47 protein-coding genes (2 of these 47 running past the window's edge) are annotated in these 57671 nt (G+C 60.9%); 20 read left to right on the plus strand and 27 right to left on the minus strand.

Going from position 1 to position 57671, the window contains the following annotated elements; translation table 11 throughout:
• Positions 1-1077: the 5' portion of a methyl-accepting chemotaxis protein gene (locus tag AX768_RS08600; protein ID WP_061999605.1), read on the minus strand. Its footprint begins 465 nt before the window's first position; only the first 1077 of its 1542 coding nucleotides appear in the window; the start codon lies at positions 1075-1077; its stop codon lies beyond the left edge, outside the window.
• Positions 1078-1106: 29 nt separating this feature from the next.
• Between AX768_RS08600 and AX768_RS32695 the strand changes: the two genes are divergently transcribed.
• Together AX768_RS32695 and AX768_RS08605 are read left to right on the plus strand one after the other, a co-directional pair.
• Positions 1107-1280 carry a hypothetical protein gene (locus AX768_RS32695; protein WP_155524202.1) on the plus strand — a complete coding sequence of 58 codons (174 nt, stop codon included), beginning with the start codon at positions 1107-1109 and terminating at the stop codon, positions 1278-1280.
• Positions 1281-1400: 120 nt separating this feature from the next.
• Positions 1401-2498: a DNA alkylation repair protein gene (locus AX768_RS08605; protein ID WP_061999606.1), complete on the plus strand. Its 1098-nt coding sequence runs from the start codon at positions 1401-1403 to the stop codon at positions 2496-2498.
• Here AX768_RS08605 and AX768_RS08610 read toward each other — a convergent pair.
• Positions 2477-3379 (minus strand): LysR substrate-binding domain-containing protein, encoded by a 903-nt coding sequence (locus tag AX768_RS08610; protein WP_061999607.1) that lies wholly within the window; start codon positions 3377-3379, stop codon positions 2477-2479. The genes AX768_RS08605 and AX768_RS08610 overlap by 22 nt on opposite strands.
• Before the next feature lie 232 nt (positions 3380-3611).
• Positions 3612-4247, minus strand: coding sequence for a class I SAM-dependent methyltransferase (locus AX768_RS08615; RefSeq protein ID WP_061999608.1), 636 nt, complete (start codon positions 4245-4247; stop codon positions 3612-3614).
• Positions 4248-4458: 211 nt separating this feature from the next.
• Between AX768_RS08615 and AX768_RS08620 the strand changes: the two genes are divergently transcribed.
• Positions 4459-4986, plus strand: coding sequence for a septal ring lytic transglycosylase RlpA family protein (locus AX768_RS08620; protein ID WP_231941246.1), 528 nt, complete (start codon positions 4459-4461; stop codon positions 4984-4986).
• 20 nt (positions 4987-5006) lie between these two features.
• On the opposite strand, the gene mdeB is transcribed toward AX768_RS08620, so the two are convergent.
• Positions 5007-7727, minus strand: coding sequence for an alpha-ketoglutarate dehydrogenase (gene mdeB, locus AX768_RS08625; RefSeq protein WP_061999610.1), 2721 nt, complete (start codon positions 7725-7727; stop codon positions 5007-5009).
• A gap of 153 nt (positions 7728-7880) precedes the next feature.
• Between mdeB and AX768_RS08630 the strand changes: the two genes are divergently transcribed.
• Entirely contained in the window at positions 7881-8411 is a 531-nt protein-coding gene (locus AX768_RS08630; RefSeq protein WP_061999611.1) for an Lrp/AsnC family transcriptional regulator, read from the plus strand.
• 5 nt (positions 8412-8416) lie between these two features.
• Here AX768_RS08630 and AX768_RS34420 read toward each other — a convergent pair whose 3' ends face one another.
• Entirely contained in the window at positions 8417-8920 is a 504-nt protein-coding gene (locus tag AX768_RS34420; protein ID WP_442857255.1) for a MarR family transcriptional regulator, read from the minus strand.
• A gap of 400 nt (positions 8921-9320) precedes the next feature.
• Between AX768_RS34420 and AX768_RS08640 the strand changes: the two genes are divergently transcribed.
• The 9 genes from AX768_RS08640 to surE all read left to right on the plus strand — a co-directional run bounded on the left by AX768_RS08640 (position 9321) and on the right by surE (position 20328).
• A complete protein-coding gene (locus AX768_RS08640; protein ID WP_061999612.1) occupies positions 9321-10547 on the plus strand; it encodes an MFS transporter in 1227 nt (408 codons plus the stop codon).
• 186 nt (positions 10548-10733) lie between these two features.
• Complete coding sequence (locus AX768_RS08645; protein ID WP_372237091.1) at positions 10734-11498, plus strand: TetR/AcrR family transcriptional regulator; 765 nt, start codon at positions 10734-10736, stop codon at positions 11496-11498.
• A 120-nt stretch (positions 11499-11618) separates the two neighbouring features.
• Entirely contained in the window at positions 11619-14123 is a 2505-nt protein-coding gene (locus tag AX768_RS08650; protein WP_061999613.1) for an acyl-CoA dehydrogenase, read from the plus strand.
• 65 nt (positions 14124-14188) lie between these two features.
• On the plus strand, positions 14189-15619 hold the full coding sequence (locus AX768_RS08655; protein ID WP_061999614.1) for a 3-oxoacyl-ACP reductase: 1431 nt from the start codon (positions 14189-14191) through the stop codon (positions 15617-15619).
• 5 nt (positions 15620-15624) lie between these two features.
• The gene (locus AX768_RS08660; RefSeq protein WP_062000885.1) at positions 15625-16536 is read left to right on the plus strand and encodes a MaoC family dehydratase; all 912 of its coding nucleotides are present in this window, start codon (positions 15625-15627) and stop codon (positions 16534-16536) included.
• Positions 16533-17840 carry an acetyl-CoA C-acetyltransferase gene (locus AX768_RS08665; protein WP_061999615.1) on the plus strand — a complete coding sequence of 436 codons (1308 nt, stop codon included), beginning with the start codon at positions 16533-16535 and terminating at the stop codon, positions 17838-17840. Before AX768_RS08660 ends, AX768_RS08665 begins: the two co-directional genes overlap by 4 nt.
• A 279-nt stretch (positions 17841-18119) precedes the next feature.
• Complete coding sequence (locus tag AX768_RS08670) at positions 18120-19040, plus strand: DUF1571 domain-containing protein (RefSeq protein WP_155524254.1); 921 nt, start codon at positions 18120-18122, stop codon at positions 19038-19040.
• A 162-nt stretch (positions 19041-19202) separates the two neighbouring features.
• Positions 19203-19442: a hypothetical protein gene (locus AX768_RS08675; protein WP_061999617.1), complete on the plus strand. Its 240-nt coding sequence runs from the start codon at positions 19203-19205 to the stop codon at positions 19440-19442.
• Positions 19443-19521: 79 nt separating this feature from the next.
• Positions 19522-20328 (plus strand): 5'/3'-nucleotidase SurE, encoded by an 807-nt coding sequence (gene surE / locus AX768_RS08680; protein ID WP_061999618.1) that lies wholly within the window; start codon positions 19522-19524, stop codon positions 20326-20328.
• A gap of 9 nt (positions 20329-20337) precedes the next feature.
• On the opposite strand, the gene AX768_RS08685 is transcribed toward surE, so the two are convergent.
• The 13 genes from AX768_RS08685 to AX768_RS31940 all read right to left on the minus strand — a co-directional run bounded on the left by AX768_RS08685 (position 20338) and on the right by AX768_RS31940 (position 33673).
• A complete protein-coding gene (locus tag AX768_RS08685) occupies positions 20338-21729 on the minus strand; it encodes a sigma 54-interacting transcriptional regulator (protein WP_062000886.1) in 1392 nt (463 codons plus the stop codon).
• A 68-nt stretch (positions 21730-21797) separates the two neighbouring features.
• A complete protein-coding gene (locus AX768_RS08690; RefSeq protein WP_061999619.1) occupies positions 21798-23555 on the minus strand; it encodes a TadG family pilus assembly protein in 1758 nt (585 codons plus the stop codon).
• Between the two features lies 1 nt (position 23556).
• Positions 23557-23964, minus strand: coding sequence for a DUF3613 domain-containing protein (locus AX768_RS33650; protein ID WP_082778781.1), 408 nt, complete (start codon positions 23962-23964; stop codon positions 23557-23559).
• A 10-nt stretch (positions 23965-23974) separates the two neighbouring features.
• The gene (locus tag AX768_RS08700) at positions 23975-24883 is read right to left on the minus strand and encodes a hypothetical protein (RefSeq protein ID WP_061999621.1); all 909 of its coding nucleotides are present in this window, start codon (positions 24881-24883) and stop codon (positions 23975-23977) included.
• Between the two features lie 28 nt (positions 24884-24911).
• Positions 24912-25913 carry a type II secretion system F family protein gene (locus tag AX768_RS08705; RefSeq protein ID WP_061999622.1) on the minus strand — a complete coding sequence of 334 codons (1002 nt, stop codon included), beginning with the start codon at positions 25911-25913 and terminating at the stop codon, positions 24912-24914.
• 1 nt (position 25914) lies between these two features.
• Positions 25915-26916, minus strand: coding sequence for a type II secretion system F family protein (locus AX768_RS08710; RefSeq protein WP_061999623.1), 1002 nt, complete (start codon positions 26914-26916; stop codon positions 25915-25917).
• Positions 26909-28276 (minus strand): CpaF family protein, encoded by a 1368-nt coding sequence (locus AX768_RS08715; protein WP_061999624.1) that lies wholly within the window; start codon positions 28274-28276, stop codon positions 26909-26911. The genes AX768_RS08710 and AX768_RS08715 overlap by 8 nt, the downstream gene beginning before the upstream one ends.
• Before the next feature lie 3 nt (positions 28277-28279).
• Complete coding sequence (locus tag AX768_RS08720) at positions 28280-29617, minus strand: AAA family ATPase (protein WP_061999625.1); 1338 nt, start codon at positions 29615-29617, stop codon at positions 28280-28282.
• A gap of 51 nt (positions 29618-29668) precedes the next feature.
• Positions 29669-31123 carry a type II and III secretion system protein family protein gene (locus tag AX768_RS08725; protein ID WP_061999626.1) on the minus strand — a complete coding sequence of 485 codons (1455 nt, stop codon included), beginning with the start codon at positions 31121-31123 and terminating at the stop codon, positions 29669-29671.
• Positions 31124-31284: 161 nt separating this feature from the next.
• Positions 31285-32247 (minus strand): Flp pilus assembly protein CpaB, encoded by a 963-nt coding sequence (cpaB, locus tag AX768_RS08730; protein ID WP_062000887.1) that lies wholly within the window; start codon positions 32245-32247, stop codon positions 31285-31287.
• A 30-nt stretch (positions 32248-32277) separates the two neighbouring features.
• On the minus strand, positions 32278-32748 hold the full coding sequence (locus tag AX768_RS08735) for a TadE/TadG family type IV pilus assembly protein (protein ID WP_062000888.1): 471 nt from the start codon (positions 32746-32748) through the stop codon (positions 32278-32280).
• A 5-nt stretch (positions 32749-32753) separates the two neighbouring features.
• Positions 32754-33278, minus strand: a complete 525-nt coding sequence (locus AX768_RS08740; RefSeq protein WP_335340454.1) for an A24 family peptidase — start codon at positions 33276-33278, stop codon at positions 32754-32756.
• A 233-nt stretch (positions 33279-33511) separates the two neighbouring features.
• Complete coding sequence (locus AX768_RS31940; RefSeq protein ID WP_075359793.1) at positions 33512-33673, minus strand: Flp family type IVb pilin; 162 nt, start codon at positions 33671-33673, stop codon at positions 33512-33514.
• Positions 33674-34466: 793 nt separating this feature from the next.
• Between AX768_RS31940 and AX768_RS08745 the strand changes: the two genes are divergently transcribed.
• From AX768_RS08745 to AX768_RS08755, 3 genes are all read left to right on the plus strand, one after another.
• Positions 34467-36269, plus strand: a complete 1803-nt coding sequence (locus tag AX768_RS08745; protein ID WP_061999627.1) for a collagen-like triple helix repeat-containing protein — start codon at positions 34467-34469, stop codon at positions 36267-36269.
• 463 nt (positions 36270-36732) lie between these two features.
• Positions 36733-38436, plus strand: a complete 1704-nt coding sequence (locus AX768_RS08750; RefSeq protein WP_061999628.1) for a ShlB/FhaC/HecB family hemolysin secretion/activation protein — start codon at positions 36733-36735, stop codon at positions 38434-38436.
• Positions 38437-38608: 172 nt separating this feature from the next.
• Positions 38609-39082 (plus strand): DUF2147 domain-containing protein, encoded by a 474-nt coding sequence (locus tag AX768_RS08755; RefSeq protein WP_061999629.1) that lies wholly within the window; start codon positions 38609-38611, stop codon positions 39080-39082.
• Positions 39083-39153: 71 nt separating this feature from the next.
• Here the strand turns inward: AX768_RS08755 and AX768_RS08760 are convergent, their stop codons facing one another.
• The 6 genes from AX768_RS08760 to typA all read right to left on the minus strand — a co-directional run bounded on the left by AX768_RS08760 (position 39154) and on the right by typA (position 49043).
• Positions 39154-39621 carry a transposase gene (locus tag AX768_RS08760; protein ID WP_119024643.1) on the minus strand — a complete coding sequence of 156 codons (468 nt, stop codon included), beginning with the start codon at positions 39619-39621 and terminating at the stop codon, positions 39154-39156.
• 163 nt (positions 39622-39784) lie between these two features.
• Entirely contained in the window at positions 39785-40882 is a 1098-nt protein-coding gene (gene zapE / locus AX768_RS08765; protein ID WP_062000890.1) for a cell division protein ZapE, read from the minus strand.
• Between the two features lie 103 nt (positions 40883-40985).
• On the minus strand, positions 40986-42416 hold the full coding sequence (gene lpdA / locus AX768_RS08770) for a dihydrolipoyl dehydrogenase (protein ID WP_061999630.1): 1431 nt from the start codon (positions 42414-42416) through the stop codon (positions 40986-40988).
• A gap of 116 nt (positions 42417-42532) precedes the next feature.
• Positions 42533-43837 carry a 2-oxoglutarate dehydrogenase complex dihydrolipoyllysine-residue succinyltransferase gene (odhB, locus tag AX768_RS08775; RefSeq protein ID WP_061999631.1) on the minus strand — a complete coding sequence of 435 codons (1305 nt, stop codon included), beginning with the start codon at positions 43835-43837 and terminating at the stop codon, positions 42533-42535.
• A 217-nt stretch (positions 43838-44054) separates the two neighbouring features.
• Complete coding sequence (locus AX768_RS08780) at positions 44055-46913, minus strand: 2-oxoglutarate dehydrogenase E1 component (protein WP_061999632.1); 2859 nt, start codon at positions 46911-46913, stop codon at positions 44055-44057.
• Between the two features lie 303 nt (positions 46914-47216).
• Positions 47217-49043, minus strand: a complete 1827-nt coding sequence (gene typA / locus AX768_RS08785; RefSeq protein ID WP_061999633.1) for a translational GTPase TypA — start codon at positions 49041-49043, stop codon at positions 47217-47219.
• A gap of 385 nt (positions 49044-49428) precedes the next feature.
• Between typA and AX768_RS08790 the strand changes: the two genes are divergently transcribed.
• From AX768_RS08790 to AX768_RS08805, 4 genes are all read left to right on the plus strand, one after another.
• Entirely contained in the window at positions 49429-49950 is a 522-nt protein-coding gene (locus AX768_RS08790) for a MarR family winged helix-turn-helix transcriptional regulator (protein WP_061999634.1), read from the plus strand.
• Positions 49951-50084: 134 nt separating this feature from the next.
• On the plus strand, positions 50085-51611 hold the full coding sequence (locus AX768_RS08795) for an efflux transporter outer membrane subunit (protein WP_061999635.1): 1527 nt from the start codon (positions 50085-50087) through the stop codon (positions 51609-51611).
• A 57-nt stretch (positions 51612-51668) separates the two neighbouring features.
• A complete protein-coding gene (locus AX768_RS08800; RefSeq protein WP_061999636.1) occupies positions 51669-52928 on the plus strand; it encodes an EmrA/EmrK family multidrug efflux transporter periplasmic adaptor subunit in 1260 nt (419 codons plus the stop codon).
• A 31-nt stretch (positions 52929-52959) separates the two neighbouring features.
• On the plus strand, positions 52960-54519 hold the full coding sequence (locus AX768_RS08805; RefSeq protein ID WP_061999637.1) for a DHA2 family efflux MFS transporter permease subunit: 1560 nt from the start codon (positions 52960-52962) through the stop codon (positions 54517-54519).
• A gap of 47 nt (positions 54520-54566) precedes the next feature.
• Here AX768_RS08805 and truB read toward each other — a convergent pair whose 3' ends face one another.
• The 3 genes from truB to infB form a co-directional block, all read right to left on the minus strand.
• Positions 54567-55496: a tRNA pseudouridine(55) synthase TruB gene (gene truB, locus AX768_RS08810; protein WP_061999638.1), complete on the minus strand. Its 930-nt coding sequence runs from the start codon at positions 55494-55496 to the stop codon at positions 54567-54569.
• A gap of 3 nt (positions 55497-55499) precedes the next feature.
• Complete coding sequence (gene rbfA, locus AX768_RS08815) at positions 55500-55895, minus strand: 30S ribosome-binding factor RbfA (RefSeq protein ID WP_062000891.1); 396 nt, start codon at positions 55893-55895, stop codon at positions 55500-55502.
• A gap of 97 nt (positions 55896-55992) precedes the next feature.
• A protein-coding gene (gene infB, locus AX768_RS08820; RefSeq protein WP_061999639.1) for a translation initiation factor IF-2 crosses the window boundary here: on the minus strand, positions 55993-57671 show its 3' portion. It continues 1309 nt past the right edge of the window; the window shows 1679 of its 2988 coding nt (coding positions 1310-2988); the start codon falls outside the window, past its right edge; its stop codon occupies positions 55993-55995.

The raw sequence follows: 57671 nt of genomic DNA on the forward strand, positions 1-57671 counted from the left end.
GATCTCCGCGATCTTGTCCGAACTCTTCGCAATGCTGCTCATCTTCTCCACCACCTGATCGACCACGCCCGTGCCTCGTGAGGTCGCGGTCAACGCGTCGCCAGCGAGACTGTTGGCATCGCGGGCATGATCGGCGTTCTGGCGCACCGTGGCGGTCAGCTCTTCCATGCTCGACGCTGTTTCTTCAAGCGATGCCGCCTGGTTCTCCGTGCGTGCCGAAAGGTCGGCGTTGCCGGTGGCGATTTCATCGGCGCCGAGGTTGATGGAATCGGACGATTCGCGCACCGTCCTCACGGTATGGGCCACGCTTGCCTGCATCGCGGAGAGACTCGCGAAGAGACGGCCGATCTCGTTGCTGCCGCGATCGGCGATGCGCTCGTCGAGCTTGCCCTCTGCAATCTGTTCGAAGTGACGCCCCGCTTCTTCGAGCGGTGCGATCACACCCCGGCGCAACGCGATGTGAACCAGCACCACGCCCGCGACCAGCGCCACGAAAATCGCCAGACCGACGCCGCGGAAAAGGTTCAGGCGTGCATCGATGGAATCGAGATACGACTGGCTGGCGGCATCGCTGAAATTCGCGAAGGTTCGTTGTTCGGCGAGATAACGGTCCTGAAAACCTTGCGTAGGCTGATCGAGGAACGCCTGGATGTTGTTGCCATCGAGGAATTGCGCCAGTTCGCTCAGCGCGCCGTGATACGCCTTGAATTTTTCCTGCAGTGCGACGGCGCGCGCCTGGTTTTCATCGCTGGTCTTGGGTGCGTTCAGGAACGCGCTGAACGATTTGTCGGCGAGCGTGAGTTGTTCGCGCGCGTGCTGGACGATCTCAACAGGTTCCGTGCCGCCACGGACCATGCGCGTGCCGGCGCGCGACAGGTTGATGCGGGCGTCCATCAGGCGTTGCGTGGTTTCGTTGACGGCGTTGGCCTGCCTGAGTGCGATGTCCGAGAGGTTGCTGACGTCGGCATGCGTGGAGGTAAGGGACCAGAAACCGAGGCCCTCGGTCAGGACCTGGAACAGGCAAAACACGGCGAGCACGAACAGCAGGCCGGATGAGACACTTATTTTTTTAAGCATGTTGACGACTCATTAAAACGAGATATTCGATGTTGTCCGCGTGCATCCCGGCCTTCCTGTCGATGAACCCGGTGAAACGCAGCCGATTGAACGCGATTCGCTGCGGCGAAGGCAGCGCGATGCGTCCCGATGAAGCGTGGAAAGCGAAACACGTTCGCGGGAATAAGCGTCGAGTGGTCGAAGGCGAGATAGAACGTGCGTAGGGTGACGCCGGTATTAACGGCCAATCACAGCGATACTTGAGGCACGGTTCGCGCCTCCTGAAACAATCTGACAGGCGTTGCGGCTATGCTTTGCAGTCTCTACCCCCAAAAACGATAACGATGACGGTCACCGAAAACCCCGCGCTCAAGGAAATTTTCAACGAAGCCCGCTTTCGCCTGGCTGCACGAGAGGTCAAGGCGGTCCATCCTTCATTCGATACGCGCCGCTTTTTGAAGGTCGCGCTCGCGGACCTTGAAACCCTAAGCCTGATGCAACGCCTGCGCCGCATGACGCATGCGTTGCACGCGACGCTTCCGGAAGATTTCAGCGAAGCGCTAAGCATTCTTCGCGCGCTCGCACCGAACATGCAGCAAGGATTTTCGACGCTGGTTCTTCCCGATTATGTCGGGCAGTACGGCCGGGACGACTTCGAGCTTTCCATGGATGCGCTCAAGTACTTCACGGGATTCGGTTCGTCCGAATTCGCCGTCCGCGAGTTCCTGCGCCAGGACCTGAAGCGGGCGCTAGCCATCATGAAAGTCTGGTCGCGCGATGAAAGCGATCACGTGCGCCGGCTTGCAAGCGAGGGTTCACGCCCGCGCCTGCCCTGGTCGTTCCGGCTCGACGCCATCATGGCCGACCCGGCGCTCGCCGCCCCTATTCTGGAGAATCTGCGCGCGGACCCGAGCCTCTATGTGCGCAAGTCCGTCGCCAACCATCTCAACGATGTCACGAAGGTGCATCCTGAATGGGTCCTGGACCGGTTGAAGACGTGGCCCATCGATCAAGCGCATACCGCGTGGATCGCAAAACGTGCGTTGCGCTCGCTGATCAAGGACGGTGACGGCCGCGCGCTGGCGTTGATCGGCGCGGGCGGCACGCCCGAAGTCAAGCTGAGCAAGTTCATCGTTTCGCCGGCTGCGCTAACGCTTGGTGAGCGGGTCACCTTGTCGTTCGAACTGGCATCGAAAAGCGATGAAAGCCAGCGCCTCGTGATCGACTACCGCATGCACTATGTGAAGAAATCCGGCGCAACAGCCGCGAAGGTCTTCAAGCTCAAGGAACTGACGCTCGACGCACGCCAGCGCGTTTCAATAGAACGCACGCAGAACATCCGCGACTTCACCACGCGCGTGCATTACGCCGGAAGGCATGATGTGGAGATCCTGGTCAACGGCGTATGCATGGCGAAGGGTTATTTCGATTTGACCTGTTGAAGCTGAATCAGACCATCGACAAGCGCCCTTTCCGGCCGTTGCAGGGCGTCCAGATCGCGCACGACGATCAGAAGCTGGCGCGGCGCCCAACGATCAGTCAATTCCACGATCCGCACACCCAATGTTCCTCGATAACGCCGCGCCGCAGTGACCGGAACGATCGCGATTCCGGCTCCATGCTCCACCATGCAGCAGATGTTTTCAAAGGTCCGCATGCGCGCACGGAAATAGAAATTCTGCCCCGCGAACAACGCCTGCTCGCCGAGATATTCCGAGAGCGCGCTGCCCGCGCTCAGGCCGATGAAATCTTCCCCGACCACGTCCCTGAGCGCGACCTTGCGTTGGCCGCTCAATGCATGGTCACGCGCGACGATCAGCACGAGTTTATCGGTGGCGAACGGAAACGCCTGCAGCGAACCGTGCTCCACGGCGTCGGCCACGATACCGATTTCCGCCGAGCCGTTGAGCACCGCCTTGACGGTTTCAGCGCTTTGCCGCTCCTTCATATCGATGTGAACATTCGGGTGATCGCGAAGAAACTCGGCTAGCGGACGCGGCAGGAATTCGGTGAATGCAGCAGTGTTCGCCCATAGCCGGATGCGGGTCTTGCGGGCCTCGGAATGCTCGCCCAGTTCACCCTGCATGCGTTCGATTTGTGCAAGCACGAGTCGCGCGTGGTGCGCGAGTGTATCGCCGGCGGGGGTGGTCTCCACGCCTCGCCGACCACGCTCGAGCAGCGGCATGCGCAACGCCTCTTCCATGCCTCGCAGACGCGCGCTTGCAGATGGCAGCGACATGTTCGCCTGCGCTGCGCCATGTGTGATGCTGCCGGTTTCCAGCACGTAGAGAAAGAGGCGTAAGTCGATGAGGTCAAAGCGCATCGAGAGGATTGTTCGAGTGGATCAGCCTTAGTTATACCCTAAGGCACAGTTCGCATCATCCACATTGTGGTGGCTGGCAATCCCGGCAGAATGACATCGATTGATCCTCTGCTCGCAATTGGTCCAGGTTGCTTCTACAGCAGGTCTTCCAGAATCATCAGGAGATCCGACGCGATGTTGTCTCCACTACTCGAAACACTCGGCGCCCTAGCGATACTGCTGAGCCTTGCCGTCAACCTTCGCGCGTTGTTCGACCGGCATCGATAGCCGCTGCGGCCGCCGTGTTGCGAACAATCAGCCGATGCACCGTCTTGCCCGACGAAACGCTGGTCTGCTCGGTATCGGACAGGATGGCATGTTGCGCACCGAGCTGATCGAGGACCACTTGTTTATTGAAAGCGGCGTACAGGCGGCCGGTTTTGTCGCGTTGCGATGCGTGTTGCGTAACTCGCCAGCTCAGGTAAAGCGTGCCGCCGGGACGCAGCAGATCGAGCAGACTGCGTACCGCGTCGGGAAGCGTTTCAGGATCCAGGTGCATGATCACCGTCTCGCACAGGACGTTCTCATAGACGCCCCTTTCAACGCCGGCGAGATCCGGGAGCGCGGCGAAACTGAAGCGAATCTCCGGGTGCGTTGCACGTGCGTGTTGCAGCAGGCTTTCGGATGCATCGAAGCCGTGTGCGTCGTAACCGTTCGCCACGAGCCACGCAACGTCGCGGCCGGAACCACAACCTATATCGACGGTCGGTCCGGGTTTGAAATGATGTCGCAGCAAGTCGTACATGTCGACAGGCGCCGCTTGCTCGTGCCATTCCTTCGCGAAGCCGGCAGCGTCGGTGTCGTAAGCCTGTAAGGTTTGTTTGTCCATTCTTGCGTGTCCGTTTGTCTTGATAGCGTTTCGCGAACCTCTGCGCTGATGAGCGACGCGTTGTTGATTGACGCAATTATGTACGACACCGCACATACACCCCGCATCGACGTGCGAACCTTTCGAGAGCGCGTGCGTCCGCCGAATCTCGGCGCCATTTTCGCTGAATTGGACGTCCAATGCTTTTTGACAGGCAAAAGGGGAGCGGTAATTGAAGATCGACTTTTGTGCCGCCCGTTCAAAACCACAGCGAAGACACAGGCTTCAACCGCTTCTACTCATGATCGTGTCGTGTTGCGTGAGCACCGCGCTTCACGCGACAGAAGCAGCATCGAGTGTTGCCCGCGAGTCGAGCGCGAAGGGAGCCCATCATAAAAATCTCGATCGCACCGGCAAGGCACGAAAGGGAACGGCTTCGTACTACGGCCGAAATTTCTACTCGAAAAAGATGGCTGATGGTACGCCGATGAACCCCCAATCCAATGTCGCCGCGAGCAAGACTTTGCCGCTAGGCACCAAGGCCCGTGTCACGAATTTGGAAAACGGCAAAACCGAGGTGGTCGAAATCCGGGATCGCGGCCCTTACGTGAAGGACCGGATCGTCGACGTGTCGCCCAAGACCGCCGATAAACTCGGCTTGAAGGAAAACGGCACCGCTCCCGTCGAGGTCAAGCCCGTGGAAGTCCCGCAACCCGACGGCAGCGTGAAGCCCGGCGCCGGCGCAGCGGGTAGCCAGTAGTGTTGTTTAGATCGTGCCGCTTACCGTTGCCAGGGCGCAGCCTGCCCATTACCCGCTTTCCCATACTTCTGCGAAGCCGCGCGCACCACTGACATATCGATTTCGCCTTCGTCTGCAAGCGCCTTTAGCGCAGCAATGACGATCGACGCACGATCCACCTCGAAGAATTCGCGCAACGCCTGACGTGTGTCGCTGCGACCGAAACCATCGGTGCCCAGAGCCACGTAACGTCGCGGCACGTATGCACGAATCAGTTCAGGCACGGCGCGCACATAATCAGTCGCCGCAATCACCGGACCGCGCGACGATCCCAGCGCCGTCGTGACGTAAGGCGCAGGCACATCCTCTCCAAGCCGCGCCAATCGTTCGGATGCCATACCATCGCGTTGCAGCTCGGTGAAACTCGTCACGCTCCACACCGCCGCATCGATCTCCCAGTCCTCATGCAACATCCGCTGCGCCGCGATCACTTCGCCGAGGATCGCGCCGGCGCCGAGCAATTGCACCCGCGCCGAACCGTCCGATCCAGTCGCGAGCGGATACATGCCCTTCAGAATCCCCTCGCGCACAAGCGCGAGATCGCCGCCGGGCACCGACGGTTGCGCGTAGTTCTCGTTCATCGCCGTGATGTAGTAGAAGACGTCGTGCTGGCGCTCGACCATTTCGCGCATGCCTTCGTCGACAATCGCCACGAGCTCGTACGCGAACGCGGGATCGTAAGCGCGGCAATTCGGTATGGTCGATGCCACCAAATGACTGCTGCCATCCTGATGCTGTAGCCCTTCGCCGCCGAGCGTCGTCTTGCCCGCCGTTGCGCCGATCAGGAAGCCGCGCGCACGCTGGTCAGCTGCTGCCCAGATGATGTCGCCAATACGCTGGAAGCCGAACATGGAGTAGTAGATGTAGAACGGCAGCATGGGCAGATCGTGCACGCTGTAAGAAGTCGCGGCGGCAATCCACGACGACATCGCGCCCGCCTCCGAAATGCCCTCTTCCAGGATCTGCCCCTTCGTGTCCTCGCGGTAATAAAGCATGGACCCGAGGTCTTCCGGCTCATACAACTGGCCAAGCGGCGAATAGATGCCGACCTGGCGGAACATGTTTGCCATGCCGAAGGTACGGGCTTCGTCGGCGACGACCGGTACCACGCGCGAACCGAGCAACGGGTCCTTCATCAGGCTGCCGAACATGCGCACGATCGCCATGGTCGTCGACATCTCCTTGCCGGCGGCATCGAGCGCGAACTGGCCCCAGCTCGAAATGGAAGGTACGACCAATCCCTTCGATGCCACCCTGCGCCGCCGCGGCAGGTACCCGCCGAGCGATCCACGTCGTGCGTGGAGATATTGCATCTCGGGGCTGTCGTCGGCGGGCTTGTAGAACTTCACCGCCTCGACATCCGCGTCGGAGAGCGGCAAACGGAAACGATCGCGAAATGCCTTGAGGTCATCGAAGCCGAGCTTCTTTTGCTGGTGCGTCGTCATGCGGCCCTGGCCCGATGTCCCCATGCCAAAGCCCTTCATGGTCTTCGCGAGAATCACCGTCGGCTGGCCGCGGTGCCCAAGCGCCTTCGCGTACGCTGCGTGAAGCTTGCGCACGTCGTGACCGCCGCGGCGCAAGCGGTCGATGTCTTCATCGCTTAAATGCGATGCAAGCGCGGCAAGCTCCGGGTTCTGGCCGAAGAAACGTTCGCGGTTGTACGCGCCGTCGTTCGCGGAAAAGGTCTGGAACTGGCCGTCGACGGTATGCGCGAATGCACGCAACAACGCGTTGCCCTGGTCGCGCGCGAACAGCGCATCCCAGTCCGATCCCCACAGCACCTTGATCACGTTCCAGCCCGCGCCGATAAACTGCGCTTCGAGTTCATCGATGATGCGGCCATTGCTGCGCACCGGGCCATCGAGCCGCTGCAGGTTGCAGTTGATCACGAAGACGAGGTTGTCGAGCTGTTCGCGCGAGGCCAGGGACAACGCGCCGATCGACTCGGGCTCGTCCATTTCTCCGTCGCCGAAAAAGCCCCAAACCTTTCTGTCCTGCGTTTTTGCGAGACCACGGTTGTGCAGATAGCGCATGAAGCGCGCTTGATAGATCGAGTTGATCGGACCAATCCCCATGGAACCAGTCGGGAACTGCCAGAAGTCGGGCATGAGCCACGGATGCGGATATGAACACAACCCCGGCCCCGCGATTTCCTGCCTGTAATGCTCGAGATGCTCTTCGCTCAGGAAACCTTCAAGGTACGCACGCGCATAAACGCCGGGCGACGAATGCGGCTGAAAATACACGAGATCGCCACCCGTGCCTTCCCCGGCATCGGGCGCGGCCGCGCGGAAGAAATGGTTGAAGCCGACTTCGAACAGATCCGCCGCCGATGCATAACTCGCAATGTGGCCGCCCAGTTCACCGTATGCCTTGTTCGCACGCACGACCATGGCGAGCGCATTCCATCGCAGCGCGGCGGCAAGCTTCTCTTCGATCTCCAGATTGCCCGGATATCGGGGCTGCTCGGCGAGCGGGATGCTGTTGGTGTAAGGCGTGACTCGCGCGCGCGATGACTCGATTCCGATCGACAACGCGTGCTCCGCGAGCCGGTCGTACAAATACTGAGCACGGTCACGGCCGACGTGTTCCGTGACCGCGTCCAGCGCCTGCAGCCATTCGGCGGTTTCGGCCGGATCGCTGTCGTCGCGTCCCCGCGAAATGGAAATCAGATGTTCGGTTCCGCTGGATAAATCGGTCATGGCGTGGCTCCGCGTTTCGATAGGGACAAGTCCGCTGCATATCACTACAGCTTAGCTACCGTTGCACAGAATGTGCCTCTGATTTGCATTTCAGGCGGTCTACGGATAGTGTATTTATTCTGCGCCGTCCCACTTTCCCAGAATATTCGAGTTATGACGACATCGCCTAAACGCCTGGACCGGATCGACATCGGGATCCTGAACCAATTGCAGCAGAACGCGCGCATTACCAATGCCGAGCTGGCGCAGGCGGTGAACCTGTCGCAGACGCCATGTTTCAACAGGGTTCGCGCGCTCGAAAAACTGGGCCTTTTCAAGCAGCAGGTGACGTTGCTCAACCCCGAATTGCTCGGCTTGCGCATCAATGTATTCATTCAGGTGAGTCTGGCGAAGCAGGACGAAGACGCGCTGCGGCAATTCGAAGAAGCGATCAGCGAACGGCCCGAGGTCATGGAGTGCTATCTGATGACGGGTGATGCCGATTACCTGTTGCGCGTGATGGTGCCGGACATTCAGGCGTTGCAGCGTTTTATCGTGGAGAGGCTGACCAAGATTCCAGGGGTATCGAACATTCGGTCAAGCTTTGCGCTCAAGCAGGTGCGGTACAAAACGGCGCTGCCGTTGCCATCGGCGGGCATGACGCTGCAAGACCCCGACGAAGGCGCCGATACCGAATGGAGTTAGACGCTTCATAGATCGATCTGCGGGACACGAAACGAACTCGTCAAGGACCGGAGTTCCGCGCGATGCAGCTCCGCCAGTCGCGCAAGCAGTTTCTCGCCGGTCTTGAGCAGGTGCACTTCAACCTGACGGCGGTCGGTCTCGCTGGCCTTCCGCTTGACGAGCTTCAGCGCTTCGCATCGTGAGACTAACGCTACAACGCCATGATGTTGCGCCTGGAGCCGTTCCGCCAGCTCGCCAATGGTCGCCCATTCGCGCTCCGGATAACCCTTGATGTGAAGCAGCAGCAAGTACTGCAGTGGCGTGACGCCTTTGCTTTGTGCGGCCTGCTCGGACACGTCGAAGGCGGTGGCGGCACTGTACTTGTCCATCAAATCCGAGCGCGTCACGATACCGATGACCCGATCTGCGTCATCGATCACCGGGAGCGCCTTGACATCGTGGCGCTTGAGCAAGTCCCGGGCAGACGTCGCGGGCGCAGACGCCACGGCCGTGAGAACGGGGCTAGACATGATGTCCGCACACGCCAGTTCGCGAAACGAGCGCGCGTACGCGAGCATTTGCGTGTCGCGCATCAGCGATTCAAGATCGTCCAGGTCGATGTCCAGAAGTTCGTCGCGCTGGTTGAGAGCGGCTTGGATGTATTGATTAATACAAAATCAATTCAAAATACTTTCATTATATTTAAACCGCTGAATACCTCGAAAGCCATCCGATTGCCCCGCAGTGCATCCCGCTCACAGAATTAGCGGGGTTAATACCAATCCGGCCGATCGTTTCAAGCATCCGCTTAAACAGCGGCGTACACTTCCTCGTGCCGACGCAAGCCGGGCGCCTTATGCGGCGCGGCGCAAAGGAGAGCGCGGCCTCGTCGTTCTTTTAATTAGATTATGCGAATAGGGGAATACGGCAATGAGCTGGACGCGAGAACAAAGGAACGTGACGATAGCGGCCTATTTGGGCTGGACACTCGACGCCTTCGATTTCTTCCTGATGGTTTTCATACTGAAAGATATTGCCGCCGAGTTTCATACAAAGATTCCGGAGGTCGCATTCGCGATTACCTTGACGCTCGCAATGCGTCCCATAGGCGCATTGATCTTTGGCCGTCTCGCTGATAAATACGGCCGCCGTCCCACGCTGATGATAAACATCGCGATCTATTCACTGCTCGAGTTATTGTCCGGCTTCTCTCCAAACCTCTTCACGCTGCTGGTACTGCGTTCGCTGTTCGGCATTGCAATGGGCGGCGAATGGGGTGTAGGTTCTGCCCTCACCATGGAAACGGTGCCGACCAAAGCGCGCGGATTCGTTTCCGGCCTCTTGCAAGCGGGATATCCAAGCGGTTATTTGCTGGCCTCGATCGTGTTCGGCGTTGCCTATCAATATGTCGGCTGGCGCGGCATGTTTTTCATCGGCGTGGCCCCGGCTCTCCTGGTCCTTTACGTGCGTGCGCATGTACCTGAATCGCCCGCATGGAAAGCGATGGAGAAGCGGCCTCGGCCAAGTTTGCTGAAGACGCTCAAGCAAAACTGGCAACTGTCCGTCTATTCCATCATCCTGATGACGGCATTCAATTTCTTTTCGCACGGCACCCAGGATCTTTACCCCACCTTCCTGCGCGAGCAACATCACTTCGATCCCCATACGGTTTCGCTGATCACCATCGTCCTGAATATCGGCGCGATTTGCGGCGGCCTCTTCTTTGGGTCGATGTCCGAAAAAATCGGGCGTCGCTGGGCAATTTTCATCGCCGCGCTGATCGCATTGCCGGTATTGCCGCTGTGGGCGTTCTCGAGCGGTCCGGTTGCGCTCGCGGCCGGCGCATTTCTCATGCAGATATCGGTGCAGGGCGCGTGGGGTGTCATCCCCGTTCATTTGAACGAGATCTCCCCCGACGAAATCCGCGCCACCTTCCCTGGACTCATCTATCAACTGGGGAACTTGCTGGCATCGGTGAATGCGACCATGCAGGCGTCGATTGCCGTCAAGAACGGGGATAACTATGGACTCGCAATGGCGCTCGTTGGCGGCACGGTCGCCGTGGTGATCGCTGCGCTGATTTTCTTCAGCCGCGAAAGGCGAGGTATCGACATGACCGAATCCGCCGAGCAGGTAGTGGCACGCGCTTCCACTTAAGCTTCCTTATAGGCTTCCATAAGGCTTCCAGCTCCTTCCGGGGTGCCGTCCGGCACCCCGCTTTCCGCTCCCCTTCGCCGCACGATCGTTCTCTTTCTAGAGAGCACGCTCCATTAAATGGCTTGTCCATCCGGCCAAAGGTTTTTATCTTCGGTTAAACGCCCGTTTCAATCAGAGGCCAAAACTATTCCGGAGACGCCAGTGCCCAGTCGTTCCATCCCGTCCATCCGCCCCGCCGACACCAAGACCCGACTGCTCGATGCAGCCGAAGCGCAGTACATCGACTCGGGCTACGAGGCCATGTCATTGCGCCATATCACGGCGCGCGCAAACGCGAACCTTGCTGCAGTGAACTACCACTTCGGCGGCAAGGACGCGCTGATCCACGCCATGCTGACGCGGCGTCTCGACGGTCTTAACCGCAATCGCCTCGTGTTGCTTGAACGCTTCCAGTCGATGCACGGCGCGCAACTCACATGCGAACACATTCTCGGCGCGATGTTCATTCCGGCGCTGCAGCAGTCGCGTTGCCCTGAGAGAAGCGGCCCGGCGTTGCTGCGTCTGCTCGGACGCGCGTACACGGACCCGTCGCCGTTCATTCGAGCTTACCTGCGCACGATGTACACCGACGTCGCCGAACGTTTCTTCTGCGCCTTCCAGAGCGTGCTGCCACACTTGCCGCGCGAAGAACTCGGCTGGCGGTTGCACTTCTGCATTGGATCGCTATCGGGCATTCTCGCTGGTGCCGACACGAACAGCCTGATCGATGACTTTACGCAGGGGCGGCGCCTCGAAGATCCGCAATTAATAGGACGTCTTGCGCTCATCATGGTGGCGGCGCTCAAGGCGCCGCAAGCCGTGACACGCGAGATGTGTCCGTTCCAGTCGATGTTCGCCGAATGCAACGCGGCGCCGATCGATACGAAGGAAACGCAACCAGCGTTGGCATGAAACGCGGACCGAGAGACGGGTACACAATGTGCTGATGAATGTGTATTTGGCGCACTGGCACACTGGTTCTCCGTCGTCACCGCGTGACCCGGGCATCGGACATCATCAGGAGAGGTCTTCATGACAGCCAGCTTCGTGATTGCATTGTTCATCGTGAGCGGCGCGTTGATCTATATCCAGGCGCCAGCGACCGCATGGCTCGTGTGGGCCTTGATCTGGATCGCGGCCGGATGGCTCGCCGGCATCGCCGGGCCGGTTGTCACCACGCTTCTCGCCATCGTTTTTGTGGTGCCCGCGTTGATACTCGCAATCAAGCCGCTGCGCCGCGTGATCCTGACCCGATCCATCTTCGATCTCTTCCGCAAGATCCTCCCGCAGATGTCCCCGACCGAACGCGACGCCATTGAAGCGGGAACGGTCTGGTGGGACGCGGCGCTGTTCTCGGGACGCCCCAAGTGGGACACGCTGCTTGAAACCGGCGCGCCGGTCTTGACGGCGGAAGAACGCGATTTCATCGAAGGGGAATGCACCCAGCTCTGCGATATCGCCAACGACTGGGAAACCACTGCCGTCTGGCAGGATCTCTCGCCAGAGGCGTGGGATTTCATCAAGTCGAAAGGGTTTCTCGGCATGATCATTCCGAAGCAGTACGGCGGCAAGCAGTTCTCCGCCTATGCCCATTCACAAGTGATCATGAAGCTCGCCACGCGTTGCTCGGCGGCCGCCGTTTCCGTGATGGTGCCGAACTCGCTCGGACCTGCCGAGCTGCTGATGCACTACGGCACGCAAGCGCAAAAGGACCACTATCTGCCGCGTCTGGCGCGTGGCGATGAAATCCCCTGCTTCGCGCTCACCAGTCCTTATGCGGGATCGGACGCGGCTGCGATTCCGGATATCGGCATCGTGTGCAAGGGTGTGTTCGAAGGCCGCGAGACGCACGGCTTCCGGGTGACCTGGGAAAAGCGTTACATCACGCTTGGGCCCATCGCAACCGTACTCGGTCTTGCGTTTCGTGCGCTCGATCCCGACCATCTTCTTGGCCCCGCCGACGAACCCGGCATCACCTGCGCGCTCATCCCGACCAAGCATCCCGGAGTCAACATCGGGCGTCGTCACTGGCCCCTGAATGCGGTGTTCCAGAACGGGCCGAACTGGGGCCACGAGGTGTTCATCCCGATGGACTGGGTCATTGGCGGACGCGATCAAGTGGGCAACGGCTGGCGCATGCTGATGGAATGTCTTGCGGCCGGACGGGCGATTTCGCTGCCGTCGTCGAATGTCGGGATGGCCAAGCTCGCTGTCCGCGGGACGGGCGCGTATTCGGCGGTGCGCCGGCAGTTCCGTACTGCGATCGGCAAGTTCGAGGGGGTGCAGGAAGCGCTCGGACGCATGGGCGGCAACCTTTATGTGATGGACGCGGCACGGCGCTTGTCGGCGCAAGCGGTGGATCTGGGCGAGAAACCGTCGGTGATATCGGCGATCGCGAAATATCACATCACCGAACGCGCGCGCAAAGTCATCAACGACGGCATGGACGTGGTCGCAGGAAAAGGCATCTGCATGGGGCCATCTAATTTCCTGGCTCGCGCTTATCAGCAAGTGCCCATCTCCATCACCGTGGAAGGCGCGAACATTCTCACGCGCAGCCTGATCATCTTCGGTCAGGGCGCGATACGTTGTCATCCGTACGTGCTCAGGGAGATGGCCGCAACACGGGATTCGGACCGGGCCAAAGGCCTGCGCGATTTCGATAACGCCTTCTTCGGCCACGCCAGTTTCACCGCATCGAACATGGTTCGCAGCCTTGTATTCGCGCTGGGCGGCAGCGTGCTGATTCCGAAACCCGCCCGCGCCGATGCACGTCTTGTGCCCTACTACCGCGCATCCACACGCATGGCGACGGCGTTTGCCCTGCTCGCAGATGTCTCGATGTTCGTGCTCGGCGGCGAACTGAAGCGGCGCGAGCGTTTGTCGGCAAGACTCGGCGATATCCTTTCGCAGCTTTACCTGATCTCGGCGACGCTCAAGCGTTTCGAAGACGACGGCCGCCGCGACGCCGATCTCCCGCTCGTGCGATGGGGCGTCGAAGATGCGCTGCATCAGGCGCAATCTGCTTTCGATGCCGTGTTGTCAAACTACCCGAACCGCGTCGCCGCAGGCCTCGTGCGCGTGCTCGCGTTCCCGTTCGGCCTGCCGCATCGCGTGCCGGGCGACCGGCTCGGAACACTGATTGCCGAGTTGATGACCACGCCCGGCGAGGCGCGCGAACGCCTGATTGCGGACTCATATGCGCCTGATGCGAGCGTCGACCCGATTGGTTACGGCGAGCTGATGTTCGCGCTCAATCCGCGATACGCTCAGATCGAGCTCAAGCTGCGCGACGCGGTCAAATCAAAACACATTCCGCCGATGCCCCAAAGCCTGCCCGACCTCGATGCCTGGGCGGCAGATTGCCAAGCGAAGGGTTTTATCGATTCAGAAGAAGCTCAGGTACTCTCCGACTACGCGCGTTACGGAGTGGAAGTCGTGAAGGTGGACGACTTCGGAGCGGATTTCGGTATGCTCGATGCGTTGCAAAAACGCCATGAGGCGCTCGCGAACGAGCCGGAGGCAATCCCGGCATGATCCCGAATGCATCTAAAGCACTTGATACACCTTAATGCACGCGCCCAGGCGCACATCAGGCAGTGATGACAGACCGTTATCTCGACTTCGTCAACAAACCGTTCGGCGCGAGCGTCGCGCGTTCCATCGGGCTGCCCCGGCCGGAAGTGCTGCGGCGGCATGCGCAAGGCCGCGCGGAATTCGGCGGGATCGCAGCAATTGGCGCGGGGCCATCGCCTACGTTGTTCGAGCCGTTGATGACGCTGCTGGGTTCTGTCGGCATGACGAGTGTTGCGCATGAAAGCGCGTTGAGCTGGCTGCCAGTGGCGGCACGCCATAACGCAATGAGCGGCCGCTTCGAACCGCGTTCGCCCGATGCGCCGCCGAACGATCGCGTACAAGCGCTCATCTTCGATGCCACGGGCATGGCCGACAGCACGCACTTGCATGCTCTCTACGGCTTCTTCCACGATGCCATCCGGTCCGTGGCAAAAAGCGGCCGCATCATCGTGCTCGGATTGCCGCCGGAATCGTGCGCGTCCCCGAAGATGTGGACGGCGCAGCGCGCCCTGGAAGGCCTGACGCGTTCGCTTGGCAAGGAGGCGCGTGGCGGCATCTCGTCGAATCTCGTGCAGGTGGAACCCGGCGGCAACATGGAAGGTGCGTTGCGCTTCCTGCTGTCGCCGCGCTCGGCGTATGTATCGGGACAAGTCATTCGTATCGATGCGACGCCCGCTTCGCCACCCGCAGACTGGAATCAGCCTTTGGCGGCCAAGCGTGCGCTGGTGACGGGCGCGGCGCGCGGCATCGGGGCAGCGATCGCGCATGTGCTGGCCGAACGCGGCGCGCATGTGATCGGGCTCGATGTAGCCGAGGCGCAGGATGCGCTCGACCAGACCATGCTCGCGCTGGAAGATGCGTGGCCGTCGCAGGGCGCGCATACGGCGCTGCTTGCAGATATCGCCGCGCCTGACGCGCCTGCCACGATCTCGGCCGCGCTGGCGGCGTTCGGCGGTATCGATATCGTCGTGCATAACGCCGGCATCACCCGCGACAAGACCATCGCGAAGATGACCGGGGCTGCGTGGGACAGCGTGATCGACGTGAACCTGTCGGCGCAGGAACGTATCGATGAAGCGCTGCTCGAAAAGGATGTGCTGCATATGGGCGGCAGGATCATAGGCGTATCGTCGATAAGCGGCATCGCCGGCAACCTCGGCCAGACGAACTATGCGACCTCGAAGGCCGGCGTGATCGGCCGCGTGCAAGGGATGGCGAAGCTCCTCGCTGCGCGAGGCATCACGATCAACGCGGTAGCGCCGGGGTTTATCGAAACGCATATGACCGCGAAGATTCCGCTGGGGCTTCGGGAAGCGGGACGGCGCATGAATTCGATGAGCCAGGGCGGCTTGCCTGTCGATGTCGCCGAGACGATCGCGTGGCTTGCGAGCCCGGCATCGAGCGGCATTACCGGCAACGTCGTGCGCGTATGCGGTCAAAGCCTGATCGGAGCGTGAACATGATGCTTGCGTCAGGCGCGGCGCGCATGCGCACGGTGATCGTGGACACCTTGCCGCCGCCGGCGAAACTCTACGGCCGCGCGTTGCAAGGCATCTTCAAGCGTGGCGTCGGCGCGGCAGAGTTGCCCTCGCTTCGGCTCGTGCGGCCCAAGGTGCCGCTCGATCCCGAGCAGATCGGCCGGTATGCGCGCGTGTGCGGATTCATTCCCGAACATGGCGTGCCGCCCACGTTCCCGCACGTGATGGCGTTCCCGCTGCATCTGATGCTGCTCACCGATACCGCGTTTCCGTGGCCCGCAATCGGCCTCGTGCATATATCGAATACGGTGCATATGCGACGTACCTTGCATTCTGGACAGACGCTGCGCATTGAAGTGGAAAGCGGCGCGCTCGTACCGCACGACAAAGGCCAGGCCTTCACGCTGCATACGCGTATCTATAGAGGTGGCGAAGCGGTGTGGGACGCCGACAGCATTTATCTGAAGCGTGGCGTGGCCAATCGTGCGGGCGGTGCGAGCGGTGCTCCCGTTGCGGAAGCATCCGGCATCGAAGCGCCCGTGCTGACACGTGAAGCACGCTGGCAACTGCCCGCGCAACTCGGGCGTGACTACGCGAAGGCATCCGGCGACTTCAATCCCGTCCATCTGCATGCACTCACCGCAAAAGCCTTCGGCTTCCCGCGCGCCATCGCTCATGGGATGTGGACGCTTGGCCGAACCGTCGCGGCGTTGCAGCCCTGCAAGCAACTTGGTTCTGCAAATATAAGCGGCGAGTTCAAGTCGCCCATTTTCCTGCCCGCCGAAACCACGCTGTGGACCGCGGCATCATCGACCGCGGCGCGCGACTTCGAAGTCCGCGATCTTGCCGGCGAAAGGCTGCATCTGCGCGGCCGCTTCGATTGGGAATTGTCATGACTACGAGCGCCCTTCCCGCTGTGCGTCGCGTGGCGATCATCGGCAGCAACCGGATTCCGTTTGCGCGCTCGAACACGGCGTATGCGGCGGCATCGAATCAGGACATGCTGAGCTTCGCGCTGCAAGGGCTCGTTGATCGATACGACCTCCATGGCCTGCGCCTGGGCGAAGTCGCGGCGGGCGCGGTCGTCAAGCACTCGCGCGACTTCAACCTCACGCGCGAAGCCGTGCTCTCAACCACGCTCGCGAAGGAGACGCCCACGTACGATGTCAGCCAGGCATGCGGCACGGGCCTCGAAACTGCCATCCTGGTTGCGAACAAGATCGCGCTTGGACACATCGATGCAGGCATTGCAGGCGGTGTCGATACGACGTCCGACGCGCCTATCGGCGTCAACGAACGGATGCGCAAGATCTTGCTGGAAGCCAACCGCAGCAAGTCGGCGGCGCAGCGCATGAGCGCGCTTGCGAAGCTGCGGCCGGGCATGCTGGTGAAACCCGCGTTGCCGCGCAACAGCGAACCGCGCACGGGTTTGTCGATGGGCGAGCATTGCGAACTGATGGCAAAGCGCTGGAAGATACCCCGCGAGGCGCAGGACGAACTTGCGCTCGAGAGTCATCGCAAACTCTCCGCCGCTTACGAGCGCGGTTTCTTCAACGATCTCATGACGCCCTACAAGGGCCTCTCGCGCGACAACATCCTGCGGCACGATCTCACGCTTGATCGCTTAGCCGCGCTCAGACCTGTCTTCGATCGTGATGCCGGCACGCTCACTGCCGGCAATTCCACGCCGCTCACCGATGGCGCGTCGGCCGTCCTGCTCGCATCCGACGAATGGGCTGCCGCGCGCAACTTGCCCGTGCTCGCGTATTTCACTTACTCGGAAACGGCGGCCGTCGATTTCATCGACAAGAAGGAAGGCTTGTTGATGGCGCCTGCCTATGCGGTTCCGCGTATGCTCGAACGCGCGGGACTCGGCCTCGCGGACTTCAGCTTCTATGAAATCCACGAAGCTTTCGCCGCGCAAGTACTGTGTACGCTCAAGGCATGGGAAGACGATGAATACTGCTGCACGCAGCTCGGTCTCGACGGCCCTTTTGGTTCGATCGACCGGTCGCGAATGAACGTGAACGGCGGGTCGCTGGCGGCAGGTCATCCGTTTGCCGCCACGGGTGGACGAATCGTGGGCGCGCTTGCAAAGATGCTCGCGGGCGAGCCGGATAGGCCCGGCGCAACCACGCGCGGCCTGATATCGATTTGCGCCGCGGGCGGCCAGGGCGTGGTCGCAATCCTCGAACGATGACCGTCAGAAACAGGGCCTTGCAGCGCCCAAGCACATAAAGTGCTGCTCCGTGGAATTTCGGGCGCTCCGAAGCGTTGTGTCACAGATAAATACCCGGCGAATAAACCGCCGTGAACCGCACGACGCCGAAGCAGCCAACAGCCAGAACGCCGAACGCCGAACGATTGGACCACGGAGAATCTCATGCATCGAGTACGACAGCGTCGCCCGCGCGTGTTATCGAATCACACGGCTACAGGCGTGTGGAGCGTGCTGGGCGCCTTCGCGCTGAGCGCGGCCATGTCAGGACCGGCCGGCGCCCAGGAACCCGCCAGCGCGGCTTCTGCCGCCAACACGGCCACGCCGTCTCTCCCCACCTCCGCCGCCACATCTGCCGCCGGGCCTGCGCTTTCCGCCAACGCCACGGCCGAACCGCCGAAAACGCCGGCATCGCAGGTCGGAAAGCTTTCACTCGATCGGCAGGTCCGCTGGCTGAGACGCGCGGCGCTATCCGGCATGCTCGCGAAAATGAGCGACACGGCGCTGGTGTCTTTGTTTCAATCGCTCGATCCGCTTGCGTTGCCGCGTTATCTGAAGGAAGGTCCGAACGGGTACCCGTCGTATGAGTTCACCATGCTGCGGCGCGAGCGCATCGAGGGAAGATGGCCCGACCAGCCCGATCACATGCTCGTGCGTGTCACGCGCGACCCCATGCGCGTCTACGCCAAATGGCTGCCCGACGGCGACCACGCGGGCCAGGAAATCCTCTACGACGAAACCACGCGCCCCGACGAAATGCTCGGCCACCTCGGCGGCATTCTCAACGTCATGACGCTCTGGACTGCACTCGACGGGTCGCTCGCGCGCTCGCAATCACGTCATTCCATTCGCGACCTCGGCACCGAATTCATCACGCAGCAGTTCCTGGCAGAAGGCAAGAAGTTCGCCGAAGCGGGCGTGACCCGAGCGAACAATATCGAGGTGAAGACTATCGACGGCGCGCGCGTGGTGGCATTCACTTACGAAACGCCATCGGGTCAGCCACAGTTCTATGCGAAAAAAGAGGTGCTCGGACTCGACCTGAGAAGGCCGTATTTCCGCACCGCCGAATCCTTCGATAACGACGGCAATGTCTTCGAAAGCATCGTTTTCCAGAACATCGCGCCGAAGGTTTTCGACGAGGACACCTTCAATCCGAAGAACCCGGACTATCACTTCTAGGCGTGCACCGTCTCAGGCGGTAAGCATTCGTCACATGCTTTATTTCGGTTTTAAGTTTCGCCTAAGACTTCGTCGATACCCTCGCCCCACTTGCATCATGACTGTTGCAGTCAAATCGCCCGCAAAGCACTACGCGTAAAGCATCAACGAAAGGAGTTCGTCATGAACCTCCGCGACGCATCGGCTCCAGTGCGAGCCATCAAGAGATTATTGAGCCATCACGAAATTGCCACGCTGCTGTTGCTGCTGCACGCGCCTATCGATGTGCGTGCAGCCACGCCCGATGTCGCCTCGCTCAGCGAATACGGCTACGTGGAAATGGTGACGCCGGAACCGGGCGAAGCCAAGTTTCGCCTGACCGCAGACGGCAACGCCGTCCTGCGCGGGCTCGGCATCAAGTAACGCACCCCGCTACCCGACAACGCGATCTCTGGAATAATCGATTGACTTGTACTTCCGTCAATCGACAAGGAGATCTGCAATGCCTGCCGCTTCATCGTCTACTTCATCGTCTACATTCCGACCGCGCATTCAACGCGTCCTGCTGACCAACGACGATGGTATCGATGCACCCGGCCTCGCCGTGCTCGAAGCCGTCGCAGCGGAAATCGCCGATGAAGTGTGGGTCGTCGCGCCCGAGCACGATCAAAGCGGCACGTCGCATTCCATCAGCCTGCATTCGCCTTTGCGTGTAAGCCAGCACGGCCCTCGCCGCTTTGGCGTACTCGGCACGCCGGGCGATTGCGTCGTGATGGGCGTGCGACACCTGATGCGGGATGCGCGGCCTACGCTCGTGCTATCCGGCATCAACCGCGGTGGCAATCTCGGTGCGGAAACCATGTTCTCCGGCACGGTTGGCGCGGCCATGACGGGCTTGCTGCTCGGTTTGCCGTCGATCGCGCTGAGCCAGACATTCAGCGATCGCGAGAACGTGCGCTGGGATACATCGCGTGCGCTCGCGCCCGGCGTGATCAGTCAACTGGCTACCACCGCACACGATGCACCCACTTGCCTCAACGTGAATTTTCCCGATGTCGATGCCGCTTCAGCGGGTCCGCTCACGCCTACGCGTCAAGGCGTGGGACTGGTGGAGGGTATCGATGTATTGCCGCAAACCGATCCGCGCGGACTGCAATATCACTGGCTGCGATTCCAGCGCGGCCCGCGTGAAAATACGCCCGACAGCGAGACGGCAGTGGTTGCATCGGGACGCGTGTCGGTCACGCCGCTGCACTTCGAACGCACCGATGAACGCACCTTCGCGACGTTGACCGCGGCATTGCGTTAAAAGCCTGAATCAGTCGACGGCGCGCGTTTCAGGCTCTTCGTCGAAGATCTGGAACTTGCGCATCTTCTCCCACAGGACCTTGCGGCTGATACCAAGATGACTTGCCGTGTCCTGCCGGCGCCAGCCGTTGGCATCGAGCGCAGCAAGCACGCGATTGCGCTCGTTCATGTCCCACTTGCTGCGGTCCACGACCACTTCCGCGTTGAGGTCCGGCGGCAACGGCTGCGAGGTCCGGGCGAGTGCCAGCAGCCGCTGCAGGCGCGCCGTATCCCACGATCCCACCTGACGCACCGTCACGCCGATACGCTCAGCGAGATTGCGCAACTCGCGGACATTGCCGGGAAAATAACTGTCGGCGACTGCATCAGCGAGCCAGTAGGGAAGCTCGGGTAAGGTCGCGAGTTTTTCTTGTCCCACCACCTGTGCAATGAACGACTTGAATAACGCAATCTTGTCGACTGCGCCGCGTTCCTCGAGCGACGGAATCTTCAACTCGATCACCGCCAGCCGATAATAAAGGTCAGCGCGAAACTCGCCGTCCTTCACGAGCTGCGGCAAGCTTTTGTGGCTCGCCGCGACCAGCCGGAAATCCACCTTCGCGGGCGTAGCCGAACCAATGCGCGTCACCGCGCTGTCCTCCAGAACGCGCAGCAATTTGACCTGTTGATAAAGCGGCATGTCGCCGATTTCATCGAGGAACAGCGTGCCGCCATCGGCCTGTTCGAAGTAGCCCTTGTGGGCGATCACGGCGCCTGTGAACGATCCTTTTGCGTGACCGAAGAAAAGGGATTCAAAGAGACCATCGGGGATGGCACCGCAGTTCACCGGCACGAACGGTCCCTCTGAATAACGCGAGTGGCGCTCGTGCAGCATCTGCGCAATGCGCTCCTTGCCCACGCCGGTTTCGCCGTGCACGAGGACGCTGGTATCGCAATCGGCGAAGGTTTCCACTTCACGCAGCAAGGTCTGCATGCACTCGGCGTTTGCTATCAGCGCGCTCGATTCCTGAACCTCTTCGCCATGCGCGCGAAGCTGTTGCGCAAGCTTCGCCACCATGCGGCGCAGTTCGGCGCCGGTGAAGTCGAGCGGCAGGATATGCGAGTAGTCGGTGGGGAAAACCGCGGCGTCGCGTTCGCGCGGGGCGGCGCCTACCCAGACGACCGGCATGCCGCGATGCGCTTCCCAGTCGCGCAACGCGAACGCGCCTGTGTCGATCACGCTGACACTCACGATGGCAATCGCCTGGCGCTCCGACGTCTGGCTCGAGGCGATCGACATGCCGTCGGCGCGAATCACATCGACTTCGAAACTCGACATGCAGCGCACCACCTGCTCGACGATATCCGCCTTGCCTTCCCACACATAGATATCGAGGTCGTCGATTTTTGTCGCTGGTCTCATTGATCGAATCTCATGGCTTTGATGCGTGTGGTACTTGATAAGGTTATCGGCGTCGATGAAGCGAAGCTTCAGTACTGCAGTTGCGATTGCCCGCATACAGGCGGCAAGCCGTGAACGGTGCTGACGCCGATCTGTGCGCCGAGTAGTTGCAGTATCGGCGTGAGGATGGAGTCAAGCGCGTTAAAAACGGGCTTCAGCAAGGGCAACAGAATGGCCAGGACCGGGCCGACAACAAGCTGTCCAAGTACCGAGCCCAGGAGAGTCTGAGCGCCGAACACTTTAAGCGTCAAACCGGTCGGGCTGGAAAGCTGTGTCGCCAGGCCGAGCGTTGCGTTGTATAACACGCCCCCTACCTGGTTCGAATTGGTCGTCTGATAGTCGTCAGTGTTTCCGGAAATACCGTCGAACGTCATGTTCACAGCACTCGATGCCGGCACTGTCGCCGGAAGACCTGCCGCAGTCGTGATGGTCAATACATTAAATACGTTGATCAACGTCGCGGGCGAACAACTAAACGGTGTCGCTGCGAAAGGATTGGTGATCGAATCCCCCACGCAAACCTGCGCGATACCAGTCTGGACACCAACCACCGAATTGCTTGCCGCCTGCGTCGAGGCACATTGTGTTGAAACCAGCCAGGCTTGTCCCGGCGCCACGGCAATGTTCACAGGCAGATAAAGGGCTGGTGAGCCCAATCCGAGGGCGGCAAGCGCCGGCACCTGGCCGAGGGAGACTTTTATGGACGCCAGCAACTGTCCCGAACTGGCCACCGTGCGCCACGCGCCAGCCGGCGTCTTGCCGGCCTCGCCGACCGCCAGCACCGGCGGCTGGATGATCTGGACCTGCAGCGACGCAGTCGCCACGCCCAGGTTGAGCGCGGTTCCCACATTGATAGCCGCCTTCCCCGCTTGCGCAACCTCGGCGGTGACCATCAACGCATCGAACGGACTGATGGTGGCGTGCAAGGCGGATTGTGTATCGGCTAGACCGATTTGCAGCAGCCCCGCCGAGCCGTTTACCGCGCCTATCGCCAACGTCCCCGAACCCTGGATGTTCGCGTTGACAATGGTCTGCAACGCGCCCACCGCCGCCGACAAATTCGCGTTCAGCACATGGGTATTCTGCAATGCGGTGAGCGTCAACTTGGCGATCTGGGCCGCGGTGAGATTCAGTGCGAGCAACTGATTCACGGTGCCGACGCCCGCCGCCGTTACCAGGTCGCCGATTTCGATCCGCGATTGCGCAAGCCCCGCATAGCCCGCCGCCGATATCTGCAACGAGTTGATATTCGTCCCCAGCATGGAGTTCAACAAGCCGGTGATGACTGTTGGATCGACGCTTGCCGTAGTCGTGCCAATACTGAACGCGCCCACGTTGATGGCCTGCGCGGTCGCTGTCGCCGTGACCATGCGTCCCGGTCCGGCAAAGAAGTACGGCACTTGCTTCGCCACGGTGACCTGTACCGCGTTCGCGGGCGTACCGGCTGCAGCGAAGTAGGTCGGTCCGGCGTAGAGCGTCGAGTCCCAACGGCCGCATGTCGTCGTGATCGTATTGCTCGTTCCCGAGGCCGTGAAGCCGTTTGCACCGGCGCTTCCCGCAGCGGTTGCCGGAGCCCTCGAACAGGCGTCATCGATAACCTGCACGCCTGCGCTCGCCGCCAGATCCGCCACGCCCTGCAACAGGCGTCGTTGATAGAACACGTTGCCAATATCGATAACGCCCAGCAAGATGACCGCTGCGACCAGCCAGATCGAGGCGATGACGCTCGCAATCCCGCGCTGACGGCGGCGGGATACGGGTCCGGTTGTTATCGATGAGCGGCGCATGTCAGTTCTGTGCTCCGCCACCCGATCCAGCACCCACCTCGCCCACCGACGAATTCAGTTGCGCCGGAATCGGATGATCGAATGACTTGAGGTATCGGCGAAACGCGGCATCGGCCTCGACGCCGAGCATGGGCTGTGCGGGCGCCGCAAGGCGGCCCTGACGCTGCATTGCGAGCCACGCGACAGTTGAATCGCCTATGCGCGTCACAGGCGCCTCGACTGGCTGCTCCATGACGGGCGGCCGCGCAACAGTCTCGTACTGCGGTTGTGCCTGCGATTGCGCTTGCGCTTGCGCGGTCAAAGGCGTTTGAACTTGCGTCTGTGCCAGAACGGGTGACGCAAACGGCAACACGCAGATTGCGATCGCAATCATGATCGCGTTATTGCGCATCGATCGAATCCTGTTCATAAGCTTCCCCTTAACGCGCAACGAGTTGCGGCTGGATCGCCGCCGTCGCGCCAGATTGACCGAATGCCTGGCCGCCCAGCGTCTGCGTCAGCGGCAATTGCGCATGAAGCAGCGAATCGACCGTCTGCGGCGCGTTCGATACCGGCACGCGCGCGCGCTCGGTCGTCGCGGCAGCCACCGCCGCGACGCGTGCTCGCGACGCCTGTGTGGAAGCTGCGGTGATCCGCTGGGCATCGGTGCGAATCGCCTGCTGTACTTCCGGCGAAAATTTCTGTTGTGCGATCAGACCTTGGGCTGCGGCCGGCTGTCCGTCGACCAATAGAAACAACGCAACGTTGCTCAGGATCTTCGGGTTGTTCTGCGCAAGCTCAGCGGCTTTCATCAGCGGCACACGGGCGCCGGCGATATCGCCGAGACACAGGCGTGCATACGCGAGATCGGAAAGCGTGAGCGCATCGGTCGGTTCGAGGCGCGATGCGGCATCGAGAGATTCGGATGCCTTACTGAAGTCGCCCGCGCTTCCCGCAAGCAGACCCAGTCCACGATATCCGCGAGCCGCAAGCGGCGTATTGATGAGCTTCGTATAGGCATCGGCGCTGGCTTGCGACTGGCCGGTCTGGCGCAAGGCGTCGGCGCGCAGCAAGATGGTATCGGGGGTGGAACCATATTGTCTTTCGTACGCATCGATATGCGCCAGCGATGCATAAAACAATCCTTGCGACTGCATCTTGTCGATCAGCGCGAGATACATGCCGGGTGTATCGGGCGCATCCTGCTTCTGTTGTGACTGACGCACTGCAGCCTCGCGTTCAGCCTGGATGCCGACGCCATATCCGCTGTCGATCTTCGACGCGCAGCCACCCAAAGCGGCCAAACCGCCACTTGCAAGAACCATCAATACGATTGCAGCATTTCTCATGACTCACTCTCTTCAACGTCATTCGACGTCATTTGTGCAGCGTGGACAGCGAGTGGAACACAGCAATGAACCCCGGCCCCGCGGTGATGATCAACAGCGCGGGCAGCAAAGTCACGACCATGACGCCGGTCATCTTCACCGTCAGCGCTCCGATGCGTTCCCGCAATGTCGCCCGGCGCGATTCGCGCAACCGGTCGCCGAACTGGCGCAGTGGCTCCTGAACGGCGCCCCCGTGTTTATCGACCTGGATCACGAGACGCATCACGGCCGTCAGGTCGTCGTTTTCATAGCTGGTGGAAAGACGGTTCAGCGATTGCTCGCGCGTGCGTCCCGTGTTGAATTGCCGATGCGCGAGCGCCAGTTCCGTCGATAACACCGGCAGCACAGTCGCAAAGTCACTGATCATGACCTGCAGGGTCTGATCCAGCGAAAGTCCCACGCCCTGCAGCAGGCGCAACAGGTCCACGAACATCGGCAACTCGCCGACGACCGCGCGCTGACGCGCCTTTGCGCGACGCCGGATGAGCCACTTCGGCAGCATGAACCCCGTGGCAAGCGCGCCAAACACCCACAACGCGACGCGCGGCTCGCCGCTGCGCCAGATGACCATAATCAGCGGCAACACCACAGAACATCCGATCCGCGCCGCGAAAAAGCGCGCGCGTGCGGTGTTGTCGAGGAAACCGCAGCGTTCGAGCAAGCGGCGATCTTCATCGGCAACCACGATTTTTCCGAGCGGCGTGTCAAGCCATCGCGCAGCGGTTCGGCTCAGCGTCTGTACTATCCGGTCGAGGCTCGTAAGCCGTGATTTGTCCGTTTCGCCAGATACTTTGGGATCCTTCCTTTCATTCGATGCAGGCGTGGCTGCGCGTGCAGCAGCCGCGCTTGCGGCGCGCTGGTCGAGCGCATGGTCGAGGGTGCGCACGCTGCGGCGATTACGGCCGAGACCGGCGAACACGAGCAGTCCGATCAGCGCACAAGCTGCCGAACCGCACATCAGCGCAACAACGAAGAATGAGTCTGCGTCCATGTCAATCCTTCAGCCGTGCAAGCGAATAAAGCAGGAAAACGCCAAGCAACTGCAGTCCAATTGCGACGAACACCAGGCGCTGGCCGACGGGATCAGCCCACATTGCGGCGAAGTACGACGGGTTGGACACGATCACGAAGCCGCCGACCACAACCGGCAGCAAGCCAAGCACCCATGACGACAAACGTGTCTCGGTGGTGAGCGCAACCAGTTCGCGTTCGGCTTGCTCGAGATCGCGCATCAGCGCGGCCATGCGGTCGAGCATGACGTCGGAGCGCCCGCCATAACGCACCGACACCCTCAGCACAGAGCCGACCAGCTCGAGTTCGCGGACGCGGTAGACGAGCGCCACGTGCTTGAGCGCGACATCGATGTCCACGCCGGAGCGCAGCATGCGCGATACGCGATCAAGGCATTCCCGCAAGGGTGTATCGGTCGTGGTGAGCGCCGCCTGGAACGAGGCCGGCACGCTGTTGCCGATGATGATCAGGCGCACGATGCCATCGAGGAAAACAGGCAATTGGCGCGCAATGCGCTGGTAGCGTTTTTGCGCGCGCCACGAAAGCGCCGTGTAAAGACACACGCCGCTGACAACGACAAACCCCGCTCCCAAAAGCCAATTCGTTCTCAAGCCAATAGTGATCGCGCCGGCCACGAACACAGTACCCGCGATCAGGAAAAGCACACGTGGATTCGCAACGCCCGCGCGGCTCATCAGGTTGCCGGACGCATACATCCAACGCTCGCGCTGATGCTTTACGTGTTCACGAAGGCCACGCGGCACGCTCCGCGAGGGCATCGTGGGCGGTGCATTGACACGCGGCCGCTGAGCCGGCGGCGCATTGGACGGCTGCATGACGCCTTGTACGGAGGCCACACGCCGGCCGACGAACTGGTCCGTCATCGCGCGATTACGCGAGTCCTGCGAGCGCTGCCACAGCAACAACCCGCCCGCTGCGCACAACAGCGCGACCATCAGCACGAAGCCGATACCGCTAGACATTGAAGCCCCCGCCCGAGCGTCCGAAACCGCGGCCAAACCCGTCGTTGAAACCGTCGCGTTCGCGCATGTCGTTGCCGAGCGCCTGCCGGTACTTCGCGAGCTTCGGCGAACTCGGATGAATGCCGAGCGACACCCAGTTGTCCTGTTCCTCGCCGCCTTCGAGCAAGACGGGTTCGTATCTGTACAACTCCTGCGTCGCGACAATGTTGTCGGAAAGCCCTGTAACCTCGGTGACCGACAGGATCCGTCTGCGCCCGTTGGAAAGCCGGCCAATCTGCACAATGAAGTCGATCGCGTTCGCGATCTGCCGGCGCAAGCTCGATTCGGTGCCCTGAAAACCGGCGAACCCCGCCAGCATCTCCAGCCGGTAAAGACATTCACGCGCCGAACTTGCGTGCACGGTGCCCATGGAACCGTCGTGGCCGGTGTTCATCGCCTGGAGCATTTCGAGCACTTCGCCGCCGCGCACTTCACCCACGATGATCCTGTCCGGCCGCATCCGCAACGTGTTGCGCAAGAGGTCGCGGATCGACACCACGCCCGCGCCGTCGAACCCGCCGGGCCGGCTTTCGAGGCGCACCACATGCGGATGATTGAGCGAGAGTTCTGCCGTGTCCTCGATCGTCACCACGCGTTCATGCTTTGGAATGAAGAATGCAAGTGCGTTGAGCAAGGACGTCTTGCCCGAACTCGTTCCGCCCGAGACCAGCACGTTGCATCGTGCGGCGACTGCTGCGTCGAGCAAACCGCTGATCTCCTGATTGAACGTGCCGTTGGCAAGCAGATCGTCAGGGCGCAATGGATCGCGGCGAAACTTGCGTATCGATACAACTGGTCCGTCCAGCGACAACGGCTCGATCACCACGTTCACGCGTCCACCGTCGGGCAGGCGTGCATCGACCATTGGGTTCGATTCATCCAGCCGCCGCCCGATAGGCGCCAGAATCCGCCGCACGATGCGCAGCAGATGCGCGTTGTCGGCAAACCGCACGGGGATTTTAGCGAGCATGCCGTGACGCGATACATAGACATCGTCAAAGCCGTTGATCAGAATGTCCTCGACGGCGGGGTCCGCGAGCAGATCCTCGATCGGCCCGAAACCCGCGAGTTCCTTCGTCAACGCCTCGCCAACCAGACGCACTTCGCTTTCGTTCAACGGAATGCGCCGCATGCGCACGAAGCCATCTATCTCGAGGTCGACAAACTGTTGGATCGCCTGACGCGACCATCGTCCGAACTCTGCGCCGAGTTCCTCGATGCGCGTAAGCAGATGTTCGTGGGCCGCGTGCTTGATGTCCTGGAACTGCTGCGTGTGCGCAAACGAAGTGGCGTCGTCGGCGAATTCGATGTCTTTTGCCATCTTCTATGACCGCTTTTTAAAAGTGGAAAGGAACCGCTTGACGCTGCTCGCCGCGTCGGTGGACGCAACGGGTGTTGCGCTCTCCGGTACAGACCCTGGCGCACCCGCTTCCGGCGCTTTGCCGCCGCCAAGACGCGCGAGCAGACCATCTAGCGCCCGCACGTACGGATCGCGCTCGGCAATATCCGCGAGCAATTGTCCCTGGTTCACGGCTCGCCCCAGCGCCTGCGTGCGCGAGGGCAACACTGCAAGCAACGGCAAGCCCAGCCGCTCGGCGATCTGGTCGGCGCCGAAATGCAGCGTCGCGTCGAACTTGTTCACGACCAGATGCATTTTTTGCGGTGCATCTGTCTGCGACTGCGCGTCATGTTCGCGTATTCCTTCGAGCAGTTCGACAGCCGACACTGCCGACGCCACGTTCGGGTCGCAGACGAGCCACACGTTGTCCGCGGCTTGCACGACCTGGCTGATGAATTCAAGGTTGGTGAAGCCGCCGAGGTCCACCAGTTGATGATCGAAAAACGTCCGCAACCGGTTGAGCAAACTGACCGCCGATGCATACGACACCTCGCGCATGGAGGCAAGGTCTGTCGGCAACGTGGTGACGGCAAGACCACTCGCGTGACGGCCAAACGCGGTATGCACGAAGGTCTGGTCGAAGCGGCGCAGATTGCGCACGGCATCGACGAAATTGAATTCGCTTTGGGTGTCGAGCAGCACGGAACTGTCCGCGGCGGGAATGCCGAGGTCGAGCAGCGCCGCAGTTTTCAACGCAGTGACATCGCGCTTTTGCAGCTTGACCGCGAGGTTTGCGGCCAGCGTGCTGACGCCCACGCCTATACGCGCGCCGAGTAGCACCGTAATTTTTCCGTGGCGGTTCGCGGTGCGCTGGGTTTGCGCAGACAGGCTCGCCTGTTCCAGCAATTGCTGCGTGATCCGGGCTGCTTCTGCGGGATCGCCATCCATATCGATGAAATCACGCACGCCTGCACGCAGCGCTGCAACCGCGCTGTCGGAGCCTTGCAGCGATCCCAGCGCGACGATCGCGAGGCCCGGAAAGGCATCGCGCACGGCGGCGGCCATGGCTGTTGCGCTTTCCGCGCTTGCCTGCGGCGCTTCGAGCGGCGCCCGTCCGAAGTCGATAAAAACCAGCGACGTGCCAAGTGTCACGATCTTGGGTACGAGCGCAACTGGATCGAATGGCACATGCTCGATCTGGCCCAACGTCCCGAGCGCACGCGTGAGCCACGCACGTCGTCCTGCATCCGCGCAGACGCACAGGAAGCGCGTGTTTTGCACCCGTGTTTCAACCTCAGTCAAGGAAAGTACTCTCGCGTTCATCGCGCGCACCTCTGCTGGTTTCCACCGCTGGAATATCTCTGCCCTTGCGCTTCATTTTGAAAATCCCGGCGCCATATCGCTCGATGCCACACCGCCCATGAACGAGCGCCACACCGGTCCGTCGCGCTGCTCGGATTGCTCGCCCGGCGTGCCGGGCAGCGGCGCGCCCTTGGCTATCGGCGAAACCAGGTGCGGCGTCACGACGATCACCAGCTCGCGATCGTTTTGCGTGTATTGCAGGGTCTTGAAGAACGAACCGATGATCGGAAGATCGCCGAGCATCGGCACCTTGTCGACGTTCGACATCGTCTCGCGATCGATGAGACCGCCTATCACGTAGCTCTCGCCATCGCCGAGCTCGACGGTCGTATCGGCGCGCCGCGTGGTGATCGCAGGCACCGAAATGCCGTTGATGGTCAGCGCGTGCTGGAAGTCGAGCTGGCTCGCCTCAGGCGCTACCTTCAGCGCGATGCGATTCGCTCCAAGCACGGTCGGCGTGACCGTCAGGCCGATCCCGTACGGCTTGTAGATGATGCTGATCGTGCCGAGCGTCTGCGGCACCGGCACCGGGATCTCGCCGCCCGCGAGAAAACTCGCGCTCTGGCCGGACAACGCGACGAGCGTCGGTTCAGCCAGGACCCGCGCGAGATTGTTCGACTCCAGCAAGCTAAGGTTGGCGAAGATGCCGCGCGTGCCCAGATTGACGATGAGGTTGAAGGCGCTGCTGACGGGCGATGTTCCCTGGACCTGCAGGTTGGTCGTCGCACCGCCTGTGTAGGACGTCAGCGATGAAGGAGAGAACGTCCCGAATGCAAACGCGTTGTTTTGCTTGAAGAGGTTGAAGCCTGCTTGCTTCAGCACCGACTTGCTGAACTCGACGACCTTCACGTCTACCTGGACCACGGGGCGCACGGCCACCGTGGATGCATCGTAGACGCCTCCGCCTTTAGTTGCGCTTGCGGCTGCATCGGACGATCCATTGTCCTGCTTTCCAGCGTCTTTCGAGTCGGAGCCAGCCGCGCCGTCCGCGGACTTGCCTATCGCATCCTTCGCCACCGCCAGCGCCCGCTGATGCGATTCCACGTTCGCAGCAGACCCGGTGAGAACCGCCGTGCCACCCAGCACATCGACCGCCGGTGTATCGCTGCCAAGCAACTTGCGCGCGGCCTGCGTGGTGACGTTGACAGTGAAGGTGCGCGGCTGCGTGCTGCCCTTCTCCCACAGCATCATTTCCGTGCGTCCCGCGCTTTTCCCGACCAGCAACAAGCCGCTGTTGACGCCGCCGCTGCTCTTGAGCCAAAGAACATCGGCGACGGCGGGGTCCCCCACTGCGACGCGTTGCAACGCGTGCCCAGGCGCGATCTGCCGCTGTGCGCCAACCGCGATATCGAGCACGCGGGGAACAGGTTCCGGTGCGTTGTCCGCGCTCGTGGCACGTGTGGTTTTTGCATCGACCATGCCTCCCGGCGCAACGGCGCACAGACAGGCCAGCATGGCGAACAACATTCCCCGCATGCTGCGAGCACACTGCCTTCGAACAGAACCTTTGGTTTTCGTCATTTTTTATATCGACTGCGTACTGCGTTGTCGCCACACGGCGGCATGGCCCCGAACTTCCATTTACTTATTCGCACTTCTAACCACATTAACGTCACACGCAATGCTTTTCAGTAGGCAATCTTTTCCCTATGCGAGCCGCGGATCAATTCCAGATCGTTCGATGCCGCCTGAACCCGAGGCGCCTTGAAAGCCGCTGTGGCCGGCACCGGCGACGACGAGGGAATTTGCTTCGGCGGTTGCGCTCCAGTCCCGCCCGCAAGCGCCTGCAACGACAAACCCGCGGCTGCGCGTCCTTTGCCGTCGTTCGTAATCCTGAGCGATGCCAGAAGCGGCGCCATCGCAACAGGCTCTGTCACGTCGTTATCGGCGGGATTGCGCAGCGCGAGAACCAGGCGGCCGGCGCCTTCAGCAAGCGTCAATGCATCGATGTCGGCCGTGCGCACCGCCAGCACCGCGGTCCGTGCCCCACCACCGGCGCTCGAGGCGCGCGTTGCGCTCGACGCGGCATCAGCGCTATCCGATGTACCGGGCAGCGTGGCATCGCCGAAACTCAGTACACGTACCCTCGACAACAAAAGTCGCGCCTGCGTGGCCGCGACCTCGGCGTCGGTGCCGGGACCCGCGCTCATATCGCGCTTGAGCATGAAAAACACATCGACGAAATTGCCCGGCCGCACGCGATTGCCTACGGCGTTACCTTCGTCGATGCGCACCGCGACAGCCCGCTCGCCGGGTGCGATGGCATCGGCGAGTCCGGTGGTAAGGCTGGCTTCGGTGAGAGTCGTGTTCGCAGCAACCGCAGTAAGCGGCACGCGGCCGACCAATGGTGCGGCATCGCCGAACTCGCCTGCACCACGCGATGGCGCCATGCGCAAGGTCAGCGCATCGGCTTCTATCGGTTTGCCTGCAGGCAAGTCACGCGAAGCCACGACTACGGGAAAGCTTGCCTGCCCTTGCACGACAGGCGCAATCGTCGCGGGCGCACGGCGCGAAAGCGACCAGGCAAAAATGCCGAGCAGCACTGCAAGCGCGATCAGACTTCCAGCAAGGATACGAGTGATATTGGCCATGTTCATGTTCGTTCGGGGCGCGCTTGGCGCTCAGAACAGGTTCTCCGGGTTCAGTTGCACCATGGCGTTTGCGGTAAGCGTGGTCGGCGTTGGCAAGCCGATAAGCGGCAAGACAGGCACGAGCGGCTTGCTCCCGTAGTCGTAGTTGAGCGAGACCTTCACGCATTGCATCGATGCATCGAACGTACAGGGCGCGTAGGTTGCCGTGCATGGCGTGGTGGTCGCGATCCAGTTCACGAGTCCGGTCGCCGTAGCACAGGCCGCGCTTGCACGCAGCGTGAGCGCGCTTGCTGCACTGGTCGCATTCGGCTGAAACTTCAACGCGGCGCGCGCTCCTTCCGATGCCGCAAGCGCCAGCGATTGCTTCGCGGCGAAGATGATGCTGTAGGTGACGATCGCGTAGAAAATCAGGAAAAACAGCGGGAAGATGAGCGCGAACTCCACGGCCGTGCTGCCGCGTTGTCCCCGCTGTTGCTGTCGTGCACACACGGCTCGCTTCAGATGTTTCATCGCGCGGCCCCGAGTGCATTCAGTGCGAAACTCGCCAACGCCGATACCGCGAGCAAGGCAGCGTATGGCGTCGCGCGGCGGCCACCGACCATGAAGGTCGCATGATGTACACGTGTGTTGCCGCCATCGGTGCCAACGACATGTGCTGCGTTGGCTCGTCTTGTCTTGATCAACGCGGGCACGATCAGGCAGAGCGCGTGAATGCCCGCAAAGACGCTCGCGGCCATCCATAGGCCGAGCAGTGCGTGCACGCCGCACCACGCGCCCAAGGCGGCGAATACCTTGACGTCGGCAGCGCCCATCACGCCCATCAAATAGAACGGCATGAGCGCGATAAGCCCGACTGGAAGCCCGAGCGCGGCATCCTTAAAAGCGATATGAAATGGTGAATATCCACTTGCTGCAAATGCGCACGCAAGCGCCACCCCGGCAATGACGAGCCAGTTTGGGATGCGGCGCCAAAAGCAATCGAATAAAACGACCGCGAGTGCCCAGCTAACGAATAACGCGGCGTTAATCACGATAATGATTCGCTAACGCCAGGCACAACTTTCCAATCGATTGCGTTTTATCGCATTCGAATAAAAAGCACAGCGACACGGCCGCGCATAGCCACGCTCAGCCTGCGTTAATGCGTGTTAACGCGATTAGCAGGGAGCGTCCTGTATATACCGGCACAAATGCCGATATATACAGGAGCTGATACGCAGCAAGAATGTGGCGCTCTAAGCCTGACAGCGCGAAGCCTCAGTTATCAGATCGCCGCAAGGATGGTTGCAAACACGGACGTGAGCTGTTTTGCGATCGGCGCTAACGACGCAGCCAGTGCCACTACAATGATGCCGGCAATGAGACCGTATTCGATCGCTGTAACGCCGCGTTCGTCGTTGGAGAAACGTTTGATGAAGTTCGACATGATGTTGCCCTCGGATATTTTTTAATGGCCTTAAAGCAAGTGTTCCGGCATTTTGGTGGATCGTAGCCCGCGGGTTCTCTCTTCCCCGCAGTCATGTGTCCGTATGCCTTGTTGCGCGTCTTTGCGCGCTGGTTCACTCGCTGCTTCTCTCAGGTTCTAGATATGTAATCGATGTAGCCTCCATCAGTCCGGATGTTAAATGATGCATCCATGAAACGATTTATAGCTGAACGCTATCTCGAAATCAACGGGTACGCGCAATAAATTCATTAGTTGATACCCTTGATCGGTAAGCATAGTGCAACAACAACACTTTTCGCTCAAAGGTTTGGCGTCGTTTGTAAAATTCAGTGCCTCTTCTTTCAGTGCGTTGTTAGCGTTCTCTGAATTAGCGATCTTTCTATTACGTTTTCCGACTTTGTAATGTGTCGTAATGAAAGACGGTTCACTATCTAGTTAACGGCCGGTTTGACGCCGGCTTGAGCCTAGCCAGTAGTGCAGTTACTGCAGAAAACAAGCGTCGCCGCGATTTTTAATGACCACAGCGGAACGTGTTACGTCCGCGTCCGTAACGGCATCGGTCGCACGTTACGTTACGTGACACGTTACGTTGCACACAACGCGTGGTGCCTTGATCCTGCCACCTCCCCGCAAAGCCCCACCCCGCCTTGTACCATCTGGTTAACCCGGCCACATTTCGACGTACGTCACACGGCTCCATTCAAAATGGCACGCGTCCTGCAATAAGACGATGGCAGTTCAAACACAAAACTAAATACCATCCGAGGGCGTTATGAAGACCGCACACAATCGCACGGGCGCATTGCGCGTCACCATTCTCACCGCTGCTATCGCGACCATGCTGACGCTCGGCGCATGCGGCGGGTCAGGTTCCACCAGCAAACAACTCGGCAGCTCCGGCTCGACCGGCGCAATCCCCACCACCGGTGGTGACGGAAGCACATCGGCGGGCACCGGCGGCGACGGCAGCACATCGGCAGGCACTGGCGGCGGATCAGGCGCCGGCGGCAGCGGCAGCGGATCCGGCGCGGGTGGCGGCGGTTCGGGCTCAGGCGGCGGCACTGTCGTGGGCGGCGGCGGTACGGGTGGCGGTACGGGTGGCGGCACCGGCGGCGGCACCGGTGGTGGAACTGGCGGCGGTACGGGTGGTGGAACTGGTGGTGGAACACCGACAGTGACCCCCGTTGCAGGCGTCGCCTCCAACGCGGGCAATCTCGTCACGGCGGTGGGCAATACGGTCTCCGGTCTCGGCTCGGTCGTCGGCAATGCCAACGTGCCGGGCGTGAGCCCCGCCACGACTCAGGCGGCAGGCGACGTCGTATCGAATCTCGGCGGGGCCGTGGGCGCGCTCGGCAACGGCGTATCGCAAGGTCTTGGCCAGATCGGATCGAGCGCCAATCCTGTCGGCACGACACTCGCGAGCACGGGCAACGTCGTGCAGAAAGCAGGCGATGCAGTTTCAAGCGCAGGCGATCTGGTGACCAGTGTCGGCAGCGGCGCGCTGTCCCCGCTCGCACCGGTCACGACACCTGTCGGCACGCTGGTCAGCGGTGTCGGCGGCGCGGTCACGCAGGTCGGCGGTGCGCTCGGCACCACGTTGTCGACGGGCGCTGTCAGTCAGGTCACGCAAGGTGTCAGCACACTGATCACCCCGATCACGACGATGGCCAGTTCGCTCACGCAAACGGTCGGCTCGGCAACGGGCCTTGGCGCACCGGTCAACAACCTGCTCACCACGCTCGGCGGTACGCTGAACTCGGCGGGCCAGACGGTGGCATCGACGGGAAACAATCCGCTCGCAAGCGGCCTGGGCGGCGTCGTGTCCAGTACCGGAACGACGCTGGCATCCGCCGGCGGACTGGTCAACGGCACGCCGGGTGCAAATCCGCTGTCGCCGATCACCGGCGTCCTCACGGGCTTGACAGGCGCAACCGGCGGCGGTGGCACGGGAAGCCCGCTCTCCCCGGTGACGGGCCTTGTCAGCGGCTTGACGAATACGGTCGCTGGCCTGGGCGCTGCGCCGGGAGCCGCGGGCCCGCTTGCTCCGATTGCATCACTCGTGAGCGGCGTGACGGGTGGATTGACCAGTGTTGGCGGCACAGGCGGCGCAACGGGCGCACTGGCTCCCGTGACGGGTCTCGTCAGCGGCTTGACGGGCGCACTTGCCGGCGCAGGCGCAACGTCTGGCGGTGCGGGTTCCCTCGCTCCGGTATCAGGTCTCGTCGGCGGCTTGACGAATACCATCGGTACGGTCGCCACGGGTGTTGCCACACCGGTCGCAGGCACAGTGGGTGGCGCGACGAGCGCGCTGACCAGTGCGACCTCGGGCAGCGGCTCAGGCTCGACAGGCAACCTGCTTGCGCCGGTGACCGGTCTCGTGGGCGGCCTGACCGGAGCGTTGGGTGCGGGCACGCCCAAGTCGCCGTCGGCCGGAACGACAACGACTACGGCCGCAGTCGGCGTTGGCGTGGGTCTCTCGAGCACCACCGGCGGCACATCGAGCAGCTCACCTGCTAACCCGCTGGGCGGCGTGACCACGCTCCTCGGCGGCTTGCTCGGCGCGCATAACAAGTAAGACTGCAAACTCTGCAGCCGGGTCCATGATCCGTCGCCCTCCCCAGGTGACGGATCATGGTGAAACTTCCTTCCATACGTCCGCGCGGCGAGGAGGTACGGGTCCAGACGCCCCCTTCACGATCCCCTTCTGCGAACCTTTTGAAGCCCCGTAGCACTTTGATCTAGCCGGCGCCCTTCGCGGCGCCGGTTTTACATGGAACACAACATACGATCCATCGATGCAGCCCTCCGGCCAGACGGCGCACGAAGGACACAAGATTGACGCGAGGATGACCACCCGCTACCCAAAATTTGTTATCGAGAAGACAAAAAAACCAAAAGTTAAGGCCGCAAAGAGCCGTAATACAGAGGTCTGCAATTGCATCAGCAGCAAACGATGACGAACGCGAGCAAGACGCCGGATCGATTCGATCCTCACTCCACTCGCAGTTCGCACGATAAAAGCCAACGAGGGCCGTACCGTGAAGATCAAGGAATGGAAATGGACGCTGCTGGCCGCGGCGGTGGCGGCGCACGCCGCGCAAGCGCAGACCAGCGGGCAAGTCGCGCGCCCGTCCGTAGCGGGCAATCCGCTCGACGCGCTGCCACAAGTGAATGCGCCGCAAAAACCGCCGTCGGTTACGGTCGACGTCCAGACGCAGACGCCGCATATCCAGGAGCTGCTGGCGCGCCACCTGACGCCGCAGAAAATTCAGATCGAAGGCGCAAAGACCATTCCCTTCGATGAAATCGCCCAACGCTTCACACCGCTCGTCGGCAAGGACGTCACCATCGGCGAATTGATGGAGACCGCGAACGGCGTGACCGCGCTCTACAAGGAACGCGGTTACGCGCTCTCCTTCGCCTTCGTGCCCGCGCAAACGTTCGAGGGCGGCGTGGTCCACATTACGGTGGTTGAGGGTTACGTAGCCGACGTAAAGATAAAAGGCGACCCTGGTACTACGGAAAAACGCATTCGTGCGATCGCTGACCGGATCCGCGCCGATCGTCCGTTGAAACAGGATACGTTCGAGCGCTACGTCAACGTTCTTGGCCTCACGCCCGGCGTGAAGATCGCGGCGACCGTCGCGCCGCCGCAGACCACAGATGGCGCCACCTCGCTCGAACTCGATGTCGACCGCAAGCCGTTCAACTTTGCAACGGGTATCGACATGAATCACCCGGGCTTGCAAGGCATTGTGAGCGCAACCGAAAACGGCCTGCTGGGACAAGGCGAGACCATTGGCGCGTCGGCGTTGTTGCCGAAAGGCCGCAACGATCAAACCTACTTCGCAGTCAACGGCGCACTGCCCATAGGCACGGACGGTTTCACCGCAAAGGTCGATGCTTCGCATTACTACGGTCATCCCGTCGATAACCCCGGCCTGCCCTCCTTCGTCGAGCGCACCGTAGTCAACGACAAAGTCGGCTTGTCGGCGTCGTATCCGTTCATTCTGAGCAATTCGCGCAGCCTGGTCGGAACGGCCGGCGCATACGCGTCGCATGACGAAGACCGCTTCAAGAACACGATAACGGGCGCGCTGCTTGGACAGCGTTCGCAAGTCCGCGTGACGACGCTGCAGCTCGACTACACCGGCGTAGACACCGGCACCGTGCGGCGCGCAAGCATCAACGTGGCGAAGGCGTTCGATGTACTGGGCGCATCGAAGACGGCGGAAACCAACATTCCCGGCGTTGTCACGACCAACCCGATTTCGCTCACCTTCGTGCGCACGGGCGCGACGATTTCGCAAACCAACGAATGGCCGTACAAGATCGGCACGTCGATCGCCGCGACCGGACAATACAGCCCGGACTCGCTGCCGACGTCCGAGCAGATTGCGTTCGGCGGCCAACGTTTCGCACTCGGTTATCAGCCGGGCGAAGTGTCGGGCGATTCCGGCTGGGCGGCATCGGCCGAAGTGAACCGGCCGTTCGCCATCGGGCTTGCGTTCATGAAGAGCGTCACGCCCTACGTTTCAGTCGACACCGCCCATGTGTACCTGCACGGCGGCACGGCGAAACCGAGCCGGCTGGCATCGGTGGGCGTGGGCTTCCGCGTGTCCGATGCGAAGTACTACAGCCTGGATTTATCACTCGCAAAACCGGTGGGCGATGCCCCCGTAGAAGGCAACGGTTCTCGCAGCCCGCGGGTGAACGCGACGTTCTCCTACCAGTTCAACTGACCGGTACCCAGGGCATGCATGGCACACGCGTGGTGTGCCATGCATGCCCGCCATGAACCAACTAGAGGAAGTCCTATCAAACGTCCTTGTTGCTTTGACGTATTCTGTGCGCCAAACAATGGCGCATGAAGCGGCCAGCACATCAAGAGACGTTTCACCTCCAGGAGGAAGCATGACGAGTACGACTGAGCGCGCGCATCGGCAATTCAAACGCATCTTGCTGGCCGGCGCATTGCTCGCATCGGCTGCAAGTACGCTTGCACAGGCGGCATCGCCGGCGGGACTCTGGCAAACCATCGACGATGCAACCGGCCAGCCCAAAGCCGTGGTTCAAATCGTCCAGGAAAGCGACGGCACGCTTTCCGGCAAGATTCTCGAGGGGATTGGCAGCAACAATGACCCTACCCGCCGGTGCACAGCCTGCACCGATTCACGCAAGGATCAATTGGTCAAGGGCATGACGATCATCAACGGCATGAAGCCTGATGGCGATGCGTGGGATGGTGGCCAGATTCTCGACCCGGAGAACGGCAAGTCGTACAAGTGCAAGATGCATCTCGACGACGACGGCCAGAAGCTCGTGGTCCGCGGATATATTGGGGTGTCGCTGCTCGGGCGCTCGCAGACCTGGATCAGGCAGCAATAAACTTGTGCGGCTTTGATGCATAAAAACCCGGCTGCAGATTCAGATCTACAGCCGGGTTTCTATTTGCAGGATTACGCTGCGCGACGCGCGCCGTCGGTGTAATCTGCCGGCGCCGGATTGGGCGCCTGCACGATCGGAACGAACACCACACGGGCATCACCATTCACTGATGCGCCAGTTACCGGATCGGCTACGTGATCGCCAAGGCCTGCGGGCAGTTCAACTGGCACGCGCATACGCGATGTCATCAGCGAATACAGACCTTCACTCGCGCCGCCAAACAACTGCTGCATCACACGAGCCAGTACGCCCGAATCATGCCACGCCTTGAAGCGGCGATGACACGTCTGGTACGACGGATATTTGCGCGGCAGCGTGGACCATGAAGCGCCGCTGTACATCACCCAGAGCACGCCGTTGAGCACGGCGCGGGTGTTGGCGAGCGGCCGGCCGCGCAACTCTGAACGGGGACGCAATTCGGGCAGAAGCGGCGCCACCAATTGCCATTCTTCGTCGGACATATCGCGGTAAGGCTTCATGGTTTCCTCCAATCACAAGTAAGTGATTAGAAGATACCCATCCGCCCGAAACGCCGGTATCAGACATGTCCGAATCTTGAAATAGCGCGCCAAGCCTTGCAGCACTAACCTGACGACGAAATTATGAGTCTCGCATTGTCAACTGTCCTGTCGGCTAACGTCATCAGGTCAGCGACGTATCGACGAGCCTGCGTTCGGACTCCAGATATTCCTTGGACTGCATCTCCGTGATCCGCGAGACCGTGCGCGCAAATTCGTTCGCCATCGGACCTTCCACATACAACTCTTCGGCTGGCACTTCAGCCGACATCAGGAGCTTCACCTTGTGGTCATAGAACACATCGATCAGCCAGGTAAAGCGGCGCGCCTCCGACGCATTGCGCGGCGACATCTTCGGGACTTCGGACAGGATGACCGCGTGAAAACGGCTCGCCAGTTCGAGGTAGTCGTTCTGCGATCGCGGGCCGCCGCAGAGCGTGGCGAAGTCGAACCAGACAACGCCATCGGCTTTGCGCAACGCCTTCAGTTCACGCTTCTCGATACGCAGGATCGGGCTTTCGTCGGGCACGGCGGCGAGCTTCGCAAAGTCGGCGCGCAGCGCCTGGTCAGCGGCCGCACCGAGCGGCGTATGGTAGGCCTTCACTTGCGACAACGTGCGCTTGCGATAATCCGTGCCGGCATCGACGTTGATCACGTCGAGCTTCGACTTGATCAGCTCGATGGCAGGCAGCAACCGGTCACGATGCAAACCATCGGGATACAACAAATCCGGGTCATAGTTCGACGTCATCACGAACTGCACGCCCGCGCCAAACAAACGGTCGAGCAGGCGATACAGGATCATGGCATCGGCGATATCGGAGACGTGAAACTCGTCAAAGCAGATCAGCCTGTACCGCTTGGCTACGCGCCGCGCGAGTTCATCGAGCGGATCGGCCGTGCCCTTCAGTTCTTCCAGTTCGCGATGCACCTCGCGCATGAACTCGTGAAAATGAAGACGCGTCTTGCGCTGCACCGGCACGACCGCAAAGAAGCTGTCCATCAAAAAGCTCTTGCCGCGCCCCACGCCGCCCCACATGTACACGCCGCGCGGCAAGTCCGGGCGCGAGATCAGCTTCTTGAACGCGTTAGAACGGCGCGCCTTGTACGCGACCCATTCGTCGTAGCAGCGCTGCAGACGTTCGACCGCCGCGAGTTGCGCGGCATCCGACTGATAACCCCGCGTCTCTAGTTCGTGTTCGTAGTATTCGGTGACGTTCATGGTGCGCGGTTTCAAGACCAGGGAGACTGAAGACGACGGACAAAACAAAGGCGAGCGGGATAACTCCCGCCCGCCTTCGTCATGCTGCTCAAACCTGCTGCAATTACATGTTGAGCGCGCGCTTGTCGACGGCGAGCGCGGCTTCGCGCATCACTTCCGACAACGACGGATGCGGATGGCAGATCCGGCCGATATCTTCCGATGCCGCCTTGAACTCCATCGCCACCACCGCTTCGGCAATCAGGTCCGACGCATTTGCCGCGATGATGTGGCAACCGAGCAATTCGTCGGTCTTGGCGTCGGCGATCATCTTCACGAAACCGTCCGCCTTGCCAATGCCGAGCGCGCGGCCATTGGCCATCATCGGGAACTGGCCGGTCTTGATCTCGCGGCCTTCGGCCTTCAGTTGCTGCTCCGTCTTGCCGACCCACGCAATTTCCGGTTCGGTGTAGATCACCCACGGAATGCAGTTGTAGTCGATATGCGGCTTCTGACCGTCGATGATCTCGGCCACCAGCACGCCTTCGTCTTCCGCCTTGTGCGCGAGCATCGGGCCTCGCACCACGTCGCCGATTGCGTACACGTTCGGCACGCTCGTCGCGCAGTGGTCATCGACGGGAACAAAACCGCGTTCGTCCGTCTTGAGGCCGATTGCTTCCAGGCCGAGATTGTCCGTATTCGGCACGCGGCCGATCGACACGATCAAACGGTCGGCGTCGAGCGTTTGCGCGTTGCCGTCCTTGTCCGTGTACGCCACCGAGACGCTCGAATCCGTCGTCTTCACTTCGCCGATCTTCACGCCGAGATGAATGTCAAGACCTTGCTTCTTGAACTGCTTCGCGGCTTCTTTCGAAAGCGATTCGTCGCATGCGCCGAGGAACGCGGGCAACGCTTCGAGCACCGTCACGCTGGCACCCAGGCGACGCCACACCGAACCCAGTTCCAGACCGATCACGCCGGCGCCGATCACGGCCAGCTTCTTTGGCACCGAATCAAATGTCAGCGCGCCTTCGTTGTCCGACACGATCTTGTTGTCGACCGGAATGGCCGGCAGGTGACGCGCCTTCGAACCCGTCGCGATGATCACGTTCTTCGCCGTCACGGTTTCGGTTTCCGCTTCGCCACTCACTTCGATCTGCACGCCGGCGTCCGTCTTGCCGGTGAACTTGCCGTGACCCTTGAGCCACGTGATCTTGTTCTTGCGGAACAGGAATTCGATCCCCTTCGTCATCTTCTCGACAATGCCGTCCTTGCGGGCAAGCATCTTCGAGATATCGAGCTTCACGTCGCCCACGTTGATACCGTGATCGCCAAGATGATGCGAGACGTTTTCAAACTCTTCCGACGAAGCCAGCAGCGCCTTCGACGGGATGCAACCCACATTCAGACACGTGCCGCCGAGCTTCAGGGTACCCGCCGGGTTCTTCCAGCTTTCAATACATGCAACCGACTTGCCGAGTTGCGCCGCGCGAATCGCCGCGATGTAACCGCCAGGGCCTGCACCAATCACGACGACATCAAATTCTTTGGACATGACTATCCTTCTCTTGTTGGATACATGGCGCGCCCGAGCCTATCGAGCGTGCCACGAGTCCTAAATAAGGTCTTAATGCTGGATTAAAAGAGCAACTGCGAGGGCAGCCGCAAGGATCACAGGTCCAGCAGCAAGCGAGCCGGATCTTCCAGTGCATCCTTCATCGCAACCAGCGACAACACCGCTTCACGACCGTCGATGATCCGGTGATCGTAGGACAACGCCAGGTAGTTCATCGGGCGGATCACGATCTGGCCGTTCTCGACCACGGCGCGTTCCTTCGTTGCGTGCACGCCCAGAATGGCCGATTGCGGCGGGTTGATAATTGGCGTCGACAACATGGAGCCGAACACGCCGCCGTTCGAAATCGAGAACGTGCCGCCCGTCATTTCTTCGATCGACAGCTTGCCGTCGCGTGCCTTAGCACCGAACTCGGCGATCTTCTTCTCGATCTCGGCCAGGCTCAGTTGATCGGCGTTGCGCAGGATCGGCACCACCAGGCCACGCGGCGAACCGACCGCGATACCGATATCGAAGTAACCGTGATAGACGATGTCATTACCGTCGATCGACGCATTCACCAGCGGGAACTTCTTGAGCGCATGAACGGCGGCCTTCACGAAAAACGACATGAAGCCGAGCTTCACGCCATGTTCCTTCTCGAAGCGGTCCTTGTACTTGTTGCGCAGGTCCATCACCGGCGCCATGTTCACTTCGTTGAACGTGGTCAGGATGGCGTTGGTCTGCTGCGACTCGAGCAGACGCTCGGCAATCCGTGCGCGCAGACGCGACATCGGCACGCGCTGTTCCGGACGGTCCTTCAACCACTGGTCGGCACCCGGCGCCTTCACGTCCGGCAGGGACGGCTTGGCGGCAGCCGGAGCCTTCGCGGCCGGCGCTTTTGCAGCCGGCGCGGACGCAGCGGCAACGGCCGGCGCGCCTTGCGTGGCAGCCAGTGCATCGCCCTTCGTGACACGGCCATCGCGGCCCGAACCCGATACCTGGTCGCTCGCAATGTTCTTCTCAGCCAGGATCTTGGCGGCCGAAGGCGACGCCGACGTGTTCGTGGCCGAAGCGCTCGCCACAGCGGGCGCAGCTTCCTGTTGCGGTTGCGGAGCCGGAGCTGGCTTCACTTCCGCGTCGCCTGCGGCGGCTGCAACCGGTGCTTCGCCGGCCTTGGCTTCCGTATCGATCATCGCGATCACTTCTTCCGCGGCGACCACATCGCCGTCATGCTTGATGACTTGCGCGAGCACGCCCGCAGCCGGTGCCGGCACTTCCAGCACGACCTTGTCCGTTTCGATTTCGATGAGGATTTCGTCGATGGCAACTGCCTCGCCCGGCTTCTTCTTCCACGACAGCATGGTGCCTTCCGACACGGACTCAGAAAGCTGGGGAACCTTGACTTCTACGATAGACATTATGTTTTTTCCTGAATGTATCTGGGTGCGGCGCGTGACCAATGGGTTCGACGCCGTTAATTCTTGGGATTTCCAGAGCGTGTGAATGCAGCGCGCATCTAACTTACGGCGAGCGCTGCTTGTGCATTCCACGTTCCGAATCGACTCACAGCGAATCACAGGACAGCGCATGAACAACCGGGGAGCCGTTTTAAGGACGCTCCCCGGTCAGAACCGCTTACTTCGAGATCGTCTGCGCGCCCTTCAACCGGCCAAACGCGCCTTCGATCAGCGCCTTCAGTTGCTCGTAGTGCTTCGCGTAATAGCCGACTGCCGGGGATGCCGATGCCGGACGGCCGCTGTAAGCCAGCTTCTGTCCTTCACGCATGCCTTCACGCAGATGGTGCTCGACGTAGAACCAGGCGCCCTGGTTCTGCGGCTCGTCCTGTACCCAGACCACTTCCGTCGCGTGTTCGTATTTCTTGATTTCCGCGTCGAACTGCTTATGGGCAAACGGATACAACTGCTCGATACGAACGATGGCGATGTCGTTCGCCTTCGCTTCGCGGCGATGGGCGATCAGGTCGTAATAAACACGGCCGGAACACACGATCACGCGCTTGACCTTCTTCGGCTCGATCGCAGCATCCGTTTCGCCGATGATCGGCTGGAACGAACCCTTCGCCAGCTCCGAAAGGTCCGACACTGCTTCCTTGTGGCGCAGCAGCGACTTCGGCGTGGCGACGATCAGCGGCTTCCTGAACAAGCGGATCATCTGGCGGCGCAACAGATGGAAAATCTGCGCCGGCGTGGTCGGCTGGACCACTTGCATGTTGTGATCCGCGCAAAGCTGCAGGAATCGTTCAATACGCGCCGACGAGTGCTCCGGACCCTGGCCTTCATAGCCATGCGGCAAGAGCATGGTGAGACCTGAAACACGGCCCCACTTCACTTCGCCCGACGAGATGAACTGGTCGATCACAACCTGCGCGCCGTTCACAAAGTCACCGAATTGCGCTTCCCATGCAACCAGCGTGTTCGGCTCTGCAGTGGAGTAGCCGTACTCGAAACCGAGCACTGCTTCTTCCGACAACACCGAGTCGATCACCGTGAACTTCGCCTGACCATCGGCGATGTTCTGCAGCGGAATATACGTGCCGTCGTTCCAGCGTTCGCGGTTTTGATCGTGCAGAACAGCGTGACGATGCGTGAACGTGCCCCGGCCCGAATCCTGGCCCGTCAAACGCACGGCATAGCCCGATGCCACCAGCGACGCATACGCGAGATGCTCGCCCATGCCCCAGTCCAGCTTCGCTTCGCCACGGCCCATTGCACGGCGGTCGTTGATCACGCGCTCGACCAGCGGATGCACCTTGAAGTTTTCCGGGATCGTGGTGATACGCTCCGCCAGACGCTTCAGTTCAGCGAGCGGCACGGCAGTGTCGGCTGCATCGGTCCACTTGCGGTTCAGGAACGGAACCCAGTCCACCGCGTACTTGCTCTTGTAGTTCGAGAGCACCGGATCGACCGTGTGATGGCCGTCATCCATTGCCTGGCGATACGCCTTCACGTAACCATCGGCGTCTTCCGCCGTGATCACGCCTTGCTGCACGAGCTTTTCAGCGTACAGCGCGCGCGTGCCCGGATGCTTCGCAATCGTCTTGTACATCAGCGGCTGCGTGACCGCCGGCGTGTCCTGCTCGTTGTGACCCAGCTTGCGGAAGCAGATGATGTCGACAACCACGTCCTTGTGGAACTGCATGCGGTAGTCGATAGCGAGTTGCGTACACAGCACGACCGCTTCCGGATCGTCGCCGTTCACGTGCAGCACCGGCGCTTCGATCATCTTCGCCACGTCCGAGCAATACAGCGTCGAGCGCGCATCGCGCGGGTCCGACGTCGTGAAGCCGATCTGGTTGTTGATGACGATATGCAGCGTGCCGTGCGTGCCGTAACCACGCGTTTGCGCGAGGTTCAGCGTTTCCATGACCACGCCCTGACCAGCAAACGCCGCGTCACCGTGAATCTGGACCGGCAGCACTTGCAGGCCGTCGACGTCGCCGCGACGATCCATACGCGCCTTCGCCGAACCTTCGACCACAGGGTTCACGATTTCGAGGTGCGAAGGGTTGAATGCGAGCGAGAGGTGGACTGGGCCGCCGTCGGTCGAAACGTCCGACGAAAAACCCTTGTGATACTTCACGTCGCCGGCCGGCAGGTCATCGACGTGCTTGCCTTCGAATTCGGCGAAAAGATCGGCCGGCATCTTGCCAAGCGTGTTCACCAGGACGTTCAAGCGTCCACGGTGAGCCATGCCGATGATGATTTCCTGCACGCCTGCAGCGCCCGCGTGACGCACAACTTCGTCCATGGACGCGATAAAGCTTTCGCCGCCTTCCAGCGAGAAGCGCTTCTGTCCGACATACTTGGTGTGCAGGAAACGCTCGAGCCCTTCCGACGCCGTCAGGCGCTGGAGGATGTGCTTTTTCTTGTCGGCGGAAAAATTCGGAGTCGAACGGATCGATTCGAGCCGCTCCTTCCACCAGCGCTTCTGTTCCGGGTCGCTGATGTACATGAACTCGGCGCCAATCGTGCCGCAGTACGTATCGCGCAACGCCTTGACGATTTCACGCAACGACGCCTGCTCGAGCCCGAAATACAGGTTCTGCGCATGGAACGTCTGGTCCATGTCGGCTTCTGTGAAGTCGTAGAAAGCGGGTTCGAGCTCGGGAATGGCCGGGCGCTCGCGGCGCTTCAGTGGATCGAGGTTGGCCCATTGGGAGCCGAGGAAGCGGTAAGCACCGATCAGCGACTGAACGAAGACCTGCTTACGAGCTGTCGCCAGATCAGCACTGCTCTCGCGCGGCACAAAGCCGTTCGATTTCGCGCGCTGAGCGAACGACTCCACGATCGGGCCGTGGGCCACGTCGTTGTGATTCGACCCATCCGATGCGGGCACGTTTTGCAACGCATCGAAATAGGTACGCCAGGTCTCGGGCACTGACGCGGGATTATCGAGATATGCCTCGTACTGTTCTTCGACATACGGGGCATTACCGCCGAACAAATAGGAGTTCAGCTGGGATTGCTTCATCATTTTTACGCTCACCTTTCTTCGAGTTTCTCGAGAAATAGCGGGTTACTCAACCTTCCGCAACACGGCCTGACCGTTTAGCGGATTGCGCGAATCAAGTCTGCTTGGAAGGACCTAAAACTGGCAATGCATCCGTTAGCATAGCACATATCATTAATTCGACGCGCCGATGGTCGCGCCCGGAAAGCTTGTCCGGCGGGCTTTCGAGGACCTTTCGCGAATAAGGGACACATGTCAATGGAAGTTGCGGCGCAATAGAAAAGCCACCCAAGGGTGGCTTTTCTCTTCGCACGTCAACGGACTGGATCAGTCCACTGCGCCCTTGCGGCTGGCGCTGCGACGCTCGTGTTCCTTCAGGTAGCGCTTGCGCAGACGGATGGATTGCGGCGTGACTTCGACCAGTTCGTCGTCATCGATGAATTCAACCGCGTATTCCAGCGACATCTGGATCGGCGGCACGAGGCGCACCGCTTCGTCCGTTCCCGACGAACGCACGTTGGTCAGTTGCTTGCCCTTGATCGGGTTCACAACCAGATCGTTGTCACGGCTATGAATGCCGATGATCATGCCTTCATAAAGCGCATCACCCGGCGAAACGAACATGCGGCCGCGATCCTGCAACTTCCACAATGCGTAGGCGACAGCAGCACCGTCGTCCTGCGAAATCAGCACGCCGTTACGACGCTCGCCAACACCGCCTTCCTTCACCGGCTGATACGAATCGAACGTGTGGCTCATCAGGCCAGTGCCGCGCGTGAGCGTCAGGAATTCCGACTGGAAGCCGATCAGGCCACGTGCCGAGATACGGTACTCAAGACGCGTACGGCCACGGCCGTCCGACGCCATGTCGAGCATTTCGCCCTTGCGACGGCCCAGCTCTTCCATCACGCCGCCCTGGTTTGCGTCTTCCATGTCGACGGTCAGGTTTTCATACGGCTCATGCTTCACGCCGTCGACTTCCGTCATCACCACGCGCGGACGCGACACGGCGAGCTCATAGCCTTCACGACGCATGTTTTCCACGAGAATGGTCAGGTGCAGTTCGCCACGGCCCATCACTTCGAACGTGGTTTCGTCACCGGTTTCATTCACACGCAGTGCGACGTTGTGGTTCAATTCCTTCATCAGGCGGTCGCGGATCTGACGGCTCGTGACGAACTTGCCTTCGCGACCGGCCAGCGGTGACGAGTTCACCAGGAAGTTCATGGTCAGCGTGGGTTCGTCCACGGTAATCATGGGCAACGCTTCCGGGGTATCCACGGCGCAAATGGTCACGCCTATGCCGATTTCTTCAATACCGTTGATCAGCACGATGTCGCCGGCTTCAGCCTCTTCAACCTGGACGCGCTCCAGGCCCTTGAACGACAGGACCTGATTGATCTTGCGGTTCAGGATTGGGCCGTCAGCACCCGTGCGCACGGCGACAGCCATGCCCGGCTTGATGCGACCGCGCGTGATCCGGCCAATGCCGATACGGCCGACATACGACGAAAAGTCGAGCGAGGTGATCTGGAGTTGCAACGGCGCGTCCGGATCCGCCGGGCGAACCGGAACGTGTTCCAGCACGGCGTCGAACAGCGGACGCATGTCGCCTTCGCGCACGTCCGGGTTCAGTCCGGCATAACCATTCAGGCCCGACGCGTAGACGATCGGGAAATCGAGTTGTTCTTCCGTGGCGCCCAGCTTGTCGAACAGGTCGAACGTCTGGTTGATCACCCAGTCGATCCGCGCGCCCGGCCGGTCGACCTTGTTGATCACAACGATAGGCTTGAGGCCGAGCGCCAGCGCCTTCTTTGTCACGAAGCGCGTTTGCGGCATCGGACCTTCGACGGCGTCGACCAGCAACAACACCGAGTCGACCATGGACAGCACGCGTTCGACTTCACCGCCGAAGTCGGCGTGTCCCGGCGTGTCCACGATATTGATGTGCGTGCCTTCGTACTCGACCGCGCAGTTCTTCGAAAGGATCGTGATGCCACGTTCCTTTTCGATGTCGTTCGAGTCCATCACGCGCTCGACCACAGCCTGGTTCTCTCGGAACGTGGCGGTCTGGCGGAGCAATTGGTCGACGAGCGTGGTCTTGCCGTGGTCGACGTGGGCAATGATGGCAATGTTGCGAAGGGCGCGGGTCATAGGAGCTTGAGGAGCTTGTACAGATAGTTGAGCGCCGTGGGTGCAAGCTAGCTATTAGCCGTGGAACGAACCTGAAGACAAATCCACTTCCCCGCACTCGGCGCGATGGGAACCCAAGATTGTAGCACGGCGGCGTGTCCTCTTCCGCCCTGTTAAGCAATAGGACGAAACCCGGAAGCCTTTTCCCCTCGTTTTCCTATTTCGGGACAGCCGAAAATCGCCGTCAAGTCCCGCTGTCAGGCCCCTGGCGAGCGCAATCAAATCTCAAAATAACAACAGTCGGCATCTCACAAGCGCATTAGGAGGAATCTGAAAGTACTTGCCGCGTCAACGAAACGCCTCCTATAATCTTGCATAGTCAATTATTGCAAGCGCACGAGTATCCATGAGCGACGTCCATCAGCCGGTTCCAGAAATTGCCAATTACGTACTTTGCGAGAGCGTCGGCTACCTGCTAAGCCGGGTTCGCTCGACGCTCTGGAACAACGTGACGCAGCTCACCATGGCTGACCTCGGCATCACCAGCACCCAAGCCAGCATCATGTTCATGCTTGCGAGCGGCCGCAATCTGGCCGCAGCGGACCTTGCGCGCGAATATGGCATTGATGCAAGCGCGGTTACACGCCTGATCGACCGGCTGGAGAAGCGCGGACTGATCACGCGCGTGCGCAGCGAGGAAGACAGGCGGGTCGTGCGACTCGCGCTGACGCCTGAAGGCCGCGAACTCGCGGGGCAGATACCGGCTATTTTCACGAAAGTGCTGGACAAGCTTCTCGGCGGTTTCACTCCCGAGGAAGTCGGTTTTCTGAAAAGCATGTTGCGCCGGATCCTGCTCAATTCGGGCGATCCTGCCGCCATCGCACTGATCAGCGGATACGAAAGCTCAACGCCGAAAGCATCCTCCTGACCAAGCGAGCGTGTTCTCCTGAATCCGGGTTCCTATCTTGACGACGCACATCGGCGACCGCCCTTTCCGGGTAATAAAACTGAAAGAAATGGTTGCTGCGTCCATCTTTACATATCATCTCTGAGAGTCGAGCGATGAAACTCCCTTATTCGTCCGCGCCTGTCTTCGCGGCGTCTACGATAACAATGAAACGCAGCGCGCTGGCCGCAGCCGTGTTCGTGCTCGCGGGTTGTGCCAATTACGCCGGCATCAGCAGCGACAAGCAGATCACCGCGCCACAGAACGACGCACTGCAGGCCACGCAAAGCGTGCCGTCGCAAGGCGGCCAGTGGCCGTCGCTCGACTGGGCGAAGCAATTCGGCGATCCGCAATTGCCTCAGCTCATCGACGAAGCGCTGGCGGGCAATCCATCGATCGCGCAGGCGCAAGCCCGGATCGCGAAGGCATCGTCCTATATAGAAAGCTCACGTGCGGGCCTTTTCCCGAAAGTGAACGGCTCGTATTCGTGGAGTCGCGAGCTCTATTCGGCAAACGGGCTGTACCCGCCTCCGTACGGCGGCAGCTGGTATAGCGAGAACAATGCGCTCGTGAGCGCTTCGTGGGACCTGGACCTGTGGGGCAAGAACCGCTCGCGGCTGAATCAGGCGGTGTCGCAGCAGAAGGCCGCCGAGGCCGACATGCAGCAAGCCCGCGTGACGCTGGCGGCATCGGTTGCGCAGACGTATAACCAGCTCGCACTGCTCTATGCCCTGCGCGACGTTGCACAGCGCGAGATCGCAAACCGCTCCGACGTAGGCCGGATCACGAACGGCCGCGTGAGCGCCGGACTCGATACCAACGTCGAAATCCGCACGGCCGAAGGCAATATTGCGACGAGCCAGACGAACCTGTCCGAGCTCGACGGCCAGATCACGACCACGCGCTATCAGCTCGGCGCGCTGCTCGGCCAGGGCCCGGATCGCGGCTTGAAAATTGCGAACCCGGTGCTGAACTCGAAGATCGAAGTCGCGCTGCCGGACAACGTGCCGGCCGACCTGATCGCGCGCCGGCCGGATATTGTCGCGGCGCGCTGGCAGGTGGAAGCGGCGACATCGGATGTAAAGGAAGCCAAGGCCGAGTTTTTCCCCGACATCAATCTGTCGGTGGCAGCGGGCTTCGATGCCTTTGGCTGGGGCCGCTTCTTCACTTCGAGCAGCCGTCAGTTCAACGCAGGGCCGGCCATCCATTTGCCGATCTTCGACGCCGGCGCGCTGCGCGCGCAGTTGAAGGGCCGTTACGCGGACTTCGATCTCGACGTCGCGAACTACAACCAGACGCTGATCAATGCGCTGAACGATGTGGCGACGCAGATCGCATCGATTCGCTCGGTCGATCAGCAAACGAGCGATGCCACGCGCGCCCTCGACGCTTCCTCGCACGCCTACCAGCTCGCCGTGATCCGGTACAAGGCCGGCTTGTCGCCACAACTGCAGGTGCTCACCGCCGACCAGAACCGGTTGTCGAACGAGCAAACCGTGACGAACCTGCGGATGAGGCGCCGCGATCTCCAGATCGGCCTGATCAAGGCGCTGGGCGGAGGTTTCGATGCCGCCGACACCAACCTTGCCATCGACGGGCAAACGTCGAAAACCGCATCGGTCGCGGCGAAGACCGCCGACTGAATCAAACCAAATCGAATCGATTAGCAGCAACTCGAGACAGGGAATACGGAGCCATTCATGAGCGACTCTCAACAAAACGCCGCAGCAGCACCGGCGCCTAAAACCAGCAACACGAAGCGCCGCGTGCTGATGTCGCTGATCGTGCTGGTCGTGATCATCGCAGCCGTTGCATACGGGCTGTACTACTTCCTCGTCGCGCGTTTTCACGAAAGCACCGACGACGCTTATGTCAACGGCAACATCGTGCAGATCACGCCGCAAGTGGTCGGCACGGTGATCTCGGTGAATGCCGACGACACGCAAACCGTGAAGATGGGCGATCCGCTCGTCGTACTCGATCCGGCGGATTCGAAAGTCGCGCTCGATCAGGCCGAAGCGAATCTTGCGCAGACGGTGCGCCAGGTCCGCACGCTGTTCGTCAACGACAATCAATACCAGGCGCAGGTCGCGCTGCGTCAGTCGGATTTGTCGCGTGCCCAGGATGACCTGCGCCGCCGCTTGACGATTGCGCAGACCGGCGCGATCTCGGGCGAGGAAATCTCCCACGCGCGTGACGCCGTGCGCGGCGCGCAGGCTTCGCTGAATGCGGCGCAGCAGGAGTTGCAGGCGAACCGTTCGCTGACTTCGAACACGACCATCGCAAATCATCCGAACGTGCTGTCGGCCGCCGCCAAGGTCCGCGATTCGTACATCAACTTTGCGCGCAACACCATGCCCGCGCCGGTGACGGGTTATGTCGCGAAGCGTTCGGTGCAGGTCGGCCAGCGCGTGTCGCCGGGCAATCCGCTGATGGCGATCGTGCCGCTGAATGGCGTATGGATCGATGCCAATTTCAAGGAAGTGCAGCTCACGCATATGCGCATCGGACAGCCGGTTGAACTCACGGCTGACGTGTACGGATCAGGGGTCGTGTTCCACGGCAAGGTGATCGGCTTCTCCGCCGGAACGGGCTCCGCGTTCTCGCTCTTGCCGGCGCAAAACGCGACTGGCAACTGGATCAAGGTCGTGCAGCGCCTGCCGGTCCGTATCGCGCTCGACCCGCAGGAACTTGAAAAGCATCCGCTGCGCATCGGTTTGTCGATGAACGTGGACGTGACGATCAAGGACGAGAACGGCGGCCAGCTTGGCACGGCGCCCAACACCGTGTACCAGACCGATGTGTTCGCCAAGTACGGCGATCAGGCCGACGCTGAAATCGCGCGCATCATCGCCGCGAACGAAGGCACGTCGGGGCCGGGTACGGGCGGCGGCTCGCAGAAGACATCGAAGGAAAACGTTCAGCCCGCGACCAGGCAAGACCTCGCGAAGCTGATGTAAGCGCTCTTCAAAGTTTTCCGGAACCGTTCTTATGTCTCAACCCAACGCCGTTCATCCGCCGCTGCAAGGCGCGAAACTCGTGATCGGGACGATCGCGGTGTCGCTCGCGGTGTTCATGAACGTGCTCGATACATCGATCGCAAACGTCTCCATCCCGTCGATATCCGGTGACCTCGGGGTATCGTCGGATCAGGGCACGTGGGTGATCACGTCGTTCGCGGTCGCCAACGCGATCTCCGTGCCGCTCACCGGCTGGCTCACCCAGCGCTTCGGGCAAGTGCGCTTGTTCATGACGTCGATCGTGCTGTTCGTGATTGCGTCGTGGCTCTGCGGGCTCGCGCCCACCCTGCCCTTCCTGCTCGCCGCCCGCGTGCTGCAAGGCGCGGTCGCCGGCCCGATGATCCCGCTTTCCCAAACCTTGCTGCTCGCCAGTTACCCGCGAGCAAAGGCGCCCATGGCGCTTTCCATGTGGTCGATGACCACGCTGATTGCGCCTGTTGCCGGCCCGATCCTGGGCGGCTGGATCTCCGACAACATCTCGTGGCCGTGGATTTTCTACGTCAACATTCCGGTGGGCATCGTTGCCGCGATCGCCACGTTTGCGATCTTCCGGGAACGCGATTCGGTGATCCGCAAGGCGCCTATCGATACAGTGGGGTTAAGCCTGCTCGTGATCTGGGTGGGTTCGCTGCAGGTCATGCTCGACAAAGGCAAGGACCTCGACTGGTTCAATTCCACTACCATCGTGGTGCTGACATTGATCGCGGTCATCGCGCTGGCGTTCTTCATTGTGTGGGAACTGACCGAGGAACATCCGGTCGTCGATCTTTCGCTCTTCAAGCTGCGCAATTTCACGGGCGGCACGATCGCGCTGGCGATTGGCTATGGGCTGTACTTCGGCAACCTCGTGTTGTTGCCGCTGTGGTTGCAAACCGATATTGGCTACACCGCTACCGACGCCGGCCTGGTCCTCGCGCCAGTCGGGTTGTTCGCGGTCCTGCTCTCGCCCGTGGTCGGGAAGTTCCTGCCACGTATCGATCCGCGCAAGATCGCAACGGGCGCCTTTCTTGTGTTCGCGCTGGTGTTCTGGATGCGCTCGCGCTACACCACGGGCGTCGATACGTTCACGCTGATGCTGCCCACGGTGATTCAGGGCATCGGCATGGCGGGGTTCTTTATTCCGCTGGTCTCGATCACGTTGTCGGGCTTGCCAGGCAACCGGATTCCAGCGGCGTCGGGGTTATCGAACTTCGTGCGGATCATGTGCGGCGGCATCGGGACATCGATATTCTCCACAGCATGGGATCACCGGTCGAACGTGCACCACGCGCAGCTTGTCGAGCAGGCCAACCTGTACAACCCGAACTTCAACGCGTCCATGCAGCAGTTCGGCGCGGCCGGGTTCAGCAAGGAACAAGGGTATGGGCTGTTCAACAGCATGGCGACCCAGCAGGCCGCGCAACTGGGCGTGAACGATCTGTTCTATATATCGGCGGCGATTTTTGTCGCGTTGATTGCGCTGATCTGGATCACTAAACCCGAGCGCTCGGGCGGCGGGGATTCGGCCGCGGCGGCTTCGGCGGCACATTAAAACCGGTTTGATTCATGTGAAAAAGCCACGGCATGCCGTGGCTTTTCTCATCCCGCCGATACCACCAGCCGTTCCGGCGCCAGCACGCCCTCGCCGGCTCGAGCCACGCCCAGCAGACGGTGTTCGTCGCGCGAATATACGCGCACACGATCCGCATTCGCCGGCGCGTCGCTGATATCCGCGAGCTTGAGCCGCTGACCTTGCGTGAAGCGGCGGCTGGCATCGGCGTCGAGAAGAACGGCCGGAAATGTCGACAGCAGCGCATCGACCGGTTGCAGCCAGCTATCGCGTTGTTCGGGCGTTGCCTCCGAAAGCGTATCCAGCGTCACAGCGTTTTCGAGCGTCAACGTGCCGACGCCCGTGCGCCGCAGCGCTATCAGATGCGCCCCACACCCGAGTTTTTCACCGATATCCTCAGCAAGCGTGCGTACATACGTGCCCTTGCTGCACGTCACGCGAAACGTCACGTTCGGCAACGCGCACGCGATCATCTCCAGCGCGAGGATGGTCACGTTGCGCGCTTCGCGCTCGACGGTTTGCCCCGCTCGCGCGTATTCGTACAAAGGCTTGCCGTCGCGTTTGAGCGCTGAATACATCGGCGGAATTTGCGTGATGTCGCCGCGGAAACCGGTCATTGCCGCATGGATCGCGGCTTCGTCGCAGGTGACCTCGCGCGTTTCCAGCGCCTCGCCTTCCGCGTCGCCCGTGGTCGTGCGAACGCCGAGGCGCATGGTGGCTTCGTAGGTTTTATCGGCTTCGAGCAGATCCTGCGAAAACTTCGTCGCCTCGCCAAAGCACAGCGGCAACAAACCGGTCGCGAGCGGATCGAGCGTGCCGGTATGCCCGGCTTTTTTCGCCAGATAAATTCGCTTGGCGCGAATCAGCGCGTCGTTGCTGGAAAGGCCGAGGGGTTTGTCGAGCAGCAACACGCCGTCGAGCAGACGACGCGGGATCTTCGGACGAGCGGAACCGTTCATCGATCAAGCGCCCTTTTCGTCTTGCTCAGGCTCTTCGTCGTCCTTGGCGCGTGTGGAATTCGCTTCGTCGATCAGCTTCGACATTTCCACCGCGCGCACGACGGTCTGGTCGTAGTGGAAATGCAGCGTCGGCACCGTATGGATATGCAGGCGCTTGAATAGCAGGTTGTGCAAATGGCCCGCTGCGTGATTCAGGCCAGCTTCGGTTTCCTTCGGGTCGCCGGTGAGCGTCGTGAAATACACCTTTGCATGCGCGTAGTCGGGCGTCAGTTCGACGCTCTGAAAGGTCACCATGCCGATGCGCGGGTCCTTCACGTCGCGCACCAGCTCGGCGAGATCGCGCTGGATCTGATCCGCAATCTGCACGTTGCGGTTAGGGGAAGTACGTTTCTTGGCCATGATATTTCCGATAATGTGTGTATCGCCGGACGCCGCAAATAAAAAGGGCGGAGCGGGCGTGAAGCCCACTCCGCCCTCGAGTCCAGCGGTGAATCTTTTATAGCGTACGTGCGACTTCGGTCACTTCGAAGATCTCGAACTGGTCACCCTCGACCATGTCGTTGTAGTTCTTCAGCGAGATACCGCACTCGAAGCCCTGGCGAACTTCCTTGGCGTCGTCCTTGAAGCGCTTGAGCGAATCGATCTCGCCCGTGTGGACAACCACGTTGTTGCGCAACACGCGAACCATCGAGTTCCGCTTGACCACGCCGTCGGTCACCATACAACCCGCGATCGCGCCGATCTTCGGCACACGGATGATCTGACGAACCTCGACCATACCCGTGATGACTTCGCGCTTCTCCGGCGAGAGCATGCCCGACATTGCCGCTTTCACTTCATCCACAGCGTCATAGATGATGTTGTAGTAACGAATGTCGATACCGTTCGACTCCGCCACCTTGCGAGCCTGAGCATCCGCACGCGTGTTGAAGCCGATGATGACCGCCTTCGACGCCGTCGCCAGATTGACGTCCGACTCGCTGATCGCGCCAACTGCGCTGTGTACGATCTGCACGCGCACTTCGTTGGTCGAGAGCTTCTGCAACGACTGCACCAGCGCTTCCTGGGAACCTTGCACGTCGGCCTTGACGATCAACGGCAGGTTCTGCACGTTGCCTTCCGTCATGGACTCCAGCATGTTTTCCAGCTTCGCGGCTTGCTGCTTTGCCAGCTTGACGTCGCGGAACTTGCCTTGACGGAACAAGGCGATTTCACGCGCCTTGCGTTCGTCCGGCAGGACCATGACTTCTTCACCCGCGCCCGGCACTTCCGAAAGGCCTTGAATTTCGACCGGAATCGACGGACCCGCCGACTTGATCGGCTTGCCGGTTTCGTCGAGCATGGCCCGGACGCGCCCGAAAGCCGTACCTGCCAGCACGATGTCGCCACGATTCAACGTACCCGATGTCACCAGGATCGTTGCAACCGGGCCCTTGCCCTTGTCGAGCTTTGCTTCGATCACGAGGCCCTTGGCGGGTGCATCGATAGGCGCCTTGAGTTCCATGACTTCCGCTTGCAGCGACAGGTTTTCCAGCAAGCTGTCGATACCGACACCCGTCTTCGCCGACACTTCGATGAACGGCGAATCACCACCGTACTCTTCCGGCACGACGCCTTCAGCGACCAGTTCCTGCTTCACGCGCTCGGAAGCGGCACCCGGCTTGTCGATCTTGTTGATCGCCACGACGATAGGCACGCCACCCGCCTTCGCATGAGCGATGGCTTCCTTCGTTTGCGGCATCACGCCGTCGTCTGCAGCGACCACCAGAATCACGATGTCCGTTGCCTTCGCACCGCGGGCACGCATGGCCGTAAAGGCTTCGTGACCCGGCGTGTCCAGGAACGTGATCACGCCGCGCGGTGTTTCCACGTGGTAAGCGCCGATGTGCTGCGTAATCCCACCCGCTTCGCCCGATGCAACCTTCGCACGGCGAATGTAGTCAAGCAGCGAGGTCTTGCCGTGGTCGACGTGACCCATGACCGTGACCACCGGAGGACGCGGCAGGCGTTCGCCCACTTCTTCCTGCGTTTCGCCTTCGACCAGCAACGCTTCCGGATCGTCCAGCTTGGCCGCAACCGCGCTGTGACCCAGTTCTTCCACGACGATCATCGCGGTTTCCTGATCCAGCACCTGGTTGATCGTGACCATCTGGCCCAGCTTCATCATCACCTTGA

It is taken from the genome of Burkholderia sp. PAMC 28687, assembly GCF_001577465.1.
Classification (GTDB): domain Bacteria; phylum Pseudomonadota; class Gammaproteobacteria; order Burkholderiales; family Burkholderiaceae; genus Caballeronia.

What these genes read in the sequence shown, in the direction of transcription:
- AX768_RS08725 (WP_061999626.1), bottom strand. Translation starts at nt 31,123, where the DNA reads ATGTTGTTCGCCATGCTGGCCTGTCTGTGCGCCGTTGCGCCGGGAGGC.
- zapE (WP_062000890.1), bottom strand. Translation starts at nt 40,882, where the DNA reads ATGAACGTCACCGAATACTACGAACACGAACTAGAGACGCGGGGTTAT.
- AX768_RS08610 (WP_061999607.1), bottom strand. Translation starts at nt 3,379, where the DNA reads ATGCGCTTTGACCTCATCGACTTACGCCTCTTTCTCTACGTGCTGGAA.
- mdeB (WP_061999610.1), bottom strand. Translation starts at nt 7,727, where the DNA reads ATGACCGATTTATCCAGCGGAACCGAACATCTGATTTCCATTTCGCGG.
- cpaB (WP_062000887.1), bottom strand. Translation starts at nt 32,247, where the DNA reads ATGGCCAATATCACTCGTATCCTTGCTGGAAGTCTGATCGCGCTTGCA.
- AX768_RS08715 (WP_061999624.1), bottom strand. Translation starts at nt 28,276, where the DNA reads ATGGCAAAAGACATCGAATTCGCCGACGACGCCACTTCGTTTGCGCAC.
- surE (WP_061999618.1), top strand. Translation starts at nt 19,522, where the DNA reads ATGCCTGCCGCTTCATCGTCTACTTCATCGTCTACATTCCGACCGCGC.
- rbfA (WP_062000891.1), bottom strand. Translation starts at nt 55,895, where the DNA reads ATGGCCAAGAAACGTACTTCCCCTAACCGCAACGTGCAGATTGCGGAT.
- AX768_RS08700 (WP_061999621.1), bottom strand. Translation starts at nt 24,883, where the DNA reads ATGAGAAATGCTGCAATCGTATTGATGGTTCTTGCAAGTGGCGGTTTG.
- AX768_RS08690 (WP_061999619.1), bottom strand. Translation starts at nt 23,555, where the DNA reads ATGCGCCGCTCATCGATAACAACCGGACCCGTATCCCGCCGCCGTCAG.
- AX768_RS08675 (WP_061999617.1), top strand. Translation starts at nt 19,203, where the DNA reads ATGAACCTCCGCGACGCATCGGCTCCAGTGCGAGCCATCAAGAGATTA.
- AX768_RS08720 (WP_061999625.1), bottom strand. Translation starts at nt 29,617, where the DNA reads ATGAACGCGAGAGTACTTTCCTTGACTGAGGTTGAAACACGGGTGCAA.
- AX768_RS08745 (WP_061999627.1), top strand. Translation starts at nt 34,467, where the DNA reads ATGAAGACCGCACACAATCGCACGGGCGCATTGCGCGTCACCATTCTC.
- AX768_RS08795 (WP_061999635.1), top strand. Translation starts at nt 50,085, where the DNA reads ATGAAACTCCCTTATTCGTCCGCGCCTGTCTTCGCGGCGTCTACGATA.
- AX768_RS08790 (WP_061999634.1), top strand. Translation starts at nt 49,429, where the DNA reads ATGAGCGACGTCCATCAGCCGGTTCCAGAAATTGCCAATTACGTACTT.
- typA (WP_061999633.1), bottom strand. Translation starts at nt 49,043, where the DNA reads ATGACCCGCGCCCTTCGCAACATTGCCATCATTGCCCACGTCGACCAC.
- lpdA (WP_061999630.1), bottom strand. Translation starts at nt 42,416, where the DNA reads ATGTCCAAAGAATTTGATGTCGTCGTGATTGGTGCAGGCCCTGGCGGT.
- AX768_RS32695 (WP_155524202.1), top strand. Translation starts at nt 1,107, where the DNA reads ATGTTGTCCGCGTGCATCCCGGCCTTCCTGTCGATGAACCCGGTGAAA.
- AX768_RS08670 (WP_155524254.1), top strand. Translation starts at nt 18,120, where the DNA reads ATGTCAGGACCGGCCGGCGCCCAGGAACCCGCCAGCGCGGCTTCTGCC.
- AX768_RS08630 (WP_061999611.1), top strand. Translation starts at nt 7,881, where the DNA reads ATGACGACATCGCCTAAACGCCTGGACCGGATCGACATCGGGATCCTG.
- AX768_RS08705 (WP_061999622.1), bottom strand. Translation starts at nt 25,913, where the DNA reads ATGGACGCAGACTCATTCTTCGTTGTTGCGCTGATGTGCGGTTCGGCA.
- AX768_RS08640 (WP_061999612.1), top strand. Translation starts at nt 9,321, where the DNA reads ATGAGCTGGACGCGAGAACAAAGGAACGTGACGATAGCGGCCTATTTG.
- AX768_RS08760 (WP_119024643.1), bottom strand. Translation starts at nt 39,621, where the DNA reads ATGAAGCCTTACCGCGATATGTCCGACGAAGAATGGCAATTGGTGGCG.
- AX768_RS31940 (WP_075359793.1), bottom strand. Translation starts at nt 33,673, where the DNA reads ATGTCGAACTTCATCAAACGTTTCTCCAACGACGAACGCGGCGTTACA.
- AX768_RS33650 (WP_082778781.1), bottom strand. Translation starts at nt 23,964, where the DNA reads ATGAACAGGATTCGATCGATGCGCAATAACGCGATCATGATTGCGATC.
- AX768_RS08655 (WP_061999614.1), top strand. Translation starts at nt 14,189, where the DNA reads ATGACAGACCGTTATCTCGACTTCGTCAACAAACCGTTCGGCGCGAGC.
- AX768_RS34420 (WP_442857255.1), bottom strand. Translation starts at nt 8,920, where the DNA reads ATGTCTAGCCCCGTTCTCACGGCCGTGGCGTCTGCGCCCGCGACGTCT.
- AX768_RS08780 (WP_061999632.1), bottom strand. Translation starts at nt 46,913, where the DNA reads ATGATGAAGCAATCCCAGCTGAACTCCTATTTGTTCGGCGGTAATGCC.
- truB (WP_061999638.1), bottom strand. Translation starts at nt 55,496, where the DNA reads ATGAACGGTTCCGCTCGTCCGAAGATCCCGCGTCGTCTGCTCGACGGC.
- AX768_RS08660 (WP_062000885.1), top strand. Translation starts at nt 15,625, where the DNA reads ATGCTTGCGTCAGGCGCGGCGCGCATGCGCACGGTGATCGTGGACACC.
- AX768_RS08755 (WP_061999629.1), top strand. Translation starts at nt 38,609, where the DNA reads ATGACGAGTACGACTGAGCGCGCGCATCGGCAATTCAAACGCATCTTG.
- AX768_RS08800 (WP_061999636.1), top strand. Translation starts at nt 51,669, where the DNA reads ATGAGCGACTCTCAACAAAACGCCGCAGCAGCACCGGCGCCTAAAACC.
- AX768_RS08665 (WP_061999615.1), top strand. Translation starts at nt 16,533, where the DNA reads ATGACTACGAGCGCCCTTCCCGCTGTGCGTCGCGTGGCGATCATCGGC.
- AX768_RS08805 (WP_061999637.1), top strand. Translation starts at nt 52,960, where the DNA reads ATGTCTCAACCCAACGCCGTTCATCCGCCGCTGCAAGGCGCGAAACTC.
- AX768_RS08650 (WP_061999613.1), top strand. Translation starts at nt 11,619, where the DNA reads ATGACAGCCAGCTTCGTGATTGCATTGTTCATCGTGAGCGGCGCGTTG.
- AX768_RS08685 (WP_062000886.1), bottom strand. Translation starts at nt 21,729, where the DNA reads ATGAGACCAGCGACAAAAATCGACGACCTCGATATCTATGTGTGGGAA.
- AX768_RS08615 (WP_061999608.1), bottom strand. Translation starts at nt 4,247, where the DNA reads ATGGACAAACAAACCTTACAGGCTTACGACACCGACGCTGCCGGCTTC.
- AX768_RS08605 (WP_061999606.1), top strand. Translation starts at nt 1,401, where the DNA reads ATGACGGTCACCGAAAACCCCGCGCTCAAGGAAATTTTCAACGAAGCC.
- odhB (WP_061999631.1), bottom strand. Translation starts at nt 43,837, where the DNA reads ATGTCTATCGTAGAAGTCAAGGTTCCCCAGCTTTCTGAGTCCGTGTCG.
- AX768_RS08710 (WP_061999623.1), bottom strand. Translation starts at nt 26,916, where the DNA reads ATGTCTAGCGGTATCGGCTTCGTGCTGATGGTCGCGCTGTTGTGCGCA.